Raw genomic sequence first — 57671 nt, 5'->3', positions numbered from 1 at the left:
CACAATATGCTCTTTCAAATAATACATCTTTTAAATCAATATAATCTTTATATGTTTTTATAAGCTCGTTGTATTCATCCATAGCTTCTTGAAATCTTTCAAGTTTACTTTTAATCCAAGCTCTTTGAGAAAGAGAATTAACATAATCTTGAGTATTATTTTGCTTTTTATAATATTTAACAGCTAATTCGCTATCTTCTAAAGCTTCCTCATATTTTTCAAGATCAGATTTTAAATAAGCCCTATTAAAAAACACATCAGGGTATTCTTTTTGATATTTTAAGGCTTTTTCATAACTTATCAAAGCTTCATCATATTTGTCTATTTTATATAAACTATTGCCCAAATGATAAAAACCATAAGGGACTGCGTGTTCAAGCTCTGCTAATTCTGATGGAGTAAAATCATGCTTTCTTACTCTTTCTTGATAATATTTAGCTGCTAAGTCAAAATCCTCTATAGCCTCTTCAATCATTTTTAGATTAATTTTAGTATTACCTCTATTAATATATGCTTGAGCGTATTCTTCATAAAGCTCAATTGTTTTATCATAATACTTCAAAGCTTGTTCATAATCTTTTAAATCATACAAAACCCTAGCCAATGCAAAACATGGATATTGTAAATTTTCATCTAAATCGATTGATTTTTTAAAAGCATCTATTGATAATTCTATCTTTTCTAAATCTTTATAAATATGTCCCAAAATCAAATATGCCATTGCATTTTCATTGTCTAGTTCAATGGATTTTAAGCAATCTTGCAAAGCTCCTTCTAAATCATCAACCTTGCGTTTATTATTAGCCCTTTTATAATATGCATCAGCAAAACTCTCATCTTGCTCAATCATCTTAGTAAAAATTCTATAGCTTTTCGATAATCTTCTAAATTCTCATAAGCTACACCTTGATAATAAAAAATTTGCGAAGATTCAAAGCCTAAATCTTGAGACTTTTTAAAATCAATCAAAGCTTGTTTTGGATCAACACTAAGCAGGGCAATAGCTCTAGTATAATAAGCTATATAATATTCTGGAGCTAAATCAATACAAATTTGCAAATCTTTTAAAGCTTTTGCATGTTCATCTAAAAGTATATAAACCCTAGCTCTATTAAAATATGCTAAATAATATGTATTATCCAGTGCTATAGTTTTATTAAAAGCCAAAAGTGCTTCTTGTAATAAATCTAATTTAAAATTACACAAGCCCAAAAGATTAAATAAAAATACATTACTAGGATCAAATTCTACAGCTATGGTTGCGTCTTTAAGCGCTTCTTGAAATTTCAAACAATTAAATCTACAAAACGCTCTATTATGGTAAGCTTCTAAAAGCAAACGATGTTTGTCCTCATCATCTATAAAAATCATTTTACCATCTTGAGCAAGCGTAACCTCGCCTTTGCAAAAAGCTATAAGTTCACTTAAAACCTCATCACATTTTTCAAATTCTGAATTTTCAAAATATTCTTTAGCTAAATCTGATAATTCAGTGATTAGATTATCCAAATCTTAATCCTAATTTTGATTTTCTTTATTTAGACTTTTTAAAAATTCTTCTATATTATATTTTGCTCTATAAGTTTCACTCATTAAATGAATTAAAATATCACCTAAATCAAGTACAGTCCATTCTTCACTACTTTCTATATTTAAAAACTCTTCACCCTTACTTTTAAGATTGGTTTTTAAATCATCAATCAAAGAAAGCGCATGTCTTTCTCCCATAGTAGTAGCAATCACTACAAATTTAACAAAATAATCCTTATCTTGCATATCAAAAGTTTCTATTAAATCCGCTTTTTTATCATCTAAAATCTGCACTATATTATTAATTCTTTCTTGCATTATTTTCCTTTTGTTAAATATTTTTAAATTTAGAATAATAAAGCTTAACTTCTTCTTTGATTTGCTCACAAACTTGCGATGTTTGCAAGGTTTCTCTTATAAAAGAAGAAGAGATATTTACTTTAGTATCTAAAGTTTTAAAATGTTTTGGTATAAAAATACCATCTCTTTTAGCTACAACAAATTCTACCAAATTTTGTAATCTTTCAAATTCATGCCATTTTTCAAGACTTTGTAAATGATCAGCTCCCAAAATAAGATAAAACTTAGAAATTTCATATTGCTTATACAAAAAATCAACACTTTCTATACTAGGTACAGGTCTTTGTTTTTTTATTTCAAAATCACAAATTTCAACTTTTTCCAAACCTCCCCAAATCATCTCACACCATTTTAAGCGTCTTTGCTCATTTGCGGTGAATTCTTGCTTAAAAGGGCTAATAAAAGTAGGCATAATAATGAGTTTATCAAGCTCTAAATTTGCTAGTGCATTAAAGACTATAGCATTATGCCCTAAATGGGGTGGATCAAAACTGCCACCAAAAAGTGCGATTTTCATTAAAATTTAACCTTTTTTTAGTAGAATTTTACCTACTTAATCATAAAAAGGAAATGAAAATGGCTGTAAAAGTTGCAATAAATGGTTTTGGACGCATTGGAAGATGTGTTGCAAGAATTATTATGAAGCGTGATGATATCGAACTTGTAGCGATTAATGATACTACTGATATAGAGCTTACTAAATATCTTTTTAAATATGACACCGTTCATGGGGTATATGATGGTAGTGTTGAAAATGAAGGTGATGATTTAATAATTGATAATAAAAAAATAAAAGTTTTAAAAAGCAGAAATGTAGCGGATTTAGACTTTGCAAAATATGGTGCACAAATTGTTTTAGAGTGCACTGGTGCACACTTAACTATGGAAAAATGTCAAGGATTTTTAGATCATGGGGTGCAAAAAGTTATCATGAGTGCACCTGCAAAAGATAAAACTCCAACTTATGTTTTAGGGGTAAATGCTCACGAATATAAAGGCGAAAACATCATCTCAAATGCAAGTTGTACTACTAACTGTTTGGGTCCAATTTGTAGAGTTTTACAAGATAATTTTGGCATAGAAAAAGGTTTAATGACAACTATACATGCTTACACAAACGGACAAAGCATTATTGATGCAAAAGCAAGAGATAAAAGAAGATCACGCGCTGCTGCACAAAATATCATCCCTACTTCAACTGGTGCAGCAAAAGCTATGAAGCTTGTTATGCCTGAGCTTGATGGAAAATTACATGGTCAAAGCATGCGTGTGCCTGTAGCTGATGTATCAACTGTGGATTTAACTGCAACTTTAAAGAAAAAAGTAAGTAAAGAAGAAATCAATGAAGCCTTTAGAAAAGCAGCTGCTAGCAATTTAAAAGGTATATTATTAGTAGATGATGAAGAAAGAGTTTCAAGTGATTTTATAACTTGCTCTTATGGTGCGATTGTAGCAAGTGATTTAACCCAAGTAATTTGTGATGATTTTGTTAAAGTGGTTGCTTGGTATGATAATGAATGGGGATATTCTTCTCGCTTAGTAGATATGGCAGTATTTGTGGCAAAGGCTTAAGATGAGTAGTATTTTATCGATTAAAGATATTGATCTTGCAAAGAAAAAAGTATTTATAAGATGTGATTTTAATGTTCCTCAAGATGAGTTTTTAAATATTACCGATGATCGTCGTATTCGCTCGGCTATCCCTACTATAAGATATTGTTTAGATAATGGCTGTGCGGTTATTTTAGCTTCACATTTAGGGCGTCCAAAAGAAATAGCTTCAAAATATTCTTTAGAGCCGGTTGCAAAAAGACTTGCACGTTTAATGGCTAAAGAAGTCATTATGGCTAAAGATGTTATAGGCGAGGATGCAAAGAAAAAAGCTAGTGAATTAAAATCAAGTGAAATCTTACTTTTAGAAAATTTACGCTTTGAAAAAGGTGAAACTAAGAATGATGAAAACTTAGCTAAAGAACTTGCTTCTATGGCTGATGTTTATATTAATGATGCTTTTGGGGTTTGCCATAGAGCCCATGCTAGCGTTGAAGCTATTACAAAATACTTTGATAATGCAAACAAAGGTGCGGGATTTTTACTCCAAAAAGAAATAGAATTTGCAAGTAATCTTATCAAACACCCTGCGCGTCCTTTTGTAGCTGTAGTGGGTGGTTCTAAAGTGAGCGGTAAATTACAAGCTTTGACTAACTTACTTCCAAAAGTAGATAAGCTCATCATAGGTGGAGGTATGGCCTTTACTTTCTTAAAAGCTCAAGGTTATGATATAGGAAATTCTCTCTTAGAAGAAGATTTAATTGAAGAAGCAAATAAAATCTTACTCAAAGGTAAAAATCTAGGGGTGAAAATTTATCTTCCTGTGGATGTTACAGCAGCACAAACTTGCTCTCAAGAAGCAGTGATGAAATACACTCCTGTGCAAGAAATTCCCGCAGGTTGGATGGGACTTGATATAGGTCCTGCTAGTGTAAGATTGTTTAAAGAAGCACTTTCTGATGCTCAAACTATATGGTGGAATGGACCTATGGGAGTTTTTGAAATCGATAAATTCTCAAAAGGTAGCATTAAAATGAGCCATTATATTAGCGAATCTCACGCAACAACTGTAATAGGTGGTGGCGATACTGCTGATGTTGTAGCAAGAGCAGGCGATGCTGATGAGATGACTTTCATTTCAACCGGTGGTGGAGCATCATTAGAGCTTATAGAAGGAAAAGAACTTCCTGGTGTAAAACCTTTAACTATAAAGGATAATGAATGATTTTTGCAGCAAATTTAAAGTGTAATCATACAAGATCAAGCTTTGAACTTTACGCTCAAAAATTAAACCAAAACTTAAACAAAGAAGATGAAGTTTTCATCTTCCCTCCTAGCATAGCTTTCTTAAAAGACAATTTTTCATTTCAACAAGGCGCGCAGAATTTCTACCCTTGCGAAAATGGAGCTTATACTGGAGAAATAGGTAAAATTCACTTAGAAGAATTTAATATCAAAAGCGTTTTAATAGGCCATTCTGAAAGAAGAGCTTTAAAGGAAGATGAAAGTTTTTTAAGGGCTAAATTTGATTTTGCAAAAAATCTTGATTTTAATATTATTTATTGCATAGGCGAAAGTTTAGAAACTAAGAATGCTAACGAAAGCTTAGACTTTTTAAAAAAACAAATTGAAAATATTGATTTATCTTATAAAAAACTTATCATAGCTTATGAGCCTATTTATTCTATAGGTACAGGAGTTAGTGCTAATCTTGATGATATTAACACTATACTTAATTTTTTAAGAGAATTTACTAACGCTAAGCTTTTATATGGTGGAAGTGTTAATCAAAACAATATTAAAGAAATTTGTGCTTTAAAAAATTGCGATGGAGTGTTAATAGGTTCAGCTGCATTAAATGCAAATGATTTTTTAAATATGATACAAATAACCAAAGGTTAAAAAATGTCTTTAAGCAATGAAGAATTAAAAAGCATATTAGAACGTAAAATCGCTCTATTGGAAAACTCACACAAAGAAGAAAAAAATATCTCATTAGAGGCTGTAAATTCCATTATTAAAATTTTAGGTTTACCAAATGATTTTAGCCCTTTAGCGCATAGATATTTTCAACTTCATACCCCGCCTAGTCTCATATGGCTTCATTTAAGTGAATGCACAGGGTGTAGCGAGAGTTTGCTTAGAACTTCATTGCCTGACTTTTTAGATTTGATTTTTGATTTCATTTCTTTAGAATACCATGAAACCTTTATGAGCGCAAGCGGACATCAAGCAGAATCACATTTAGAGGAAGTTTTAGAAAAAAAAGATTTTCTTTTGGCCGTTGAAGGTGGGGTTTGTGCTATAGATCCTTTTTATCTAACTATAGGAGCACATGGTGAAAATGGGTATGAAATTTTACAAAAATGTGCTAAAAATGCTAAAACAATCTTTGCTATGGGAACTTGCTCAAGCTATGGAGGAATTCAAGCTGCACATCCAAATCCTACCAAAAGCATAGGAATTTCTAAAGTCTTAGAAGAAAAAGTAATCAATATACCAGGTTGTCCTCCAAGTGATGTAAATATCATCGCAGCGCTTTGCTTTTATATATTATTTGAACAAGACATGGCTTTAGATGAGCAAAATAGGCCTTTAGCTCTTTATGGAAAATGCTTGCATGATTTATGTGAAAGAAAAGCTAAATTTGAAGCAGGAAATTTTGCTCAAAGTTTTGATGATGAAAATATAAAACAAGGTTATTGTCTTTTTAAAGTAGGTTGCAAAGGACCTTATGCTTACAATAACTGCCCTAAAGTTAAATTTAACTCCAAAACCTCTTGGCCAGTAGCTGCAGGACATGGCTGTATTGCTTGCAGTGAAGAGAATTTTTGGGATGATTTTGGTTTTTATGAAAAACCTATGAGTAATGAATTTGCTTATAATGATTTTTCTATTATATTAGATGATAAAATAGTCCATAATAGTTCTAACAATGAGCTTGATTCAGATAATATCTTACTGGATTTAGAAAGTGAAATTAGTGGGATTTTTTATCAAAATGATACAAAGATTAATTTTTTAGATTTTAGTTTTGAAGCTAATCCTAAAGTTTTTTTAAATAATTTCGCAAAAACCAAAATGGCTATGACTTTAGTGCAAAATTATCAAGAGCAATTTAAAACATATTATAATTTTATACAAGAAAATTATGATGATGAAAGCAAAATTAGTAATAATATCTTAGATTTATTTTATTTTATCTATCCATTTATTAGTGGAAAAAAATTAAACCATTTAGATGAGTTTTTAGATCTTGCTTTAGCTTATAAGTTTAAACATCCTAGCAAATTTGATTTTAAAACCACTATTAATGAACAAGCAAAGCTTGATGTTTCTAAATCTATGCGTATGCCTTTGATTTATATTTTAGGTGGCTTAGATAAAGAAGCCATTGCCTTTGGGTTGATTTTTTCTTTAAAAGAACATTTAAAACAAGCTTTAAAAGCATGCAAAAAAACACACAATAAAAAGCAAATTTTAATATGTGCAAAAAATGAAAAATTATTAAAATTATTTTGGGATTTAACGAGCATTTAAAGACTTAATGTTAAAATGTTTATCTCCCTAATATTTGAAATTTGCAAAGTATAAAAACTTTGCAAATTTGTTTAAGATTGAGTTATTTTGACGATATAGCTTTATCTTGACTTGAAAGGAATGTTATGCAAATTTCTAGTTATAATTCTCAAAATTTTTCTATGGATATTAAAACAAAAAATGGTAACCATCTTTCTTTTTCTATGTATGATAAAAAAGAGGCAAAATTAGACAAAGATGGCAACTCAGCTTCTTTAAGCCTTAGAAATCAATTTGGTTTTTCATTCTCATACAATGGAACCAAACTTTCACAAGAAGAAATTGAAGAAATAAAAGAAGCGGTAGCTAAAGTACAACCTCAAATCGATGAATTTATGAAAAACTCAAGAGTAGGAACTTTAAAACCAAAAGAGCTTATCACTACTGCAATGAAAATCGGCAATGCCTTACCTGAACCAAAAAATGAAGAACACAAAAAAGCCACTTTACATGAATTATTAAATACTATGGATAAAAGCTTAAACAAAGAAATGAATAAAACAGATCTTGAAGATATTAAAAAGCAAATTTTCCAAGATAGTGCTAAATTATTAGAAGAAATTTGGGAGCAATATAACAAGCAAAAAGAAGAAAAAGAAGAAGATAATAAAGAATTTGGATTTTATGCTTAAAAAAGGAAACAAAATGGAAGTAAAAGATATTTTAAAAAGCATGCTAGAACTCCAGCAAAAATTAAATGATGACACCAATGGTATAGGTTGGGAAAATGGTTATACCAAAGAAGGTAAATTAATCAGTTTTAGAAGATGTATTTATATGGAGTGTGCTGAGCTTATTGATTCTTTTGCTTGGAAACACTGGAAAAGCATACATACTCCTGCAAATTGGGATAATGTACGCATTGAAATAGTAGATATATGGCATTTTATTTTGAGTTTAATTTTAGAAGAATACAAAGAAAAACAAATCGATGATAAAAACTTCATAGCAGAAGAAGTTTCTTCTGTAACTTTTTTTGATGATTTTTGCAAAGAAACTTCTAATCCAAATGAAGCAGATATCTATGGAATTTTAAATGATATTGAACTTATTATCCATAAGTGTAGTGGTTTTGATTATGATTTAGGTGAACTTTTAAGCGTGTATTTTGTTTTGGCTAGAAAATGTGGTTTAAATTTCTTTGAACTTTATAAAACCTATATTGGAAAAAATATATTAAATCAATTCAGACAAGAAAATGGCTACAAAGAAGGTACTTATAAAAAAACTTGGAATGGCACAGAAGATAATGAAGTTTTAAATCAAATTTTAAAAGAAACACTAGATTATAAAGAAATTTATCAAAAGCTTCAAGAAAATTACAATCAAATTAAATGAATATACTATACCTAAGCTTGCAAGATTTTCTTAGCAAGCCTTTTTTAAAATTTTCTCTCTTGCCATTTTTGATTAGTTTATTCCTTTTTGCCTTGCTTGTATATTATAGTTATGATATATTCTTTTCTTATATAGAAGATGTGGTTAGCGGATCTTTTATGGCTTGGTTTTTTAGCTTTTCTATAGTGCAATTTTCACTTGCATTTTTAAGCGCTATAGGTGGATTTTTCATAGTGGTATTTGCCTCAGTGTTTTTTACCATGCTAATAATTTCTTTTTTAACTCCTTATATTGTGAAAAAAATCAATCAAAGATATTACAACTATTCCATACAAAAAGAAGTAAATTCTTTAGAAGTTTTACTTAAAACATTCAAATTTATACTCATCTCATGCGTATTGTTTGTAGTAGCTACTTTCTTATTGATTATACCTTTTGTTAGTATTGTAATTTATTATGGAGTATTTTATTATTTATTTCACAAACTTTTATTATTAGATGTATTAAGCAATGTCTTGGATAAAAACAACTTTGATGATTTTTATAAGAACTCATCACCCTTATACTTTAAAATCATCACTTTAATCTTTTTTGCTTTATCAAGCATACCTTTGCTTGGTTTATTCTTGCAAGTATTTTATGTGATTTTCCTAAGCCATTTATGCTATCAAAAAATCTTAAAAATCGAAGCTAAAAATAATGGATGAAAGAATTATAAATTTTATTCACTCGCAAAAACTTCTTAGTTTGAGCATGCTTGATGATGATGGCGGAGTATATTGTGCGAGTTGTTATTATGCTTTTGATGATAAAAATTTAGCTTTAATCTTTGCCAGTGAAGAACACACCAAACACATTCAACTTGCCTATAAATCCCCTAAAGTAGCAGTTAATATAGCACTAGATACAAACATTATTAATCTCATTAAAGGAGTGCAAATTAAAGCTCTTTTTCAAAAAGCTACCAAAGAGCAAGAAAAAATATACTATGAAAAATTTCCCTTTGCAAAACTTGCACAAGCTTGTATTTTTACTTTAAATATACAATGGGCAAAATATACTGACAATAAAATTTTACTTTCTAAAAAATTAGAATTTTTTATTTAAAAATACTTTAAAATATAATATTTTTTAACAAAAATTAACTATATTTATAAATTTTTAAATATTTTTTGAATAAAATCATATAAATTATCATAACCACAAAGCCTCAAAATTTGGCTTTTTAAGGAGAAAAAATGCTCTCTTCCATTAAGAAATACCTACTAGGTAATTTTTCCAACAAAATAGCTTTCTTAGTTTGTATTTTTGTCGTAGTTTTGCTATGTGTTTTAGGTTTTTTTAACTATGTTAAATCTAAATCTAATAGTCATACCCTACTAGTTCAATTTCAGCAAAAAGTTGCTTTTGATGTAAGTAAAAGATTTGATTTATATGCGAGTGATAGACGCAATGTGATTGATTCTTTAACAAAATATATCAAAGAAAACAAACACAATCTAAATTCAGCACAATACACTAGCTTATTAAAATCTATAGGGGATTCTTTAGGTTTTGATTTAACCTATGTAGGTTTTGAAGATGGATCTATGTTTAGATCAAATGGCAACAATCAAACCCCAGAAAGTGGATATGATCCTAGAGCTAGAGGGTGGTACAAAGAAGCTAAAGAAAAAAGAGAGCTAGTTGTTACAGAACCTTATATATCATCTAGTATGAAAAAACCTACTATTTCTTATGCTAGCCCTATTATGGAAAATGGTAAAGTTATAGGCGTTGTTGCAGCTGATTATGATTTGAAAAAATTCTCAGAGGAAGTTTTAGCCATAGGCAAAACACCTTATTCACATGCAGCGGTTTTAGCTCATGATGGAACTTATCTTTTTCACACTGACTCATCTAGAATTTTAACTTCAACAGACATTAGTAAAGATATTATTTCAAGCTACTTTAAAACACCTGAAGGTGCAAACAAGACCCTTTCTAAAGATATTTTTAAAGTTCAAACCATGGAAGAAGGAACTAAAGCTTTAATTTGCAATGGCAGTATTAATCCAAAATATACTATTTGCTCTATAGCTGATTATGATTTTTATAGCGATGCAGCCGAGCAAACACTAATGGAACAAATCATCATTTCTCTAATTGCTATTTTTATTACTTTGATTTTCATTAGAATGATTATCTCTTACAATCTTAAACCAATTGCTATTATTTCATCAGGATTGCATAATTTCTTTAATTATTTAAATCACAAAGACGCTCATTCTCATCCTATTAAACTTAAAACCCAAGATGAATTTGGAAAAATGGCAGATGAGATTAACGAAAATATCAATATCATCAAAGAAGCTCTAAGCAAAGACGCAAAAGCCATTGAAGAATCTGTAAATGTTGCTAGAAAAATAGAAACAGGTGAGCTTAATTTACATATTAGTTCTCATGCTAATAATCCTCAAATTCAAGAACTTATAGAAGTTTTAAATAAAATGCTTACTACCTTACAAGCAAAAATCGGTAGCGATTTAAATGAAATTCAAGCTGTGTTTGATAGTTACAAGCATTTAGATTTTACAGCAGCTATCAATACGCCAAAAGGTGATGTTGAAAAAGCGATCAATGCGCTTGGAAATGAAATCAAAAACATGCTCTCACAATCACTTAATCAAGGCGAGTTATTAAATCAAAAAGCTGAAGCACTCAAACAAAGTATGCAAGAGCTTACTAATGATGCCACTCATCAAACCTCATCACTACAAGAAAGCGCAAGAGCTTTAGAACAAATGAACTCAGCCATGAGCGAAATCTCTATTAAAGCGCAAGATGTTGTAAAACAAAGTAATGATATTAAAAGCGTTACCACAGTAATTTCAGATATAGCTGAGCAAATCAACTTGCTTGCACTAAATGCTGCTATTGAAGCTGCGCGCGCAGGTGAGCATGGACGTGGCTTTGCTGTTGTTGCAGATGAAGTTAGAAATCTAGCAGAAAGAACTCAAAAGTCTTTAGGTGAGATTGAAGCTAATACTAATATCTTGGCTCAATCTATAAGTGATATGGGAGAAGCTATAAAAGAAGAAGCAGATGATATTAGTCAAATTAATGAATCAGTAGCTACTATAGAAAAACTCACACAGCAAAATTCTCAAACAGCTATACAAACCAATACTATTGCAAATGAAGTAGATTCTTTAGCACAAGATATACTAAGCGAAACTAAAAAAAGAAAATTTTAAATATAAAGATGCCTTTTAGGCATCTAATTTTTAAGAAAAAGAAGGTTTAATTTGCTCTAACCAAGCATCAATTCTACTTTCTGTTAAATCCTCATGATTATCATTATCTAATGCAAGTCCTACAAATTTATCACCTTCTACGGCTTCACTTGCTTCAAAAGTATAACCACCTGTAGAAACAGCACCTACCAAATTTGCACCCGCTGCTTTTAAAGCTTGAGCAAGTTTTCCCATAGCACTGCAATATGTATCTGAATAGCTTTCACTATCTCCCATACCAAAAACCGCAACAGTTTTACCACTAAGATTTAAAGCTGAAAAATCAAAACCATCCCAATCATCTTGAAAATCACCACTTCCCCAAGTAGAAGTACCGCAAATTAATTTATCATAAGAATTAATTTTTTCTGCATTAATATCTGCGATATTTAATACATCAGAAATTCCTAATTTTTGAGCGATCATATTTGCTGCACTTTCAGTATTACCCATAGAGCTACCATAAATTACTGCTATTGACATTTAACATCTCCTTAAAATTTGATTATTAATAGTATAGGGAACTAATTTTAGCAAAGTTTTATTATTTTCACATAAAAAATGTCTTATTTCTTTATGCTGAGTGAAATTTTTATTTCTTGGATACACAATATAAAATCTTTCAAAAGAATTATCTTTTATAAATTGCAAAGCAAGTTCTATATCTTTATCATTATCTTTATAAAATAAAGGCATAACCGCCATTTTTTCATTGATAATAATAATGTTTTTGTAAATTGTTACTTTAGATTTGGTATTGCTTTTGCAAATTTTATCATACACAAAAGCCTCAAAAGCTACTTGTAAAGGCAACGTAAAACTAGATGATAAAAACACATTTTGTATTAATTTAGCTAAAGCATATTTTGGTTTCTTTGTTTCAAGCTTTAATTTGTTTAATTTTCCTTCTTTATATGCCTTGATGATTTTATGAGAATATGGACAAAATTGCCTCACTTTATTAAATCTCAAAGCTCTTTCTGCACTCATATTTTGAATTTTTAACTCAAAAATATTTCTTAAACAACTAGCTTCTTTTGCATAAATATAAGGTATTTTCAATTCATCTTCAACCAAAGAATTGTATAAATTTAAAAAAATACGATTAATACTTTTTTGCTCTAAATCTCTAAATATTTTAGGTACAAAATCCTCTTTTTCATTAAATCCAAACATATTAAGCCTTCTTTGCGCACTCATAGGTTTGATCAAGGCCAAAAACCTTACAATATTCACAATACACACAACTTACACTGCGTTTAGCACAAACTAAAGGTATATTGCGTTTTTTTGCCTCTGTTTTGATTTTTTTCATGGTATTATGGTTTAAAAAACTAGTAAGCATAACTATACATTCGGTATTTTGTGGAATGGGTTTTCTATTTACCCTATTTTCATTTCTAGCATCCCAGTGCTCTATGCTTTTTGCACCTAGATTTGTCAAAACTGCCTTAATTGGAGTTATTTCATCCGCTCCGATAACCAAAACTGACATTGAGCTTTCCTTTTTATAAAAATGATAATTGTTATTATAATTTATAAAAGATAAATTTTAACTGATACTCAATATCAATTTTTAATTATATATTATGGGTTTGTTCAAAAATATCTGTATGTAAAATTTCTTCTAAAACCACTGTGGCATACGAGCCTTTTTGCAAGAAAAACTCCAAAGTAAAATGAGCTTTTTCTTCATCATAATAACTTTTGCAATCTTGCAAATAAGACCACATAAAGCGTCTTGAACCTTGCATTTTATCTTTAAACTCATATGCAAAAGAAAAAATCTCATCTTCTAATTTTTTAGCTAAACCTTCGTTTGCTTCATAAGCTTTAGAGCCTATTAAAAGACCCATCGCGCTAATATCTTTTTGATTGAATCTTTCTACTTCACTTGATAAATCTTCACATATAAAACATTTACCAAAAGGATAATGTCCTAAAACTTCGCCCTTTAAAAGTTTAAAAAACTGCTTTTGATTTTTTAAACTTTTAATTCCATCTTTATCTAAATCATATATTTGTTTTATTTCTTTTTCACTAAAGTCATTAATAAAATATGACAATTCCACCCTTTTGCTCAAATATCTATTAAAAAGCTCACTTTGAAAAGCAGAAATCAAAAATTCTTGCATTTTTTTATTTTTGATTTTTTTGCCTTTTAAAATTTCTAGTCCTTGTGAAAAATTATCTTGAAATTTGCCAAAACGCTGATATCCAAAATAATTAGCAAAACCTTGTTCTTGGATATTTTTAAAAGCTTGTTCTATTTTTAAAGCATCTACTTTAGAAACTTTTTTTAATCTTATAAAAAATAAATTTCCTTTTAAATGCCCTATTCTAAGTTTATTATCATGATAAAAAGTTTCTAAAATTTTCATCTTATCATGTTTAAAATTTTTTAAACCCTCTTCAAATTTTTTAGGCATAGAAATATATTGAAAAGTTAAGCCTTGTTTATCTTTTAAACCACTATAACCAAAATCTTTCATTTTAACACCACTTTGCTCGCTTAAAATTCTCAAAGCTTCACTAGTGCTAAGATCTTTTTTTTGTATATGTAAAATTAAATGTTCACCTTTTCCACTAAATTCATACAAAGGCTTTTCTCTTACTACAAAATCATTGCTATTTTTTGAAAAATACACATTTATCGGGCTGTGTTTTAAAGTATATAAGGGCTTAAAAATGATGTTCTCTTCCATAAAATTTATACCTTCCTGTTGTTGTTTTTGCAAAAATATTTAGTTTAACTCTATGCTTTTTAGCCATATTTTGTATAAATGCTTTGTGTTTTTTATCAAAAGCAAATAAAATTTCATACTCTTCTGCACTATTTAAGCTAAATTTATCTAATTTTTTAAGGAATTTTATACCAAGTTGATTTATAAAGAGCATTCTCGATAGATCCTTATTTAAACCATCTGAAATATCCATACTTACTCTAACTTTTTTTGCTATATCATAAAAAAATTTTTGTCTTAAATTTGGTTTTATAAAACGATGTTTAGAATGCAATTTTCCACCGCGAAATAATATATTTAAACCTTTTAAACTCTCACCTAATTTTCCACTAAAAGCAAGTAAATCTCCTTTTTTTAAACCTTTTCTAAAAATAGCCCTTTTATTCACTTTAGAAATGATAGTTATACTAATATTAATTTTCCTATCTGCTATAGTATCTCCGCCTATAATTTGCACTCCAAATTCTTTTGCACTATCTAGCAAACCTTTTTGTAAGGCTTTAACTTGCTTCATATCTAAACATTTTGGCAAAGAAAGCCCCAAAAGAGCATATTTTGGCGTAGCATTCATAGCAATTGCATCAGAAATATTAACAAGCATAGCCTTTGCTCCAATTTGTTCTAAACTCATCCAAGAGCGCTTAAAATGCACGTCTTCACAAAATAAATCTTTAGAATAACAATATCCATCGATGATTGCCCCATCATCTCCATTGATAGGATTAGCAAAGGCATTGATAATAAATTTTTCTTTATCCATGTGAATATTTTATACAAAAAGCTTTTAATTTTATATAATAATCAAATTTTTATAAGTTTAAAATGTATATAATGAAAAATAATACCAAGGATTAAAATATGCAAATAACTTTAAGAATTTTTCGTTTTGATAAAGATAGTGATTATTTAGCTTATTATAAACCTTATGTTTATGATAGTAAAAATTTTAAAAGTGTTTATGATATTTTAGTGCAAGTGAAAAAAGATGATATATATTTTGATTTTGAAGAAAACCCAGAAAGTTGCATTAAAATCAACCAAGTCGCTATTAGACAAAGAAGAGATTTAAATAATATCATTGAAAAATTTGGAAAAGAACTCATCATAGAACCACTTGATACCAAAAGAGCAACCAAAGATTTAATCATGGACAAAAGTGATTTTTTAGAAAAGTTAGAGCTTTTTAAAGGACTTATTGATATACACGATATAGAACTTTATAAACAATATGATTTTTTATATTACACAAGTGAAGTTAGGGAATTTTTACCTGAATATCTAGGAGATAGCTTTTTTATATTTGCTTATAAAATGCTACTTAAATACCCAGAAAAAGCGCCACAATTTTTAAAACTAGTCGCAGATGAAGAAAAAGGGATTTACTATCATACTAAATTTAAAAATTTTATTTCATCAAATGAGCTTGATTATGAATCTTACATTAAAGAATTAAAAGTTATGCTTGTAAAATCAGGCCTTGCAAGAAGTATTTTTTAAGGAATTAAAATGTATAAAATTTATACTAATAGCAATAATGACTTATTTTGTTATTTTGATATTATCAAAAATGCTTTAGACGTAGTCGGTGTTGAAAGCACACTGTGTGAAAAACCTTTGGGTAAAAATTATTTTATTATTGATTATGATCCAAAAGATATCTTAGATGAATATTCAAGAATGATGAATGAAGATAATATCTTAGCTTGCGAATACAGCTCTTATGAAATTATGAGTAAAATTGAAAAAATTCAATATACCCCAAAAGTTTTTTTAAACCACCTTAAACAAGAACACATTAAACATTTTTTTGAGCAATTTAATATAGGCATATACCAAGGATTTTCTAATGCAAGCTGTTCTTTAGAGCTTGCTAAAGTGCTTAAAGCAAATATAATAGATTTTGAAAGAAAATACAAAACTTGTGGCTATGGATTTTTAAATTTAAATGCTGAGCTAGCTTTCAAAAGTGCTGCTGCTATAATGCTAGATGCTTATGATAGTGGTTGTGATTTTTTAGTAGTTGAGGATTTTTATTCTTTTTATATGTTTGATAAATGTTATAAAGAATTACAAGCTATTTCAAATAGAAATTTTGAAGATTTTTATATTTTAAGTTTTGCAGAGCTTGCAAATTTGGCTCTAGGTATAGTACCATATACTTTAAAAAAACATAAATTAAAAGTGAGTTTAGTCAATGAAAATCGCTCTTGAATGCAAAGATTTAATTTTAGAAAAAACTTTAGAAATTGCTTTAAAAGATTTTTTAGTTTTAAAAAAAGATTGTGATTTTTTAGTCTGTGATGAAAAAATCAACACTCAAAAACCACAATTTATCATCAACAAAAAATCGAATTTTTTAACCCCTCCTTTTAATATGGAAGAATTGCTTAATGCTTTAAATGATTTCAATGCAAGTTTGCAAAATATTGCTTATAAAATAGCAATGCGTGAGAAAAAAATCATGAATCAAAAATGTGAAGCCATTTTAGAGCAATTACGTCAAGAAAGTCATGAAAAAATCGATGCGATATTTGATCTTTACAAAACAGAGTTAAAAAATCTTATCAAAGAAGAAAATAATAATGCATAAAACACAAGAATATCAAAGTGTAAAAGATTTTTTAAAAAATTATAAAGAAGATAAAAAAACAAACTCAAAAAAACAAACTCAAAAAATTTACACCACCATAGAAAGCGGAATTTATAAAGGCAAAAAAATTTTACTTCCTAGTCTAGATACCACAAGAAGCACCAAAAGCATAGTAAAATCATGTGTTTTTAATGTTTTACGTTTTTCTTTACAAGATAAGGTTTTCATAGAAGCCTTTGGAGGAAGCGCTTTAATGGCATTAGAGGCAAGAAGCAATGGTTGCTTAAAAAGCTATGCCATAGAAAAAGATAAAAGAGCTTATGAAATCGCTTTAAAAAATGCTTCCAACATTGATCAAAACACCATTTGCTTCAATGATGATACCTTTAAAAAAACCCCTCAAATCATTCAAAATTCTAAAGAAGATATTATTTTATATCTTGATCCACCCTTTGATATTAGAGAAGGTTTTTTTGATATTTATGAAAAAACTTTAAAGTTGATAGAAAATATAAAAAATTCAAATGTTAAAATCATCATCATAGAACATCACAGCACTTTTAAAACTCCAGCTAAAATACAAAATTATCAAAAAACAAAAGAAAAAAAATTTGGCTCAACCACTCTAAGTTTTTACTCCTTTATATAAATTTGGAACTTTTTTTGCTTTAATTTATGAAAATAACATAGATTAAAGGAAGAATCGATGAGAATATTATTTTTGAGTTTAGCACTAAGTCTAAGCGTTTTTGCAGCTACTATTAAAGAACTTACCAATGTAGTAGGTGTTAGAGATAACCAACTTATAGGATATGGTTTGGTTGTTGGTTTAAATGGAAGTGGAGATGGTACAAGTAGCGAATTTACTCTACAATCTATTTCAAATATGCTTCAAGGTATGAATGTAAAAATTAGCCCAGGCGATATTAAATCAAAAAATACAGCAGCAGTAATGGTTACAGCAAAACTTCCTGCTTTTGCAAGAAGTGGAGATAAGCTTGATGTAAGTGTAGCTTCTTTAGGCGATGCCAAATCTTTACAAGGTGGAACCTTACTTATGACGGCTCTAAAAGGGGTTGATGGAGAAATTTATGCAGTAGCTCAAGGCTCTTTAGCAATAGGTGGACTTAGTCCAAGACCAGGTGCAGCAGGAACACACTCAACCTCAGCAAATGTTATTAATGGTGCAGTAGTAGAAAGAGAAATTCCACAAAACTTTAGCCAAAGTGAAGATTTGGTTTTAAGTTTAAAAGAAGCAGATTTTAAAACTGCTAATAATATAGAAAGAGTTCTAAATACTATTTTTGATACAGATATAGCAAAGGCTTTAGATTCTAGAACTATAAAATTAACAAAACCTGAAGAATTTTCTCATGTTGAATTTATGGCAAGAGTATTAGAGCAAGATATAGCTTATACTCCAGAAAGCAAAGTAATCATCGATGAAAGAACAGGGACTATAGTAGCAGGAGTAAATATAGAAGTTGAACCTATATTAATTACTCATAAAGATATTACTATAAAAATTGATCCAAACAATACCGTAGCTTTAGGACAAAATGAAATCGATATGAAAGATGGTGGTATTTTAGATCCTGTATCTAATACTTTAAAAATCACAAACAATAAAACAACAGTAGCAAATATAGCTAGAATGTTAAATAAACTTGGAGCAGCACCAAATGATATCATAGCTATTATGCAAAATCTAAAAAGAGCTGGTGCGATTAGTGCTGAATTAGAGGTGATATGATGAGAGTTGATAATTATTTAGCAAGTAAAAACTATAGCAGTGAGCTTTATGAAAGTATTACTAAACACAACAATAGCTACAAGGCTGCCAAAAACTATGCAGATAGTGCTTTTAAAAATGATTTAACTCATATACAAGCATTAAATGATGAAGATAAAGCTTTAAAAGAACAAACTGACGCTTTTGAAGCTTTTTTAATCAAAAGCGTTTTGGATATTTCTTTAAAACAAGAAAATTCTTTATTTGGAAAAGATGCAAGTGATGAAATTTATTCATCTATGTATAATGATACTATGAGTAAAGCATTAAGCGGGGGGTTAGGTTTTTCAAAATTATTATTTGATTATTTAAAAGAAAGGGGTTAAGTTATTTTTTTAAGTGTCGATATAGTTCTTAGAGTTTTTCAATAGAACTGGAGGCTTAAAATGATAAACCCTATACATCAAAGTTATGTAGCTCAAGTTGCTACTAATGATTTAAATAAAACAGAAAACAAAGAAAACAACAAGGCAAAAGAAACTCAAAAGGTAGAAGAGAGTAAGGCATCGTTGATTGCTTCACAAATAAAAAATGGCGCGTATAAAATAGACTTACAAGCCACTTCTAAAGCAATAGCAGATTCTTTATTATAATTTTTATCCTTTTTTGGGTTAGTGCCTAAGAAAGGATAAAAAATGGTTAAACAACACTTAGACGAAACAAATTCTATTTTAGAAAAACTCATCAATCTTACTTTAGAAGATATAACCCAAATTCAAGCTGCTAATCACCAACATGTTAGCAAAAGCGTAGAGGAAAAAACTAAACTTGTAAATGATTTTCAAATTGCTAAAAAAAATCTTGACAAGGCTTTAATAGAACTTAGCAATCAAGGAAACAATAAAGGCTTAGATGAACTTTTAGATGATGAAGATAAAGAAAAACTTGCTCTTTTAAAGCAAAATTTAAATACCTTGCACCAAAAAAACAAAGAATATGCTAAATTAGCTCTTATTATTAAAAATTTTTACGACAATCTTTTAAATACAATGTTTGAACAAAATGGAACAAATAATGCTTATGGAGATAATAAGACAATTCCAGATTCATTATTTAAGATCAATGTTTAAAGGTTAAGTCATGGGAATTTTTGATAGCTTATATACAGGGGTTAGCGGTATTAGAGCTGCTGAACTTCAAATTAACACAACAGGTAATAATATCTCTAATGCAAATGCGGTGTTTTATACTAGACAAAGAGCTGTGCAAAGTTCGGGTATGTCTCTTGATAGAGGTGGCTTACACCTAGGAACAGGTACGCAAATTGATACTATTAAAAGATTGCATGATGAGCATTCTTATTATGAGTTAAAAAACGCTACCACTCAGCAAAACTATACAAATTATTTAGGACAAATTTTACAAGAAGCAAGCCAAAGATTTCCTGATATGCAAGGAACTGGTATTTTACAAGATTATAAAAACTACTATGATGCGTGGAATAACTTTGCTTCTAATCCAAGTGATGGAGCAAGTAAAATAGATCTTGTTAATAGCGCAAATACACTAACTCAAAACATACAAAAAACCTTGCAAGATCTTAATAAAATGCAACAAACTGTTAATGAGCAAATTCAACAAACTGTAGATGAAATTAATAATATTGGTCAAGAAATTGCAAATATTAACAAACAACTTGAAAATGAAGAAGTTTTACCTACTGATAATGCAAATCAATTAAGAGATAAAAGAGATGAGCTTGAACTTAGACTTTCAAAACTAGTCAATGCAGTAGCTTGGAAAGGAAAAAGCTCTCAGGATAGCACTTTAGAATCCACCATGACTGATTCTGGAAGATACTATGATTTAAGCATTCAAGGCTTTAGTATAGTCAATGGCTCTAGCTTTCATCCTTTAAAACTAGACAATAACAACCCTAATGGTTTTTATCAAATTTATTATGAAGTAAATGATGAAAACCGCTATGATTTAACTAGTAAAATTTCAGGCGGACAGCTTGGAGCTCAACTTGATCTTAGAGGTAGAAACTATGATGGCAATCACGATACTTACAGCGATGGAAAATTGCAAGAGTATAAAGATATGCTCAATACCTTTACAAAAACACTCATAACCCAAACTAATAATGTCTATGCTCAAGCAGCTACAGATAGAGTCAATTCAGATGATTTAAAAGGTTTAAAGCCTGATACTTCTTTAATGAGTTATGATAAAAATATCCAAGCGGGTAGTTTTGATATCATTATATATGACAACGAAGGTAAAGAAGCAGCTAAAAGAACTATAAAAATAGATGTTAATACCACTATAGAAGATATTATTAAACAAATCAATGCAGATATAGATGATAATCACGACGGAAAACCTGGTAATGATTTAAATGATTATTTTCAAGCCTTTTATCATTATGATGGAAAAAGTGATAGCGGAAATTTCCAAATCAATGGCTTAAAAGAAGGTTATAAAATAGCTTTTAAAGATAATGGCACAAATTTCCCGGGTGCTTTAAATGTATCTTCATTTTTTAATGGTCAAGATGCAAGCAGTATTAATGTAAATTCAAGCATCAGAAATGATCCAAACAGCTTAAAAGCAAGTTCAAACGGAGTTGATGGAAACAATGATGTAGCTAATGCTATGTTGCAACTTCAAAATCAAAAAGTAAATTTTTATAATAAAGATGGTACAGTAGATACTATGACTTTAGATGGATATTATAGAAAATTTACAGGCCAAATTGCTTCAGATGCCGAAAGCAATGGTTTTGCACATGCAACTAATATGACAGTATTTAATACAGCCTATGCAGAATATCAATCAAAAAGTGGTGTAAATACTAATGAAGAATTAGCAGCACTCATACAATATCAAGCAAGTTATGGTGCTGCAGCTAAAATCGTAACTACCGTTGATCAAATGCTTGAAACCTTACTTGGTTTAAAATCTTAATGCAAATTAAAGCTCTTTTAGATGAAGCAATTTTAAGCAAAAACACTCAAAAAGAGCTTTTTTCTCATCCTGATCCTTTACAAATTGCAAGTATTTATAAAGATGAAACCATAGCCTTACTTTGTGCTTTATTTGCTTATGGAAATGCTAGAAATATTGTAAATTTTTTAAACAAACTTGATTTTTCCTTACTTGAAAGAAATGATGAGATTATTAAAAAAGAATGCAAAGATCTAAAATATCGCTTTCAAAACTCTCAAGATATAGCTCAAATTTTCATCACACTTAAACGCTTAAAAAATGAAGATAGTATAGAAAATATTTTTACCAAAGCTTATCAAAAAGAGCAAAACATCACACAAGCAATAAAAGCTTTCATAGAAACAATTTACAAGCTTAATCCTTATAAAAGTTATGGTTATGAATTTTTCTTTTCAAAAGAATTTAGCATTCCAAAAAGTCCTTTAAAAAGATACAATATGTATCTTAGGTGGATGGTAAGAAAAGATGAGCTTGATTTGGGTTTGTTTAAAAATATAGACAAAAAAGATTTACTCATACCCTTAGATACTCATACTCATAAAGTTTCATTAAAACTTAAGCTTTTAAAGCGTAAGATTTATGATTTTAAAAGTGTTTTAGAGCTTACGCAAAGTCTTAAAAAATTTGATCCTGCTGATCCTATAAAATATGATTTTGCTCTATATAGAATCGGACAAAACAAGGAAAGCTTATGGAGCTTGAATTAACTTATTATGTGATTTTATTTTTTGTTGCTGCTTTTGCAGGATGTGTTGATGCGATTGTAGGTGGTGGTGGACTTATTACCATACCTGCTTTATTTGCTTGTGGAATTCCTCCTCATTTAGCCCTAGCTACTAATAAACTTCAAAGCACCTTTGGCTCACTCACTGCGGTTTTAGCTTATAGAAAATCTATGCATATAGAAAAGATAGCTTTGGGAATTTTATTTACTGCTATTGGTGCAGCCATTGGAACTTATGCGGTTTTACTAATAGATCAAAATGCTGTTAAAATCATTGTATTAATTTGCCTTGTTTTAATCTTTTTATATACTATTTTCAAACCTGATTTAGGCCATGTTCATAATAAAGCCAAAATGAGCACCACAAGCTTTCAAATCACTTTTGGTTTATTACTTGGCTTTTATGATGGCTTTTTAGGGCCTGGAACCGGGTCTTTTTGGATTTTTGCTTGTGTTATATTTCTTGGTTTTAGTATGAAAAATGCAAGCATTAATACTAAAATCTTAAATTTTACTAGCAATGTAGTAGCCTTAGGGGTATTTTTATACTCTTATGAAGTACTTTGGAAAGTTGGTATTTTAATGGGTATAGGTCAAGTTTTAGGCGCCTTTGTAGGCTCAAAACTAGTTTTAAAAACACAAGGAACTTTTATCAAAAAACTTTTTTTAACTATGGTTGCTTTAACTATAGCTAAGGTTGCTTATGATTATCTTGCTTAAATTCCTTGACTAATTTGCCACATAGGTAAAAATACACCCAAGGCCAAAACTAAAATCGAACTCGCCATAAAAATTGTCATCAAAGGTTCTAAAATAACCAAAAGTCTTTGGGTGTAATTTTCTTTTTTATATTCATAAAATAAAGCAAGCTCATAAGTACTTTCATCTAACTTAGAACTTTTTAAAGCTAAATTTAACATTCTTATCACAAAAGGCTCAAAAAGCCTTGTGTTAGAAAAAGCTTGAGCTAAATCAAATCCTGATTCAAATGAAGTCTTTACAATAAACATTTTATTTTTAAAAAATTGATTTTCTATACCTTCACAAGCAAGCTCAAAAGCTCTTTTTATATCCACCCCTGCTTTCAATAAATAAGAAAAAATCAAGAAAAAACAAAATTTATCTTGATAAAATATTATTTTTCCAAAAATGGGAGAATAAAAAAGAATTTTATGAAAAAACAAAGACTTTCTAAAAGAATAAGCAAGTATTATAAAAATTCCCACACCTAATAAAATAAATACATAAAAATGTTTAAAAAAATCTCCTACAATAAAAAGAATTTGAGTAATTTTTGGCAAATCTAATTCAAGTTGTAAAAATAAAGTTTGAAATTCAGGCAAAACCAAAATCATCAATACAAAAAAAGCTAAAATAATACATGTAAAAACAAAAAGTGGATAAGTTATAGCCTTTTTAAACTGCTTAAAACTATGAAGGTTTTTTTCTTTTAGATTAATGATAATCTCAAAAGCCCTATATAAATCCTCCTTACCATCACAAATTTTTAAAACAGCACATTCTCTAGAATTTAAAACACTTCTAAAAGCTTCATTGTAAGAGCTTCCATTTTTGAGTTTATTATAAATCACACTAAATATTTTAGCTATATGCACATCATAATTTGATCTTGTAAATTCTAAAATAGCCTCTTGTAAGCTTAATCCTGCTTTTAAAACCATACTTAAATCTTTAAGGATAAAAATAAGCTCTTCTTCTTTAATTTTATGTTTTGTTACTCCAAAATACTCTTCAATACTAATAATATTTTCAAATGATTTTTGTGCAAGATTTCTAGCTTCATATAGATTTTTGGCTTTAATTATACATTGCTTTTGCTCTTTGTTTAAAGCATAAAAAATAATAAATTTTTTCAAAAACCAATCTTTCTTAGCTCATCTACACTTGTCAAACCAAGCTTAACTTTTTCCAAAGCATCCCTACCTAAAGTTAAAAAGCCTTTTTTTAAAGCATAAGTTAAAATATTTTCATAATTTGCATTATTTTCTATCATACTTTTTAAATTATGATCTAAAAATAAAAACTCAGCCACCATTAAACGCCCTTTATATCCACTATACATACACTTAGCACAACCCTTTGCTTTATAAAATTTTCCTTCAAAAACTTGATTTTGAAAATGAAATTTTTCATTGCTAAGTTCTTTACATTCACATAGTTTTCTTACCAAGCGTTGGGCTATAATCAAATTAAGCGCATAAGCTATTAAATATTCTTTTACACCCATATGCTTCATTCTAAAAATAGCTTCTATAGCACCATTAGTATGCAAGGTGCTTAAAACTAAATGTCCACTTAAAGAAGCTTTTAAAACTATATCTAAACTCTCATCATCTCTAATTTCACCCACCATAATCACATCAGGATCTTGCCTTAAAACCGCTCTTAAAGCTTTATGAAAATCAAAGCCAGTTTTAGAATTTAACAAAATTTGCTGAGCATGTTTAAGTTTATATTCTATAGGATCTTCTAGAGTAATAATTTTTTTATTTTGATCAAGCTCGTTTAAAATAGCATGCATAAAAGTACTTTTACCACTCCCTGTTGGCCCACAAAATAAAATCAAACCATAAGGTGCATTCATGTATTTTTTTAATGAGGTTAAATTTTCTTCTTTAATAAAAAGTCTATCAAGTTTTAAAACATACTCATCTTGTTTTAAAATCCTAACCACCACACTTTGCCCAAATAACAAAGGCATAATTGAAATTCTAAAATCATATTTTTGCTCTAAAATAATCTTAGAAAAACTCCCATCTTGGGCTTGTCTTTGCTCTGCTACATTAAGCAAAGCAATGATTTTTATATGCATTAATAAAGCCTGATAAGAACTCACATCAAAACTGTGGATATATTTTAATTCTCCATCTATTCTAAATCTTATCAAAACTTCATTTTCTAAAGGCTCCAAGTGAATATCACTTGCTCTTAAAAAACAAGCATAAGTTAAAATCAAATTCAAAAACTGCTCTAATAAAAACTCATCTTTATTTTCATCACTTTTTAAATTAAGTTCTAATTTATCAAGATAGTTTTGAAAGCAAATTAAAAATTTAATCCTTTCTAGTAAGAATTTAAATTGTGTAAAATCACAAAGGAAAATTTTAATAACCTTTAAGCGATATAAATTTTGTATTTTTTCTAAAATACTCTCATCTAAAGGTTTTAAAGAAGCTATATGAATATTTTCATCATCTTCATAAAAACAAAAAATATTATATTGTTCTATTAAAGAAAAAGGTAAAACATGGAGATATTTTTCTATTTTAAGAGTTTGATTTAAGTCTAAAATTTCTAATTTATACTCTAAAGCTAATTCTTGCAAAGAAAGTTCATTTAAAGCTTTTATTGTTTTTGTATCATTCAAAATAATTTCCTAAAAGTTTTTCATACTCTTCTTTAGCTCTTAAAGCATCTTCATGCTTTCCAAGTTTTATTTTAGCATTGATAAAAACTAACCATGCTTCTTTTTCTAACAACTCAAATTCATTTGCCTCAATAGCCCAAAAAATAGCCTTTTTATAATCTTTGATTTGATAAAAATATTTAGCTAAATTTAAGGCATTTTCATAACTTGGATGATTAATAAATTTTTCATAAAATACATTTTGCTCAAAACTTTCATTTTGAATATTCATTGCATTTAAAAAAGACAAACAAATTAAAAAATTAAAACATATCATCTTCATGTTCAAAACCTAATTCTTTTAAACTCAACACTTTTTTATCAGCTCTTATTAAACTTGGCTTGATGATAAAAACTATTTCGCTAATATCTTCTAAATTTTGCTTTCCTTGAAATAAAGCACCAAAAAGTGGTATTTTAGATAAAGCACTTACTTCGTTATAATTACTAATCGTATTTTTACTAATCAATCCGCCCAAAATTAAAGTTTGTCCATCATCAACTTCAACTACAGTAGAAAGCTTTTTTTGTATGGTATCAGGCGCTATATTTCTTGGTTTATTTTGTCTGTGATTATCAACACTATATTTAAAATCACTCAAACTAGGATTTATTCTAAGCATGATTTTGTGATCATCTGAAATTTCAGGCAAAATATTTAGTAAAATTCCTACAAAAATAGAATAATTATTATAAGTTTCACTAATGGTTGTACCATTTTCAGTGCCCTTAGAACTTTCTTTTACTTGATAATTAATCGTATCACCTATGGAAATAATAGCTTGTTGATTATTAAGTGCCATGAGTTTTGGGTTAGAAAGTACAGTAGTTTTACCATTTTCTTGTAATAAATTTAAAATAGCCTTAGTTTCAACATTAGCTTTAAGATTGATATTTCTAACACCGCCTTTATTGATTATAAAATCATTATCATCTCCATTAAGTTTAAAAGCAAGCTCTTGCCAGTTAATCCCGCTTGAATGACTTTTATTTAAATGTACTGCAACTATACTTACATCAATTAAAACTTGCTTTTTAAGTCTTTTATTTAAATCTTTTAAATATTTTTCAACCCTTGTAAGCTCATACAAAGTAGCATTTAAAGTAATAATCCCTGCATTAGTATTAATAATAGGCTTAGTTGTATTTTCATCTAATAAAGCTTGTATTTCTTCTGAAATTTTTTCCCAAAAATCAAATTTATCTGTGCTAATGACTAGATTATCTGCTTCTTTAGTGCTATCATAATCACCCTGTTTAGGTCTTGAATCCACTGAAGCTTTAGTAACGCTTTGCCCTTCTCTAATAGAGCTTATATAATGCACTTTAAAAGTTTTAACTTGTCTTCCATAAATTTTTAAAATATTTTTTTCATACTCATAAGCAAGATTATTTTCCATCAATAAAAGTTTAAAAATTTCTCTTAAAGACATTTTTCTTATGTGTAGATAATTTTGGGTATGATTTAACTTTTCTCTGGCTAATGAATCTTTTATTATAATGCTAAAACCACATTCTCTACCAAGTTCATTTAAAATTTCAATCAAAGAAGTTTTATTTTCTACACTTATATCAAAAAAGCGCTGATGGCACTGTGAGGCAAAAACATTTGTAAAAGTTAAAATACTAATAAATAAAAATATTATTTTTTTCATACAATTTTAAAACCATGATTTTTTCTTCCTTTATCAATATAACTTGAGAATTTTTAATCTCAACAATCTTAAAACCTTCAATATCATCATTCAAAACATACCATTTATCATTAATCTTAACTTTATTAGAAACGATAGCTTGTAAGGAAAAATCAGATTTTATATTTGTAGTTTTTTGAAAAAAAGGATCTTGAATCAAAGAAAAATCAACATCATTACAACTTTGATTCAAAAATGGGTACTTAGCACCAAAAGCACCAAGCACCCATAAACTCACAAGTAAAAATCGAAGCAAATTTTAGTTTTCATTACTAAAATCAGCACTTGCTAAGCGTTTAAGTTGTCTATAACGGCGTTGTGCTTCTGCTTTATTTTTTTCAAATAATTCTTTTGCTTGTTCAGGATTTGATTTTTTAAGTGAGCTATAACGCACCTCATTCATTAAAAAGCTTTCATATAAATCCCAATCAGGCTCTTTAGAAGAAATTGTTAAAGGATTTTTACCTTCAGCTTCTAAACGCGGATCATAAATATAAGTTGGCCAATATCCACATTTTGTAGCAAGCTCTGCTTGATTTCCTGAATTTCCAAGCCCACCTTTAATACCATGAGCTATACAAGGAGAATAAGCTATAATCAAAGAAGGCCCATCATAAGCTTCTGCTGCCATTATTGCTTTTAACAACTGTGCATAGTTTGCATTAGAATTTACTTGAGCTACAAAAATATAGCCATAAGTCATAGCAATTTGGCCTAGATCTTTTTTCTGTATTGGCTTACCTGCTGCAGCAAACTGCGCTACTGAACCTGTTCTTGAAGATTTTGAGCTTTGACCTCCGGTATTTGAATATACTTCAGTATCAAGCACTAAAATATTTACATTTTCACCACTTGCTAAAACATGATCAAGCCCACCATAACCTATATCATAAGCCCAACCATCACCACCAAAAATCCAATGTGATTTTTTACTTAAATAGCTTTTAAGTTCTAAAATATCATTTACAGTTTTAATCTGTTTATTTTCTTCTAGCAATGGCACTAACTTATCTCTTAGTTCTAAAGAAGCTTTAGAATCTTCTTTATTTGCAATCCATTCTTTATATAATGCAGAAAGTGCATTAGGAACTTCTTGCATACTTTCATTCATAATTTGCTCTATTTTATGTCTTGTTGTTTCAGTTGCTATTTTCATACCAAGACCAAATTCAGCATTATCTTCAAATAAAGAATTACCCCAAGCAGGCCCATGACCATTTTTATTGCTTTTTCTATATGGAGTTGAAGGAGCTGAACCACCATAAATAGAACTACAACCTGTTGCATTAGCAATAATCATTCTTTCACCAAATAATCTAGTGATTAAAGTGATATAAGGAGTTTCCCCACAACCTGGACACGCACCATGGAATTCAAATAAAGGTTGAGCAAATTGAATACCTTTTGCATTTTCTCTATTTAAGATATTATCTTTATAACTTACTTTTTTGAATAAATAATCTGCATTTTCTTGCTCACCATGATCAAGCTCTTCACCTAGTGGTACCATTACTAAAGATTTTTCTTTAGTAGGACACTCATGCACACAAAGCTCACAACCTGTACAATCAAGCGGTGAAACTTGAATTTTGAAATTCAATTTTTGATCTTTTACGCCTTTTGCGTTTAAGCTATGTTCTTTCACGCCTGCTGGAGCATTTTCTAATTCTTTTTCATCTATTAAAAATGGTCTAATAACCGCATGTGGACATACTGAGGCACATTGGTTACACTGAATACAATTAGTTTCTATCCATCTTGGCACCATAACACCGACGCCTCTTTTTTCATACTCAGTAGTACCATGCTCAAAACTACCATCTTCATAGCCCAAAAATGCTGAAACTGGTAAATCATCACCCTTAGCTGCATTCATAGGTTTTGCGATTTTTTCAACAAACTCGGTGCCTTTATAAGCTATAGTTTCTTCTTTTGCTTCATCAGCTAAATTTGCCCAAGAAGGATCAATATCAACTTTTACAAGTCCATCTGCACCTACATCAATAGCTTTATAATTCATCTCAACTATAGCATCACCTTTTTTGCTATATGATTTATAAGCTAATTCTTTCATATATTTTTGTGCATCTTCAAAAGGAATGATATTAGCAAGTTTGAAAAATGCTGATTGCATGATTGTATTTGTTCTACTACCTAGTCCTATTTCCCTAGCAAGTTTTGTAGCATTAATGATATAAAAATTAATTTCTTTTTGCGCTAAAACTCTCTTAACTGCATTTGGAATTTTTTTAATAGTTTCTTGCGCACTCCAAATACTATTTAAAAGGAAAGTTCCTCCTTTTCTAATACCTGCTAAAACATCATAAATTTCTAAATAAGCAGCAACTGAACACGCTACAAAATGCGGCGTAGAAACTAAATAAGTTGAAGTGATAGGTTTTTTAGAAAATCTTAAATGGCTTCTTGTATAACCACCTGATTTTTTAGAATCATAAGCAAAATAAGCTTGCGCATAAAAGTCTGTTTTATCCCCTATGATTTTAATAGAGTTTTTATTTGCACCTACAGTGCCATCAGCACCAAGTCCATAGAATAAGCACTCTATAGTACTTTCATCACCCAAAGAAATTTTTTCTCCCACAGGCAATGAAGTAAAGGTCACATCATCATTAATTCCTATGGTAAAACCATCTTTTGGATTTGCTTGATTTAGATTTTCAAAAACTGCTATTAGCTGAGCAGGATCTACATCTTTCGAAGAAAGTCCATATCTACCACCAACGATTAAAGGTGCTTTTTCTTTTCCATAATATGCACTTTTTAAATCCAAATAAAGTGGCTCGCCTAAACTTCCTGGCTCTTTAGTTCTATCTAAAACAGCTATTTTTTCAACACTTTGAGGCATTACATCAAATAAATATTTTAAACTAAATGGTCTATATAAATGAACTTTTAAAACCCCTACTTTTTCGCCTTTACTGTTTAGATGATCTACAACTTCTTTTAAAGCTTCAGTCACTGAACCCATTGCTACTACAATGCGTGTTGCGTTTTTATCCCCATAATATACAAAAGGTTTGTATTCTCTTCCTGTGATTTTTGAAATTTCTTGCATATATTCATTAACAATATCAGGAATAGCTTCATAATATTTATTTGCTAACTCTCTTGTTTGAAAATAAATATCATCATTTTGAGCCGTACCTCTTGTTTTTGGATTTTCTGGATTTAGACAGGAATTTCTAAATTCTAATAAAGCTTCACGGTCAAGCAAACGATCAAAATGTGCATAATCCATTACTTCGATTTTTTGGATTTCATGGCTTGTTCTAAAACCATCAAAAAAATGCATAAAAGGTACTCTACCTTTAATAGCTGCTAGGTGTGCAACACCTGCTAAATCCATACTTTCTTGCACAGAATGCGAGCAAAGCATAGCAAAGCCTGTTTGTCTTGCAGCATAAACATCTTGATGATCTCCAAAAATAGATAATGCTTGAGAAGCTAAAGCCCTAGCTGCCACATGGATAACCCCAGGTAAAAGCTGACCTGCGATTTTATACATATTTGGTATTTTTAATAAAAGCCCTTGAGATGCTGTATAAGTAGTAGTTAAAGCACCTGCTTGTAAAGAACCATGAACTGTCCCTGCTGCTCCTGCTTCACTTTGCATTTCTACAACTTTAACTGGCACTCCAAAAAGATTTTTTTTCCCTTGAGAAGCCCATATATCAGTATAATCAGCCATAGGAGAGCTTGGAGTGATAGGATAAATTCCAGCAACCTCTGTGAATGCATAGGCAGCATAAGCTGCTGCTTCGTTACCATCCATTGTTTTCATTATTTTACTCATTTAATTATCCTTATAATTAAAATAATTACTTAAAATCAATAGCTACTTTATCTTTAATTGTCTTAAACAATGATAAAAATTTTTTATTATTTATGTGTATAGGGTTTGAATGTGAAATTATCGGATATTTTTTATATGTTTTACAGCTTCATAAGTATTTTCAAAAAGTGGAATTTTAAATTTAGCTAAACTTTCCTTACTTTCATAACCACTACTTACTGCTATGGGTTTAACGCCAGCATTACAAGCTGCTTGAATATCTAAATGAGTATCTCCGATCATAAATGCATTTTCTTTGCTTTTAGATAATTTTTCTAAAGCTAACAAAATAGGCTCAGCATTTGGTTTTGGGTAAGTTACATCATCTCTACCTATAATAACTTTAAAGTATTTTCCTATACCCAAATGATCAAGTAAAGGTTTGGAAAATTTAGAACTTTTAGTCGTTACAACAGCTAAATCAGCAAATAAACTAGCTTCATATACACTTTCTTTTGCCAAAGAAAGCAAAGAAGTTTGCTCTATATAGATTTTTTGATATACGCTTCTGTAAGCATTAATATGCTCACTTGTTTTTTCTTTTGCCACACCAAGCTTTTCAAAAGCTACATCCAAAGGAAAACCTATCAAAGCCTTAATAGCTTCATGATCTCTTAAAGGCTCATTAAAAGCTTTAAAAGCAGCATCAAATCCATCTAAAATGGCACTTGTAGAATCTATCAAAGTGCCATCTAAATCAAATAAAATTGTCTTTTTTAGCAAAGTTTATTCTTTAATAAAAAATTTTGCTTCAACGCGTCTATTTTGCGCACGACCTTCTTTGGTATCATTGCTTGCTTTTGGCTTTTCAAAACCATAGCCTTTAGTTACAATTTTTTCTTTAGCAACACCTGATTTTTCAAGTTCTTTCGCAACTGCCTTAGCACGCTCTAATGATAATTTTTGATTATAAGCCTTAGGACCTGTACTATCTGTATGGCCTTCTAAAATAGTATAGTATTGAGGATTTTCTTCTAAGATCTTACCCACTTCTTGAATTTTTTGAGCAAATTCTGGATTTATATTAGTCTGATCAAAACCAAAATGTCCCTCAAGGGCTATTGTTTTTTCACAACCTATATGATCAAGCAAAGCACCTTTTCTTGGTTCTGAACATGTTTTATCGATTTGTTTTACTTGTGGCTTTTCTTCAATTTGTTTTGTTTCAACATTAGGAGTTTTTGGAGCTTTATTGCCAAAATAAAAACTTAAACCAACACTAGAAATTAAATTATGTTCGCCATTGTTGAATTTAATTTGATCTCTTGCTTCAAGTCTTAAAGCTAAATCTTCTCCAAGCGCGAATTTAAAACCTGCACCATATTGAGCAAACATACCACTTTTATTTTCATAAGCCCCATGACTTAAATACTCATAACCTGTTCCTAATAATCCATATAAATACACATGATTAGCTAAATCAATTCCTTTAATAGCATTCACATAAAATCTCGAAACACTAGTATTTGTATGTGTATTATCATTTGGATTATTATATTTTGCATTATCATAATACTCTAAACCAAGTTCAGCTTGATCTATCCATAAATCATCATAGTGATAGCCAAATCTTAAGCCAACTCCACCATAATTTTTAAGATCTAAATTTCCTTCTGGTGTTGTATAGTTAAAGGTCGGGGTTATTTCTATTTTGCTAGCATCAAAAGCAAATAAAACACTAGCTAAACTAACTAAGCTTATAATTTTTTTCATAACAATCCTTATAAAATAAATTGAGCGATTATATAAAAAAGAAGATTAAAATAAAATAAGCCCCTTTTTGGGAAAGGGGCTTAAATTTACTACAAAAAGGAGGTTTCCCTGATCGGACTTTGAAATTATAAAAGTTTATTCTAAACAAAAAATCCTTTGATTTTAAACAAAACAAAAATATATGAAAAAATGTGATTTTAAAAATAAAAGAGAGAGTGGATCCAAAAAATGGATCCAAAAAAGATTAACGTTTAGAGAACTGTGGACTTCTTCTTGCTTTTCTGCGACCGTATTTTTTACGCTCAACAGTTCTACTATCTCTAGTAAGAAGTCCTTTTGGTTTTAATAATGCTCTAAAATCTGCATCCATAGCAGCTAAAGCTCTTGAAATACCATGTCTTAAAGCTTCAGCTTGAGCGCTATATCCACCGCCTAAAGTTGTTGCTTTAATATCCATAGAAGTTTCTTGTTTAGTTACTAATAAAGGCTGAACTACTTTTAATTTTATAGCTTCATGTCCGCCAAGCCAAGTGTTTAAATCCATACCATTAACGATGATTTTACCACTACCAGCTTTTACCCAAACTTTAGCTACAGCGGTTTTTCTTTTACCTGTTGCGTATGTTGTTGCCATGATTATTTTCCTTTATTAGCAATTTGAGCAGTATGAGGGTGTTCGCTACCTGCATAAATTTTTAATTTTTTAAGCATAGCTCTACCTAGGTTTGTTTTAGGTAGCATACCACGAACTGCTAATTTATATAATTTAACTGGATTTTTTTCTAATAAATCACCAAATTTTTCACTTTTTACGCTTCCAAAATACCCTGAATGTCTGTGGTATAGTTTATCTTCTGCTTTATTTGCACCTGTGAAAACTGCTTTAGAAGCATTGATAATGATTACATAATCTCCACAATCAACATTTGGAGTATAGCAAGGTTTATTTTTACCTCTTAAAATAGTCGCTACTTCTGTTAAAAGACGACCAAAACGCTTTCCTTCAGCGTCTAAAACGATCCATTCGCGTTTTACTTCGTTTGGCTTTGTTATCTTTGTCATCATCTTACCTTTGCCAAAAATTTTTTTAAAAATGAGATTATAATTATTTTATCTTAATTAATACTTAATTTAAGAATACTTAAAGTTTAAATATTTTGATTAATTCTTGAAGATAAAAGTAAAATAGCACATTTTAAGTAAGTTCTTTATAAAATAACTTTTTATTATATTAAAAATAAGGTTTTATTTTGTTTTCTTTAAAATTTAAAACTCAAGAATATAGAATTTGCAAGCATTGCTCAGAATTTAACCCCGACAAAGACGCTAAATTTTGTATATTTTGCGGAAAAGAATTATACCATGTTGCAAGACAAAAATTTGATTATATTTATAGTAAAAATCCTGCTATCATAGTTGCTTTTTTAGCAAAAGTTGCCAAAGTAGATAATAAAATCATCACTCAAGATTTATCTAAATTTATATCTTCTTTACTTGATAAGATAGAAATGTTTTATACTAAAGAGTATAGTGGCTTTAGAAATACTTATGCAAATATTTTTGAGTATGAGAAAAATCAAGGTAGAAGCATTAGTGAGCTTTGCTCTAACATACGCATAAGCAAGAAAGAAGCAGATTTTCTTATATGTTTATTGCTTGATCTAATATATTATGATAAACAAATGAGTGCAAATGAAAACACCTTAATGGAAAATATCATCATAGGACTTGGGTTAAACCTCATAAGCTTTAGAGAAATAAAAATAAGATATGAGCAAATTTATAATTTCACACATGAAAACACTCAGCAAAAACAAGAAAAACACCAAGATAAAATAAAAATCACCCTAGAACAAGCCTATGAAATTTTAAATTCTCATCCAAATGATGATTTTGAAAGCATAAAGAAAAATTATAGAAAACTAGCTAAAGAATACCACTATGATAATCTTCATTCTAAAGAGCTTCCACCTGAACTTTTAAAGATAGCCCAAGAGATGATGAAAAAGATCAACCTAGCCTATGAAATCATAAAACAAGCAAGAGGTGAATGATGCTTATTTGCAAATGTTGCAATATGAAAAATTTAGATGTAGCTAAATTTTGTAAAGAATGTGGAAGTAATGAACTATATGATCCACAAGCAAAAGAAAAACTAGAAAAAGAAAGACAAAGACAAGAAGAATTAAAAAAATTAGAAGAAGAAAGAAAAAAGAAAATCGAAGAAGAGATAAAAATAGCCCAAGAAGAAAGAGAAAAGAAACTCAAACAAAGAAAAGAATTCATCACAAAACACAAAAGTAAAATCATAGCTAGTGCGATAATTTTGTTTTTGATAGCTTTAGCTAGTGTGTATCAGTATTTTTATGGTGGAAAATATAGCCGAATTTACACAAGCAAACTTGAAAGTAAATGCCACAGCGATGAAGCAAGTTGTAAAATACTCCAAGCTATCTACAAAGAAAAATGTGACAAGGGAGATAGTAAAGCTTGTATAGGTGCTTATATACACAAACATAAGGATCTAAGAGCTATCAAAGATAATAATCAATGGAATTTAGTCAATGAAAATAATAAAATTTTAGTTGAAAATGCATTTGATTATACGTGGGGTTTTAATGAAGGTTTGACTGGTGTTAAACTGAATGGTAAATGGGGTTTTATTGATACAAGTGGAAAAATTGCAATAGAACCTAAATTTGATGGTATAGGATATTTTAGTGAAGGTTTAGCAGCAATTAAACTGAATAATAAGTGGGGTTTTATAGACAAAAACGGAAAGTTGATAATAAAACTTAATTTTGATGGTGTGTGGAGTTTTAGTGAAGGTTTGGCTGGTGTTAAACTGAATGGTAAGTGGGGTTTTATTGATACAAGTGGAAAAATTGCAATAGAACCTACATTTGATAATGTAAAACTGGATTTTAGAGAAGGATTAGCGGAAGTTAACTTAAACGGAAAATGGGTATATATTGACAAAAAAGGTAATATTATAAAAGATTAAATTATCATACTAGGGTTGAAAAATAAAAAATAATATAGCAAAACTTTAGAAATTTAAAACAATTGAGAATGGCTGTAAATTATGCTACATCCATTTTTTAGAATATTCTAAATATTTTTTATTGTTATTTAACACCACTAAAGCTTCTTTGGCTCTTGTTAATGCAACATAGGTTCTAAAGTCATTACAAATACTACTTTTATTTTCACTAACATAAATAATTACTTTGTTTTCCATACCTTTAAAACTGTTTATGGTAGATATTGTCACAGCATCACTTTCTAACGAGAAATCATCTTTATTATCAAACATATGTTCAATGTTTATATTGTTTTTAACTAAAAAAACACATCATGCTATGCCCTATATTTTTATTGGGTACTAAAATGCTTATATCTTTTAGTTTATATTTCTCATTTATGAAAAACCTACAATAATATAAAATTTATCATACAGATCTTTTTCTTCAATATTCTCCCAAACCAACGAATACAAATCTAAAGTATTTTCATTTATGATAATTTCTGAATTTAAAAAATTACCAAAGTTCTTATCAGGATGATTTTCTAAATAATCCTTTAAGAATGTTTCAAAAAATAGATTAGTCTTGTGAATTAAACTTGGCAAACGGGTAGATCTTTTCACTTCTTTTAAAACACCCCAAGCACCTTTAAATTTGTATTTATATCCACCCATACTTTCTTCAATCCATGATACACTTCTGTTATATAAATTTTGTCTATCATCAGCTGCTAATAAAACTTCACTATTTTCATCTAAAAAATAAAGCAAAATATCAAACCACTCTTTTTTAAAATCTTGTGCTTCATCTATTAATATTGCATCGTATTTTCTATTTTTCGAATTTGATTTTTTTTCTTGAAGTTTTAAAACCTGCTCTATTAAAGCACATTCATATAAATCAAAATTATTGCCATATTTTTTTACTTCTAATCCATTTTCTTCTACATATAATTTAATAAATTCATGAAAATGATTATATTCTATAAATTTCCATTCAAAATCTTTGCATGTTTTATTTATTTGGTCTCTTATATATCTTTTTAATGTTCTATTAAAACAAATAATTAATACTTTTTTGTTAGCTATTGCTATATTTACCGCTTTTTGTGCAACAACCAGGGTTTTTCCACTCCCTGCAACCCCTTTTAATCTTCTCCATGTTTTTGGAATATGTTCTATAAGTCTTTTTTGTTGTTGTGTTAAATTTATATATTCTCCATTTTCTTTTTTGTGTTTTTTTGGAAGTAAAAAATCTCTTATTTCGTTTGGTGATTTTATAAAGCTATTTGGATAATTTATTATAAATTTAATTAAGTTATATTTTTTATCACATCCAAAAATTTCAATACCTCTTTCCCCTATAAAGTCAATGACATCTTGGGTGTAGCTATTATAAAAATAATGAATACAAATAGCAGGAAGTTGCTTAAAATAATTAAATTGAGTTTTATATCTTCTAAGCTGAGAATTTGGATTAGCTATTTCAGAACGTCCACCATTGGTATATTTATAATATTTATTCTTTTTACTATCTTTTTCAAATCTTTCTAATTTCCAATCTTTAATTTCGATAATAAATACACCTTTATGCTCGTGAAAAAGAATAATATCAGGTCTATTTCCATTCAAATTAGGTTGGACATAAATTTCATAATCCTCTGGTAAATTATCATTTAAATATTTAATTAAAAATTTTTCACCATCAGTAGATTTATAATTTGAATTTACAATAAAACATCTCATACGATTTCCTTAAACCTCCGCTATTTCCACTTTATCCTTTAAAACATATACCAAAAAAGCCTTAGTGGAAGTCTTGGCTAAGATTTTTTCTATGGCTTCTTTGTAAAGCAAAACTTGCTTTTTATGCTCGTTTAAATTTAAACCCGTTTTATAGTCTATAATGATAGCTTCATTATCATCAAATGCGAGCATATCAAGCTGTTTTTGCTCACCTTTATAAGTGATGATTTGCTCTTTTAGTAGCTTTTTACCCGCTAAAAGCGCGTTAAAGCTCTCATCTTTTAAAAGCATAGTAAGTCTTTTAAAAAGCTCATTAAAACTTTCATCATCTAAGTAAAAACGATATTTTTTATATACCATTTGCTTGCAAAATTCAAAATTACTTTTAGTGTTAAAGTCAAAATATTGCAAAAACTCATGCAAAGCTAAGCCAAAATGTATTTGCGTGCTTGAAAGATGACTTTTTACTTTAACTTCTTGCAAATTTACCTTTTGAAATTCTTCAAAGTTTTCTATTTGTTCTAAATTTTCTAAAGGCTCTTTTGTTTTTGAAAGCTGTTCTTCTATAGCGCCTATTTGCTTTTCCTCGTAGTCTTGAAAATAACTCTTAAAGGTTTTAAAACTCTCATCGTTTTTTATGATAAAAAGAGAATTTTTAGCTCTAGTAAGTGCTACATATAGACAATTTATCTCATCTTCTACTTGAAGTTTTTCTCTTTTAGCTAAAAAGGTATTGTAATTTTGATCTTCAAGATATTTTCTAGCACTATGCCTGTATTTTACTTCCCAACCTTGCTCTAAATCATACTCAAACATTAAAGTTTCATTATCCGGAGCTTTTTTACTAAGTCTATCAAGTACGATTAAATTTTCAAATTCAAGCCCCTTAGATTTATGCACGGTCATAATGCTTACTCCATCATCTTGAACTTGTAAAGACTTTAATTCACATGGAGCAAATAAAAAATCAAAGAAATTATCAAAAGCACTTGCATACTCTAAATATGCGATGAGATTAACATCGCTTAAATCAAGTTTTAAAACATGCACTAAGTATTTTAAAATCTCACCTACACTGCGGTTTAAATCAAGCGTGATAAACTCAAGCTCTTTTTCTAAAATACTACTTGCAAAGTACAAGCTAAACTCATCTTTAAGCACACAAGCCTTTGCATACTCAAAAAGCACTCTTACGCTAATACAATCCATCAAAGCTACATTGCTTTGCGTATAGGCTTTAATGTCATTTTCTTCAAGAAATTCTTTCATTAAAGTAGCGTCTTTGTTAATCCATACCAAAATACAAATTTCACTGAGCTTTACGCCTTTTTCTAAAAGCTTTTGGATGATCTTTAAAACTTCTTTGCCACTTGCTTCATGTAAAGAACTTTTTGGTGGGATATGGTTTTGTAAAACTTCCACATATCCACCTTCTTTAATGCTTTTTTGCAAAGTAAAGCTAGGATTTAAAAAGCTATCAAAAAATTTATCTTTAAAGACTTCATTTACATAATCAACAATGATCTTTTTACTACGATAATTAGTATCTAAATGCTCTAATTTAATTTGTGGAAAATCTTTTAAAAGCTTATCAAAAAGCTCTTTTTTACCCCCTCTAAAACCATATATGCTTTGCTTTTTATCCCCCACATAAAAAAAGCTTCTATTTTTTTTCACTCCCTCGCCTGAAACAAGCTCAGCAATGATGGGTTTTAAAATTTGATACTGCAAAACATTAGTATCTTGAAATTCATCGATTAATAAATGCGAAATATAACCATCGAGTCTAAAATAAATCAAATCTTTATTAGTTTCATCACTAATTAACTCATGAGTTTTTAAAGCTATATCTGAAAAAGTCAGTGCATTTTGCTTGGCATTGTTTTCGTTTCTTGCTTCTTTAAAATGCGCTAAAAGCTTTGCAAGCATACTAATGCGGTAATTTTCCATTTGAGTAAAATACTCTTTTGCACTTTGTAAAAACTCTGCTCTTTTTTGTAAAAATTCGCTATCGATGACTTTTACAAAATATTTTTTATCTAAATCACAAATAATAGGTTTAGTAAAGAAATCTTCTATGTTTTCAAATTCGAAATTTTTTTGATAGTTTTTATCTGTGCTTAAATTTCTTGCATAAGCTATAAACTCACTTAAGCTTTTTTCTAAAAAAGTTTTATTTGGAAAATGTGCATTTTGTATAGATTTTATTTCACAAGATCTTTCATACAAGCTTTCAAGATTTTGCAAAAAATCACTTTTACTTTTTGTTTGGACAATGTAATAAGCTAAAGCTCTTAATTCTTCTTCGTCTAATTTAGAAATGAAATTTTTATAACTATCTTGACTTTCTATAATGTCAAAATCACTCATAAGACCTAAATTTAAAGCAAAAGAACGAATGATTTGTGAAAAAAAGCTGTCAAAAGTGTAGATATTAAGCTTAGATCTTAAAAACTCATCTTTGTATTTTTCTCTTAAAGCTATAAGCTCATCTTTGCTTTTACCTAGCATTTTCATAAGCTCATTACATTCTGCTTTATTCTCTCCATTTTCAAGCACATCAAATTCTAAAAAGGTTTTAAAAACTCTTTCTTTCATTTCACTTGTAGCTTTATTAGTAAAAGTAAGGGCTAAAATTTCATTAATCTTAGCTCCCATTAAAACCAAAGCTACAAAACGCACACTTAATGCAAAAGTTTTCCCACTTCCTGCACTAGCTTCTAAAGCTAAAAAAGGCTCAAAATGATAACTCAAAGTTTAAACTCCTTTTTATAAAGCATGGTATAAGGGCTGTAAGTATTGTCGTTTTTTTGATTAAAAAATTCTTTTTCCAAAGGTTCTTTAGCAAGCTCATTAAGTAAATCTTTCAGTTCTTGCACGCTCTTGCTTTTAGCATTTTCATGTATGATTTTGATGTTTTTTAGATCATAAAAACAAGCTTTTGTATTTAATAAGGCATTTTGATTTTCTAATAAAAACTTATAAAAAGCAAGTTGATAAGACTTTTCATCTGCCTTACCACTTTTATAATCTATAATCAATCTTTCATTGCCATTATTATCTACTCTATCTAAAAAGCCTATGGCGTGAATTTTCACTCCATTTTCTGCAATAAATTCTTTTCTTGGTGGATTAAATTCACATTTTTCTACCACATAACCTTGCTTAAAATGCTCATTTTCAAGTGTTTGAAATTCTTTAAATATAGTTTGTATTAAAGCTAAATTTAGCGCATCAACTCGGTATTGTTTAATGTTTTTTACCACTTGCATAAAAACTTCATAATCAAAATGATTTTTAGATTTTTGTGTATAATAAAGCTCTAAAGCCTTATGGATAAAACTCCCCAACTCATTTGCTCTAAGTGTATCATCTAAAGTCTTTGGCTCTTTTAATCTTAAAACATACTTATAATAATAATCCAAACCATAATGTACAAGAAGATGAAATCTTGAAAAAGAAAGATCGCTTTGAAAATAATCATGTTTTGCTTTAATACTTACAATAGGCTCAAGATTAAAAGCACATGGATAAGTTTGAAAATATTTCACATAAGCATTATTGCTATAAGTTTTATCTTCATAAAGTGGAAATTCAAGCTCGTTTAAAAATCTTGATTTGATTTTTTCTTCATTTTCCACATAAGAAATTCCAACTAATTTTGCCTTGGCTATTAAAGTATAATAATAATGTCTTTGTAAATTTTCTCTTTGAGCATGAGTGATAAGTCCTGCTTTTTTACGAATTTCATTATTTAAAAATAACTCGCTTGAAACTCTTTTTGGGATAAATTCATCATTAAAATCAACTATAATTACCCCATCATATCTAAGTCCCCTACTTTCTAAAAGTCCCATTACAGTAACTTCACCACCACCAACACTGCTTAGTTTTATACCATCAATTTGCATAAAAAATAATTCTAAAATTTGCACAAAGCTTAACTTGTGTGTTTTTACAAGCTCTTTGATAAAAATAAGCTCTTGATGTATATAATTTTTTAATTCCTCATCACTATCTTCTAGCAAATTAAAAATAAAATTCTCAAAAAAATCATAAGAAATATTTTCATCAAAAAGCTTTTTAAACTCTGCAAAATCAACGTTAGAAGAAAAAAAGTGCAAATTGCACAAATGTTTGTTTAAATTACACCTTTCATAAAATTCTTTATTTTCTTCATACTCAAACTCATCATCTTTAGCACTTTCATACAAAGACTTTAATCTATGATAAAAAAGTGTGTTTTTAATACTCTCTCCACTTGCATAGTTTAAAACATTGTTTTTATCATAAAGTCTTAAAATATCTACAAAATTCTCATCAGGAGTAATCACTACAATATCTTTTGCGTTTATACCGGATTTTAAAAAAGAATTAATTTTTTCAAAAACAAAAGCAGCTTGTAAAGATCTTAAATGAAAACTTTTGTAACTAATTTTACTTTCTTTAAAAAAGCACTCTTCTTTTAAAATTGTTTTTTGATTTACATCAAACAAATAAGCATGATTTTCCTTAAGATAAAGTCCTTGTAAAAAGCTAAGAGTATTTAAAAAATCTTTATTAAATTTAGTGCAATTAAACTGCACTTTAAGAGGAAGTATTTCCTTAACTTTTAACAAAAGCTCTACTTCAAAGGCATTTAAAAAACCTTGAAAATCAAAAATAATCTCATCATAATTTTTTAAAAAACCACTATTAATTTCATAATCTAGTGGCAAAGAAATATCATCATATAAATTTTGCTCTTTTAATAAAGTAAGATAATTTTTAAAAAGCTCTTCTAAAATTTGCAAATGCTCATCATACTGAGCATAAGCATCATGAAATTTTAATGAGTTGATATCTTTTTTTTCTAAACTAAGCTCTTTAAAGAAACTAAATAAATAAGCATTGTTTTTTAAGAAAGCAAAAAAATTACTCGGTATTTTTAAACTTTGCTCTAAATTTTTAGTTTGCTCACAAGCCTTTTTCATCAAAAGCAAACACTCATAATGAGTTGCTTGAAAATGTGGAGAAAAAACTAATTTTTGCATAAATTCAGCTATACTCATAGCCGGTTCTACTAAACTATCAATCTGTAGTTTTTTCTCATAATATTTTCTTAAAGCCCTTAGTGAGCTAAATACAAAAAGTTTCATTATTTAGTCTGCAAAAAGAATTTAAAAAATCCTACACTATTTTCATCTTGAGTGATTTTTAAAAGTATTTGCCAAACACCTTTTTCTTTAATATTAAAATCAAACACCAAATCACTTCCTTCTAATCTTACTTGCAAATTCTCATCATTTACATTTGTATGTGGACGCGAAAGTAAAGTTTGGATTTGAAGCTTACTTAAGTCATAATCTTTTAAATTTTCAATTGCAATCCTAAGCTCATTTTGTCCTTCATTGATATAATAAACTTGATTTTTCTTATGCATAAAGCTTTCTTTGTCTTTAATGCTTAGCTTAAAATTTTCATCAAAAGTCTTTTGTCTGTTTTGAATTTCATTATAATTTAACTCTACATTTTGATAAGAATCAAAATAAAAATTATCTTCATACACAGGAGCCTTGCTTGCAATAAAAATCGTAACAATACAAGCTATAACAATAAGCCCCAAAGAAATCAAAATGCCATAAGGCCAAAATGTTTTCTTATTTTCCATTTTTATTTTCTCCTTTTGATTTTTCTTTGAACTAGCATTAAAATTGCAACACATAAAAATCCATAGATTAAAATTCTCATAATATTTAAAGTATCACGATTTGAATTTCCATAAAAAGGTTTTATATTAAAATAATTTGCTACTTGATCGGCTATATCTGCATAACCATTTAAAATAGCTGCATTATAAATATCTTTTTGTTTAGGATTTGCAAGTATAGGTAAAATTGTTCCTTTTTCAGGATAAGGACTCAAAACACCTTCTTTATCAAAAAAAGCCAAAGCATCATCGCTTGCAAGTATATCTACCTTATGTGAAGCTTTAGAAAATACAAGTAAAATATATGGCTTGCTCAAATTAGCTTCATAGCTTTTTAAGCTTTCAAAGTCTTTTTTATCACTTAATGCTAAGGCTATATTAACTCCGGTTAATTCATGGATTTGTTTAGAACTTGAAGTAATATTTTGTTCTATTGCGGTATTTAAGATGTTATCATTTAATAATATTTCAGCATGCAAGAAATTAGCAAAGCAAATAAAAATGGCGGTTAAAAAACCGCCCTTAAATGTATTTTTCATCCTATAAAAAGATGATTTACAGTTAAAACCGACCAAGCAGTAATTCCTGCTGCTACAACTAAGCCAGCTATGATTAAGTATTCAAGAACTTTTGCCATAATCATTCCTTTATGATGATATGTTCTTCTCTTTTAGAGTCAAACATTTTAATTTGCTCTGCTTTTTCTAATTTATAAGGTTTTTGCATTACATCTTGCTGTGCTTTTAAACCCCAAACAGTAAGTCCAGCTAAAATCGATAATAATAAAACAGTTGCTATTAACATTCCACTAACACCTGAAAGTGAAAATACACATCTATTTGAATTTTCCATTATTCACCCCTTGAAAGAGAAATTGCATATTCACTAACTGCTTCTTTTTGAAGCTCGTTTAATAAACCATTGTTAAAGTGAGGCATTACACCTATGCTACCTGCTTTACCACGATTTAAAACATCTACTACAAACTCAGCACTACCATATTTTGATAAATCCGGAGCAACCAATTGCCCATCAATAGTTCCTTTTCCATCCTCTCCATGACATACTGTACAAGTTACAAAAAGCTCTTTTCCTTTTGCTACAAGCTGAGGATTTTCAGTTTTTTTAATCGCTGAAATTTCAGAAGCAACATAAGCTGCAATTGCAGGGATATCAGCTTCATCTATGCCATTATCTGCTGCGCTTAACATCTCACCCATAGGATAATTCATACCCTTAGAACCTTTAGTAATTACTTCTATAAGTCCTTCTTCTGAACCCCAAATGTTAAGGTTTTGTGCTTTTCCATTAATACCATCACCTGTAATTCCATGACAAGAAGAACACTGAACCAAGAAAATATTTTTACCCATTTCTTGTTTATCTTGTGCACTTAAATTTGCAAATTTCTGTGCAAATTTTTCATTATGCGCTTGTACTTCTTTGTTATACTCACCAATTTGAGAATAACTATTTAAAGGATATCCCCAAAGGAAATACCATATACACCATACTATAGACAAGAAAAACACCACAGCCCAACCAAGTGGTATAGGATTTTTAAACTCGCCTATACCATCCCAGCTATGTTCGCTTAGCTCACCTTGGCTTTTTTCTTCTTTCATACTTTTAAATAATTTTCCTACCACAACAAGCGTAATTAGTATGATAAGAATTGCTCCGATAAAAGATAATAAATTAACATTATCTTGTAAATTCAACCATTGCATTAAGCACTCCTTTTATTTTGCTCTAAAACACGATCACTGATTTCATCATGCAATGCTAAATCAGCATATTTTTCATAGTTTCTTCTACCTGTTTTTTCAGATCTATATAAATGAAACCAATAAGAATACAAAACTACCACTAAAAACACTACAAGAGCAAAAAAACCATAAGCTTGTAGCTCTCTTATTAGTTCTAAATCCATGGTTTTTCCTATTTTAAGCTATTAAGATACGCGATTAAAGCTACAATCTCTCTAATTTCGCCTCTAGCAAACGCATCTTTAACATCTTGATTTTTCATTTGATCTACTATAGCTTGAGCTTCTGCTTTAACTTCTGCTTGAGCCTCTTCCCAAGTACCAAGTTTTGTACCATTTTCAACATCGTAAGGCACATTGAAAACTTTTTTCACAGTTAATGCTTCTGCATAAGCTGTTTCTATGTTTGCATTATTGCTAAACATATGTTTATAAGCTGGCATAATAGAACCAGGAACAACTGAAACTGGATCCCACATATGATTTTCATGCCAATCTGTAGTTCTAAAATTACCTATACGCAATAAATCAGGTCCGGTTCTTTTTGAGCCCCATAAAAATGGTCTATCATAAGCATATTCACCACTAACTGAATACATACCATAACGATCTGTTTCTGATTTAAAAGGACGAATAAGTTGTGAATGACATGCATTACAACTTTCTTTAATATAAGCATGACGTCCTGCAAGTTGTAAAACCGTATAAGGCTTTTTACCTTCAATTGGTCTTGCATTTTGGGCAAAATCAGGTAAAACTTCTACAATACCCGCATATGCAATCACAATAAATACCGCTACAGCAAAAAAGAATGGATTTTTTTCTAACCAACTAAACATATTTTTCCTCCTTATGCTGCCATAGGTGAAGCACTTTTTGGTTCTTTATCAAGTACTCTACCCACTGCGATTGATTTGTAAATATTATAAACAAACATGAAAAATCCTACCAAGTATAACAAGCCACCCACAGCTCTAATCCAATAGTAAGGAATAATAGCTTCAACAGTATCGATGAAGGTATAAAGTAAGTTACCATACTCATCTGTAGCTCTCCACATCATACCTTGAGTAATACCTGCTATCCACATAGAACTAAAGTACAATACTATACCTGTGGTTTGAATCCAAAATTGAGCTTCCATTAGTGATTTGCTATATAGCTCTCTTTTAAACATTCTAGGCACCATATGATAAAGCGCAGCCATAGTCATAAAGCCAACCCAACCTAAAGTACCATCATGAACATGTCCTGGAATCCAATCTGTAAAGTGTGCTAATGCATTAACTGATTTAATAGAAAGAATAGGACCTTCCAAAGTTGAGAACATATAGAAAGTTGAAGCTAAAATCATAAATTTGATTAATGGGCTTTCTCTTAATTGACTCCACTCACCTTTCATAGTAAGTAAGATATTAATTGCTGAACCCCAAGAAGGTAAAATAAGAACGATTGAAAAAACTGAACCCATAGTTTGCATCCAATCAGGCACTGTAGAATAAATCAAGTGGTGTCCACCTGCCCATAAATAAACAAACATTAAGCCCCAAAATGCAAATAAAGATAATTTGTATGAGAAAATTGGTTGTCCACTTTCTTTTGGTAGAAAATAATAAATTTGAGCGATGATACCAACAGTGAATACAAATGCAACTGCATTGTGTCCATACCACCATTGAACTAATGCATCATTTGTCCCTGCATACATAGAAACACTATGCCACCAATCACCCATTCCACTTACAAAATATGTTGGCACAGCCATATTGTTAAATAAATAAAGCATTGCTATACCTAGGAAAGTAGCTATATAATACCAAAGTGAAACATATAAAGTTTTTTCACGGCGAATTCCAATAAGCCCAAAAATACTTACACCCCATAAAACCCAAACTAAAACTACCAATATATCAAGTGGCCATTCAAGCTCTGCGTATTCCTTTGAAGTGCTAACACCTGCAAACAAAGTAATAACAGCTATAATCATAGTGATCATGTAAAGCCAAAAATGCAATTTACCAATGAACATTAAAAAGCTTGATTCTGCCATACTAACTTTTAGCACACGCTGACCAATATAATACCAAGTAGCCCAAATTCCTGAGAGCATAAAACCAAAAATTACACCTGAAGTGTGCAATGGTCTAAGTCTTGAAAAAGTACCATACTCACCGGCTAAATAATTTAAATCCGGATAAGCCATCTGAAAGGCAATAAGCGTTCCAATAGCCATACCAATAACACCAAACAATAAGGTAGCAAACATAAAATATTTAGCAACCGTATAGTCATAGTTTAATGCATTTCCTGGGTGCATTTCCTCTCCTTAAGTTTTTTTCTGCAATTATGCGATCTTTATATTATACGATACTTAATATCTTTTTTAGCTTAAACTATGTCTAATTATTTATTATTTATTAATAAATTATCGCGTAAAAACAAAGCCTATATAAGAAAAATACACACCATAACAAAAAATTAAAATATAGGAAATTAAACTAGCTATTTTTTGAAATTTTTCATTTAATGTTTTAGAAAAATACGCAAGAAATATCAATGCTGGTAAAGTTGAAAAACCAAAAACAAGCATAATTAAAGCCGATAAATACACACTTTGCACACTCATTCCAAAGGCTATATAAAAATACACCAAACCACAAGGCACAAAGCCATTTAAAAATCCTAAAAAAAGAGTACTCTTGAAAGATTTTTGTTGAATCAATCTAGAGATGTTTTTTTTAATTACGCATTCAAAAAATAAAGAATTTTCAAAAAAACTTAGAAATTTTCCTTTAAAAATCAAAGCAAGTGCTAATGTTATCATAAAAATTCCAATTATAAAAAACATTATGCCTTTTGAAAATTCACTAAATGAAAGCAAGCTTCCAAAAACTCCAAAAAATATACCCAAGCAAACATAAGCAAAAATTCGAGATAGATGATATGAGAAAATTAAAAGAAAAAAAGGGAGTTTAATTTGCTTTGAAAGCTGAGTATAAGCTAAAACAAAACCTCCACACATTCCATAACAATGCCCAAAACTAGAAAGAAAAGCTATACTTGCTAAAGCAATAAAATCTAAACTCACAAAAGCTCTAAAAATTCTTTAAAAATATACTTGCTCTCATGTGGCCCCGAAGAACTTTCTGGGTGATGTTGCACTGATATAATAGGATAATTTTTATATCTCACACCCTCTACATTATCACCAAACAAATTTCTATGAGTAATAGTTGCGACCTCTGCTATTTCTTCAGGAATATTATAATTATGATTTTGTGCTGTAATTTCTACTGTGTTATTAGTAAGATTAATAACAGGATGATTTGCTCCATGTTGGCCGAATTTCATTTTATAAGTTTCATAACCAAAAGCATTACTTAAAAGTTGATGTCCCAAACAAATACCAAGCATAGGAATTTTAGCTTCTGCTAGTTTTTTAATCTCTGCGATTTCATCTTTTAAAATTTTTGGCTCACCTGGTCCATTTGATAAAAATACACCATGAATTTTACCTTTTTGATATAAATCAATCAAATCTTTTGCCTTGGTATTATAAGGAAAAACCTCCACCTCAAGTCCAACACTTACAAGCTCATTTAAAATATTTTCTTTTACACCATAATCAATCACAGCTACTTTTTTACCATTTGCTTTTACATTCTCATAAGCTTTGTTGCTATGATCCCAAGCACCTTTACTATGTTTATAAGAGCTTTTAGTGCTAACCTGTGCTACATAATTTACCTCATCAATTTTAGCACTAGAAAGAAGCATTTTTTTAAGCTCTTCTTTGTCCTTAATTTCAGTAGATATTACCGCTCTCAAATTTCCTTGATCTCTGATCATTTTAACTAAAAATCTAGTATCAATTTCACAAAGCCCTATTTTTTCATGCTTTTTCAAATAAGCACTTAAAGAATCATTGGCTCTAAAATTAGAATAATCTTCATTTAATTCTCTTATAATCATTCCGCTAGCAAATACATTTTTACTTTCATTATCTTCATCATTAATACCAACTATACCAATTTCTGGCATTGAAAATACTACAAACTGACCTGCATATGATGGATCAGAAATAATTTCTTGATACCCCGTTAAAGAAGTATTAAAAACAAGCTCTCCAAAAAAAGTTCCACTTTGTCCAAAAGCCTTTGCGCTTAAAAAAACATCATTCTCTATATAAATATATGCTTTCATAAAAGTCCCTTTTTTCTAAGCTCTTCTTGATATAGCTTTTCAAATACCAATTCATATTCTTCAGAACCTGGAATAAGTTTTCTTTTATAATTTGAAATTTTTTCATAGACTAAATCTTCTAAATTTTCATACTCTTTTAAATAAGACATAATACTTGAAAAAATGAGATTTTTCACGCGATTTTCTGATACATTATAATTTATTAAATCCTCTTCTACTAAATTTTCTAAAATTTTATGAGAAAGATTGTTATATCTATCTTCACTATCGAGCATAAATTTAAATTCATTTGCTAATTTTTTCTTAATCATCCAAAACATACTTTTTCTATCTATTTGCATAAACTCAATTTCATCTTCCTGACTTTCCAAAAGCTCTTTTGCTTTTTCATCAAGCTTACGCTCGTTTAAAACATCTATTTCTATAATCTCTTTTGCTATTTTTAAAAGTTTTTGACTATCATCTTTAATTTTTACAAAAGAAGAATGCATTAAATCAAGTATTATTTTATTTGCTATATAAGGTATATGAGCTGGTTTGATACGCATTTATTCACCTTTTTATTTTTATTGAAATAATACTAAAAAAAAGGTAAAAACTGCTTAAAACTTACTGCGAACTTGCATTTTGATCTAAATTTTTTAAAAGTAATGTTAAATCCGAAGCTTTTTTAGGTTCCATTTTTGCCATAATAGATGAAATTTTTCTAGGATCTAGCGAAAGTAGAATTTTTGAAGCTTCATCAGGCTCCATTTCGCTTAATATACCTGCCACAGCCACATCTTTCATCTTAGCATAGATTTCTGTAATACGTCCCATAGTTTTATCATTAATAACTTGAAGATTTTGCTTAGTTGCTTCTAATATACGCTCGTTTTGTTCTTTTAAGCTTTTGATTTGCTCTAAACTTGCATTAATATCAGCTTCTTTTTGCATTAAAGCTTGCATTTTTTCTTTTTGTAAAGCTTCAAAAGAAGCTCTATAAGCTTCCAAGCTTTGTCTTGCTTCATCATATTCTCTAATTTGTTCTTGCATTTGTTCTTTTCTTGCTTCAAAATACTGCTCACAATTTTGCTGTGCATTTACAAAATTTAAAAAAATCAATAAATATATTATTTTTTTCACTATTTATCCTTATTGAAATGTCTTGTTATGGCAAGTTCATCTATAAATTTTTCTTCTTCTTTTTGCAAGGCTTTTTGAATTTTTTTTAATTCTTCATTTTCTAAAACTTTAATTTTTTCAAATTCTAAATGAGCTTTTTTATATAAGTGCTGATGGTGTGCTAATTCTTTTTTAGTTAAATCCAATTTTTGCTTAACTCTTTGCTTACCTTCTCTTGCAATTTCTTGCATTTTTAAAGACGATCTTAACAAAGTTATAGAGCCCTTATCGGCTAAAGTTAAGCTTTCGCAAGTTTTTGAAGCTTCTTTAAGCTCTTCTTCACACTGCAAAAGCTTTTGTCTTGTTTTAGTTAAATTTGCTTCTGCTTTATCAAGCTGTTGTTTTCTAAGCTTAATCACAGAAGAATATTTGCTTTTCATAAAATGATAGTATCTTCTCTTTCAGGACTTGTAGAGATATAGCCTACTTTAACACCACTTAATTCTTCTAAACGTTTAATGTATTTTTTAGCATTTTCAGGCAATAAATCATAATCCCTAATCCCTGCAACTTTATCCCAGCCTTCCATTACTTCATAAATAGGTTTAGCATTTTCTAAATCACAAGGCACATAGTCTATTTCTTGCCCTTTATATTCATAAGCTTTACAAATTTTAACACTTTCAAAGCCATCTAACACATCAAGTTTCATTAATGATAAAGTATCTAAGCCATTTAATCTTGCAGTATATCTTACCGCAACCGCATCAAACCAACCGCATCTTCTTTTTCTGCCTGTGCTTACTCCGATTTCTTTACCAATAAGCCCTATTTTTTCACCATCTTCACCTAAATCTTCACTTGGAAAAGCTCCATTTCCTACTCTTGTTGTATAAGCTTTTACTATACCTATAACTTTTCCAATTTCTTTTGGATTTAATCCCAAACCACTTAAAGCTCCAGCTGAAATAGTCGTTGAACTAGTAACATAAGGATAAGTTCCATGATCAATATCAAGCATTGATCCTTGCGCACCTTCTAACAATACTTTTTTATCCTCATCCAAAGCTTTCCAAAGCATTCTTGTAGTATCTGTAATATATGGTGCTAAAACTTCTTTAAAGCGTTTTAAATCTTTTAAAATTTCATCATAACTAGGCATTGCAATACCTAAAACATCAAAATAAGTTTTTTTAAGTTCAAAATCTTTCATTAAATTTTCACAAAGTTTTTCAGGCTCTAGCAATTCCCCTACTCTATGTCCATTGCGGCTTATTTTATCTTCATAGCTTGGCCCTATACCCTTGCCTGTTGTTCCTATAGCTTTATCGCCTTTAAGTCTTTCTCTTGCTTGATCAATCAAAGCATGGTGATTTAAATTTAAATGAGCCCTATCACTTATAAACAATCTTCCTTCTAAATTTTCAAATTGAGCCATTTCGCTAATTAATACATCAGGATTAACTACAACTCCATTTCCTATAACATTAATACATTGCTTATTTAAAACACCTGATGGCATTAAATGTAAAGCATATCTTATACCATCAACCCATATAGTGTGACCTGCATTATGTCCGCCTGCACTCCTGCAAACATAATCATAATTTTCACATAGTTTATCAACTATCTTACCTTTACCCTCATCACCCCATTGGATACCAACTACAATATCTGCTTTACTCATAAAAAAACTCCATTTTGACTTAAATTTGGCGAGAAGGTGAGAGAATCGAACTCCCCAAAAAGTAGTCAACTACCCTTTCATCTGATTTGAAGTCAGTGGCCATCACCAGATAAGCTAACCTTCCAAAAATTATATTATATCTTATAAATTTATATATTAGAATAAAATAATTAGTAAATATATATTTTTACAAAAATGAAAAATAATTATACTTATAAAGCAAAAATTAAAAAATATTTCATATAATTAATAAAAAATAATATAATTTTTTCAATTATGTTATTATAATTTTAATCATATAAAGGAGAATACATGAAAATCATAAAAAAGAGTATTTTCTTTTTACTTTTATTTACTACTCTTTTAAATGCAGAAAATAGTGGTTTTTTTATAGGTGGAGGAATTTCTAGCACAGGAAACAAAGATACAACAAGTATTATCGGAGAAAAATATAAAGATAACTCACAAGATATTGTTTTTAATCTAATTGTGGGCTATAAATACTTCTACACCCCTCAACTTGGCGCTAGAATTTATTTTAATCACGAAGCAAGTTCAATAAACTATGGAGTGGTAACTCAAGCTAAAGAAGCAGGTTGGAATGAATATACGATTAATTTAGATACTTTATATAATTTTACCTCAAATGAAACAAATATGGGTGTTTATGGTGGATTATTTGCAGGTTATACTGATTGGAATTTTGTGAATTCTACAAATATAGAGAAAAAAGGATTCATTAGTGGAATTAATTTTGGCACAAGAGCAAATTTTAACAATCATCATAGTATAGAATTGGGTGCTAAAATTCCTTTTATAAGAAGTTCTATCTCAGATTGCAAAGAAAATATTTTTCACACAAGCACAAAAACTCAAAGAATATATAGCACACAATTAAAATATATCTATAGTTTTTAAAGGTAATTCTTACAAAGAATTACCCACAAAAAAACTTTAAAGATGTTTTAACATTGTTTCATAAGCTGCTTTAGTTCCTGGGCGCACTTTAGTTACCAAGCTCACTAAAACAATCACAATAGATGCAGCTAAAAATCCTGGAATGATTTCATAAATAGGAAAATTAAGCCACTCAGCTAAGAAATTTTTATATGCTACAACTACAACTGCACCTGTAATCATACCTGCAATAGCAGCATATCTAGTCATTTTTGACCAAAATAATGAAAAGAGCATTACAGAACCAAAACTTGCTCCAAACCCTGCCCAAGCATAAGCTACTATACTTAATACACTTGAGTTTTTATCAGTAGAAATGATAAAAGCTATCACAGCCACTGCTAAAACACCAAATCTACCTAAAGTCATCACCATTTTATTAGACGCTTCTTTATTGAAAATTCTTTTATAAAAATCTTCTGCTATGGTTGAACTTGAAACAAGCAATTGCGAACTTGCTGTACTCATAATAGCTGCTAAAATAGCACTTAATAAAATACCTGCTATCCAAGGATTAAAAAGTAATTGTGACATTACGATAAAAATCTTTTCAGGATCTTGCAAACTAAGTTCAAATTTACTCACATAAGCTATACCTAAAACACCTATCAAACAAGCGCCAATTAAAGATATAACCATCCAAGAAATTCCTACAAAAGTAGCAGTTGGAATATCTTTAGTTGATCTTATAGACATAAAGCGCACCAAAATATGTGGTTGACCAAAATACCCAAGCCCCCAAGAAAGCGCTGAAACTATACCCAAAAAGCTTAATCCTTCTCCCATAGAAAAAGTATTTGGCTTGATTTCTTTGACTATATTAACAGCTTCACTAAAACCACCTAAATGATAAATCATCACTATAGGTACAACAATCAAAGCACTCATCATCAATAAACCTTGAATCAAATCCGTCCAACAAACCGCCTTATATCCGCCCAAAAATGTATAAGCAACTATAATCACAGTTCCTGTGGTTAAAGCATAATCATATTGAATTCCAAAAGTTGCTTCAAAAAGTTTTGCTCCACCTACAAGCCCTGAAGAAACATAAAAAGTAAAGAAAATCAAAATAACAATAGCGCAAACCACTCTTAATATATGCTTATCATCATCAAATCTTGTTTCAAAATAATCTGGAATTGTAATAGAATTTGCAATCACACTAGTATAAATTCTAAGTCTTTTTGCTACAAAAGCCCAGTTTAAAAATGCTCCTATACTAAGACCTATTGCAATATAACTTTCAGCTAAACCACTTACATATAAAGCTCCTGGTAAACCCATTAAAAGCCAACCGCTCATATCAGAAGCTCCAGCACTAAGTGCTGAAACCACAGGCCCCATAGAACGACCGCCTAAAAAATAGTCCTCTGAATTTTTATTTTGTTTGTAAAAATAAAATCCGATAAAAAGCATTAATGCTGAATATGCGACAAACATTATCGCAATTTGAGTATTAATTTGAACAACCTCCATTTTATCTCCTTTATATTATTTTAAAGCACGAATGCCTAAATTTCCATAACGATGGAAAGATATACTTAAAGCTTTCTCATTGTGATATAAAAGCAACTCAAAACGCCCATTTATTAAAGGCTTAGCATTAGCGATGATTTTTGCACAACTTGCTGCTTTTATGAAAATTTCATCATTAACATCTAATGGAGCAAAATAACGAATTCTCTCATAATCAACTATTTTGCTAATGAAATTTTCTTTACTTTCTTTAAGGAATAAAGTTTTTGAACTAATTTTTTGATTAATCTTTTGCACAAGATCTATTTTTTCATGCTCATCATAACTTAAAACAAGATCAATATTTAATACACTAGCTGCTAAAATAACTCCTAAAATATCTTTTAAACTATCATCTTTATGCACTCTATAAGCGATATTTTTAACCTTTGTATAAGAGAAAAGATTATCCTCACCTCTTATATTGACATAATCTTTCGCACTTGCAAATTCATGTTTTGCATGGTAAGCATAGCTTCTTGCCATAGCTTTAATGACTTCAAAATCGGCTTTATCTTTTTCATTTAAATCTAAGCTTAAAGCATTTAAATTTGATACTAACTCATTGTCTAAGACATTTTGATCAGCTTGACTTTGCTCTATATCTAAAAATTGGGTAATGTAATTATAAATTCCAACTTTTCTACCAAAACCAATGGCTGATTTTTTAATACCACCAAAAGGCTGTCTAAGAACTATAGCTCCTGTTGTTGGTTTATTAATATAAATATTTCCTGCTTCTATGTGAGTGTGAAAATACTCCCATTCTCTCTCATCTAAACTTTCAAATCCTGCTGTAAGTCCATAGCCTGTTGAATTTACTATATCAATAGCTTCTTTTAAATCTTTTGCTTTCATTACAGTTAAGATTGGTGCAAAAAGCTCATTCATGTGCGTAAAATCACCTTTTTTAGTACCATACTTAATCCCTGGAGTTAAAAGATAAGGATTATCATCTACAAATTTAGGTTTTAAAGCCCAACTTTCATACGGAGCTAGCTCATCTAAAGCTTTTTGTAATTTCACATCTGGTTTATCTGCTAAAGCTCCAAGTTTATTTTTAAACACAAATGGATTTCCAACCGCCATAGAACTAGCAGCATCTACCAAAGTCTTTTTAAACTCTTCATCATTATAAACTTCTTCTTCTAAAACTAGTAAAGAAGTAGCAGAGCATTTTTGACCTGAATTTGAAAAAGCTGAATGAATGATATTTTTAATCGCACTATCACGATCAGCAAATTTAGAAACAATAGTTGCGTTTTTACCGCCTGTTTCAGCACTTAAAAGCAAGGTTGGATTAGCTTTGAGCATTGCATAAGCAGTTTCTTCCCCACCGGTTAATACTGAAAATTTCACGCTTTGATCAACGAGTAAGTATTTTGATATATCACTACCTTTAGCAGGTAAGAAAATCAAAGCATCTTTAGGAATTCCTGCATCCCAAAAACATTTACAAAGCATATAACCTGTTAACATCGATAAAGATGAAGGTTTGTATATCACTTTATTTCCTGCGGCCAAAGGTGCTGCTATAGTTCCTACTGAAATACCCACTGGGAAATTCCATGGCGCAATCACCACACCTATACCTTTTGCTTTAAAAGTAGTATTAGGGTTTTGCTCTTTTAGTTTTTCCAAAGAATGTGGATAAAATTCTAAAAAATCTATAGCCTCACTAACTTCAGGATCAATTTCTAAGAAAGTTTTTCCTACTTCTAAAGCTGCTATACCTATTAAATCTCCTCTACGATCTCTAACAAGTTGAGCAGTTTTTGCTAAAATTTTATAAATTTCATCGTGACTTAAATCACTAAAATTTGAGCTCTTAGCTACATCTAAAGCGTATTTAATCTCTGCTTGGCCTGCTAAATGTGCTTTACCTATAGTGTGATTTTTGATTTTATCTTTAACTTCTACTACTTGTAAATTTTCGTTTTTAATTTCCTCTTTTGCAACCGGATAGACATCATAATTTTCTAAATTTTCATATTTAGTTCTTATATTTTTAGCCCACTCTCTATTTGCTTTTAAGATAAAATCTGTGTCAGGTTCGTTTTTAAATTCTTTACTCTCATAAGAACTAATAGCCTTTGTTTCATTGTTTCTATCTTGAGTTCTATGAGTAGAATTATCCAAGCTAGCAACACCTTCTAAAGATTTTATAAATAATTCTTTTTGCGTCTGCCAATTTTTATCATTAATTTTAAGATTGAAAAAATATCTCATGAAATTATCTTCACTAGTATTTTCATCAAGTCTTCTTACTAAGTATGCAATAGCATTATTAAAATGTGCTTCATCGCAAACTGGTGCATAAAGTATAAGATCATGCATTTTAGAAAGCTCATAAGAGCATTGCAAACTCATACCCTCAAGCATTTCAAAAGTAAAAGATGATAAAGCTCCAGCTTGTGAAATTCTAGTATAAGCATAAGCAATTTCAAATAAATTATGACTTGCAATACCTACATTAATATATTTATGATTATCTCCCTCTAAGACAAAATCAAGCATTTTTTTATAGTTACTATCAGTGTCAATTTTTTTATAAAAAGTAGGTAGAGCCCAACCTCTTTGTGAGGCTATAGTTTCTTCACTTTCCATATTCGCTCCTTTAACAAAGCGAATTTTTATAGGCTTCATACCTTTTAAAACTCTTTCTTTAGAAAAAGCAAAAAGTTTTTTCAAATACTCATAAGAATCAGGCAAATAAGCTTGCAAAACAATACCTGCTTTAATATCATATTTTGCAACACTTTCCATAAAAGCTTCAACAGTTAATTCTAAATCTCTAAATTCTTCCATATCAAGATTGATAAATTTAGACACACCTTGCTTTTTTTCTTCCT

The 57671-nt window shown here is 29.5% G+C and carries 61 protein-coding genes, 1 tRNA gene and 3 pseudogenes (2 of these 65 cut by a window edge); 25 read left to right on the top strand and 40 right to left on the bottom strand.

Annotated elements, in window-relative coordinates:
• The 4 genes in view from L8W68_RS01985 to nadD are tightly spaced (at most 13 nt apart) and all read right to left on the bottom strand, a layout consistent with a single transcriptional unit that may run on beyond the window.
• A protein-coding gene (locus L8W68_RS01985; RefSeq protein ID WP_263674812.1) for a tetratricopeptide repeat protein crosses the window boundary here: on the bottom strand, positions 1 to 850 show its start. Its footprint begins 866 nt before the window's first position; the window shows 850 of its 1716 coding nt (coding positions 1-850); it begins with the start codon at positions 848 to 850; its stop codon lies beyond the left edge, outside the window.
• Positions 847 to 1509 carry a tetratricopeptide repeat protein gene (locus L8W68_RS01980; protein WP_263674811.1) on the bottom strand — a complete coding sequence of 221 codons (663 nt, stop codon included), beginning with the start codon at positions 1507 to 1509 and terminating at the stop codon, positions 847 to 849. The genes L8W68_RS01985 and L8W68_RS01980 overlap by 4 nt, the downstream gene beginning before the upstream one ends.
• A gap of 9 nt (positions 1510 to 1518) precedes the next feature.
• Positions 1519 to 1848 (bottom strand): ribosome silencing factor, encoded by a 330-nt coding sequence (gene rsfS / locus L8W68_RS01975; protein ID WP_012661160.1) that lies wholly within the window; start codon positions 1846 to 1848, stop codon positions 1519 to 1521.
• Between the two features lie 13 nt (positions 1849 to 1861).
• Entirely contained in the window at positions 1862 to 2407 is a 546-nt protein-coding gene (gene nadD / locus L8W68_RS01970; RefSeq protein ID WP_263674810.1) for a nicotinate (nicotinamide) nucleotide adenylyltransferase, read from the bottom strand.
• 59 nt (positions 2408 to 2466) lie between these two features.
• Here nadD and gap point away from each other — a divergent pair, with 59 nt between their 5' ends.
• The 10 genes and pseudogenes from gap to L8W68_RS08230 all read left to right on the top strand — a co-directional run.
• Positions 2467 to 3462, top strand: coding sequence for a type I glyceraldehyde-3-phosphate dehydrogenase (gene gap, locus L8W68_RS01965; RefSeq protein WP_087700276.1), 996 nt, complete (start codon positions 2467 to 2469; stop codon positions 3460 to 3462).
• Between the two features lies 1 nt (position 3463).
• On the top strand, positions 3464 to 4666 hold the full coding sequence (locus tag L8W68_RS01960) for a phosphoglycerate kinase (protein ID WP_263674809.1): 1203 nt from the start codon (positions 3464 to 3466) through the stop codon (positions 4664 to 4666).
• Entirely contained in the window at positions 4663 to 5343 is a 681-nt protein-coding gene (locus tag L8W68_RS01955) for a triose-phosphate isomerase (protein WP_263674808.1), read from the top strand. Before L8W68_RS01960 ends, L8W68_RS01955 begins: the two co-directional genes overlap by 4 nt.
• A gap of 3 nt (positions 5344 to 5346) precedes the next feature.
• Positions 5347 to 6981 carry a hydrogenase small subunit gene (locus tag L8W68_RS01950; protein ID WP_263674807.1) on the top strand — a complete coding sequence of 545 codons (1635 nt, stop codon included), beginning with the start codon at positions 5347 to 5349 and terminating at the stop codon, positions 6979 to 6981.
• A gap of 125 nt (positions 6982 to 7106) precedes the next feature.
• Positions 7107 to 7652, top strand: a complete 546-nt coding sequence (locus L8W68_RS01945) for an ATP-binding protein (RefSeq protein ID WP_257928597.1) — start codon at positions 7107 to 7109, stop codon at positions 7650 to 7652.
• Positions 7653 to 7665: 13 nt separating this feature from the next.
• The gene (locus L8W68_RS01940; protein ID WP_257928598.1) at positions 7666 to 8358 is read left to right on the top strand and encodes a dUTP diphosphatase; all 693 of its coding nucleotides are present in this window, start codon (positions 7666 to 7668) and stop codon (positions 8356 to 8358) included.
• On the top strand, positions 8355 to 9065 hold the full coding sequence (locus tag L8W68_RS01935) for an EI24 domain-containing protein (RefSeq protein WP_263674806.1): 711 nt from the start codon (positions 8355 to 8357) through the stop codon (positions 9063 to 9065). Before L8W68_RS01940 ends, L8W68_RS01935 begins: the two co-directional genes overlap by 4 nt.
• The gene (locus L8W68_RS01930; RefSeq protein ID WP_263674805.1) at positions 9058 to 9465 is read left to right on the top strand and encodes a hypothetical protein; all 408 of its coding nucleotides are present in this window, start codon (positions 9058 to 9060) and stop codon (positions 9463 to 9465) included. The genes L8W68_RS01935 and L8W68_RS01930 overlap by 8 nt, the downstream gene beginning before the upstream one ends.
• Positions 9466 to 9596: 131 nt before the next feature.
• Positions 9597 to 10253: pseudogene (locus L8W68_RS08235) on the top strand (cache domain-containing protein); the annotation flags it as partial.
• Between the two features lie 948 nt (positions 10254 to 11201).
• Positions 11202 to 11594 (top strand): annotated as a pseudogene (locus L8W68_RS08230) (methyl-accepting chemotaxis protein); the annotation flags it as partial.
• A 30-nt stretch (positions 11595 to 11624) separates the two neighbouring features.
• On the opposite strand, the gene fldA reads toward L8W68_RS08230, so the two are convergent.
• The 5 genes from fldA to L8W68_RS01900 form a co-directional block, all read right to left on the bottom strand.
• Complete coding sequence (fldA, locus tag L8W68_RS01920; RefSeq protein ID WP_257928602.1) at positions 11625 to 12116, bottom strand: flavodoxin FldA; 492 nt, start codon at positions 12114 to 12116, stop codon at positions 11625 to 11627.
• A complete protein-coding gene (locus tag L8W68_RS01915; protein WP_263674803.1) occupies positions 12117 to 12809 on the bottom strand; it encodes a hypothetical protein in 693 nt (230 codons plus the stop codon).
• 1 nt (position 12810) lies between these two features.
• Entirely contained in the window at positions 12811 to 13128 is a 318-nt protein-coding gene (locus L8W68_RS01910) for a DUF2325 domain-containing protein (protein WP_012661148.1), read from the bottom strand.
• Positions 13129 to 13213: 85 nt separating this feature from the next.
• Entirely contained in the window at positions 13214 to 14347 is a 1134-nt protein-coding gene (gene truD / locus L8W68_RS01905) for a tRNA pseudouridine(13) synthase TruD (protein WP_263674828.1), read from the bottom strand.
• Positions 14316 to 15137 (bottom strand): thiamine-phosphate kinase, encoded by an 822-nt coding sequence (locus L8W68_RS01900; protein WP_263674802.1) that lies wholly within the window; start codon positions 15135 to 15137, stop codon positions 14316 to 14318. The genes truD and L8W68_RS01900 overlap by 32 nt, the downstream gene beginning before the upstream one ends.
• A gap of 98 nt (positions 15138 to 15235) precedes the next feature.
• Between L8W68_RS01900 and L8W68_RS01895 the strand changes: the two genes are divergently transcribed.
• Genes L8W68_RS01895 through L8W68_RS01845 form a run of 11 tightly spaced genes read left to right on the top strand, consistent with a single transcriptional unit; the run spans position 15236 to position 23155 of the window.
• Positions 15236 to 15874 (top strand): DUF5644 domain-containing protein, encoded by a 639-nt coding sequence (locus tag L8W68_RS01895; RefSeq protein ID WP_263674801.1) that lies wholly within the window; start codon positions 15236 to 15238, stop codon positions 15872 to 15874.
• A gap of 9 nt (positions 15875 to 15883) precedes the next feature.
• On the top strand, positions 15884 to 16588 hold the full coding sequence (locus L8W68_RS01890) for a hypothetical protein (RefSeq protein WP_263674800.1): 705 nt from the start codon (positions 15884 to 15886) through the stop codon (positions 16586 to 16588).
• Positions 16572 to 16967 carry a hypothetical protein gene (locus L8W68_RS01885; protein WP_263674799.1) on the top strand — a complete coding sequence of 132 codons (396 nt, stop codon included), beginning with the start codon at positions 16572 to 16574 and terminating at the stop codon, positions 16965 to 16967. The genes L8W68_RS01890 and L8W68_RS01885 overlap by 17 nt, the downstream gene beginning before the upstream one ends.
• Positions 16960 to 17616, top strand: coding sequence for an RsmD family RNA methyltransferase (locus L8W68_RS01880; protein ID WP_263674798.1), 657 nt, complete (start codon positions 16960 to 16962; stop codon positions 17614 to 17616). Before L8W68_RS01885 ends, L8W68_RS01880 begins: the two co-directional genes overlap by 8 nt.
• A 57-nt stretch (positions 17617 to 17673) precedes the next feature.
• A complete protein-coding gene (locus L8W68_RS01875; RefSeq protein WP_263674797.1) occupies positions 17674 to 18720 on the top strand; it encodes a flagellar basal body P-ring protein FlgI in 1047 nt (348 codons plus the stop codon).
• Positions 18720 to 19085, top strand: a complete 366-nt coding sequence (locus tag L8W68_RS01870; RefSeq protein ID WP_039617679.1) for a rod-binding protein — start codon at positions 18720 to 18722, stop codon at positions 19083 to 19085. The genes L8W68_RS01875 and L8W68_RS01870 overlap by 1 nt, the downstream gene beginning before the upstream one ends.
• A gap of 60 nt (positions 19086 to 19145) precedes the next feature.
• Positions 19146 to 19352: a flagellar biosynthesis anti-sigma factor FlgM gene (locus tag L8W68_RS01865; protein WP_214125878.1), complete on the top strand. Its 207-nt coding sequence runs from the start codon at positions 19146 to 19148 to the stop codon at positions 19350 to 19352.
• Between the two features lie 42 nt (positions 19353 to 19394).
• Positions 19395 to 19829: a flagellar export chaperone FlgN gene (gene flgN / locus L8W68_RS01860; RefSeq protein WP_214125879.1), complete on the top strand. Its 435-nt coding sequence runs from the start codon at positions 19395 to 19397 to the stop codon at positions 19827 to 19829.
• A 10-nt stretch (positions 19830 to 19839) separates the two neighbouring features.
• Complete coding sequence (flgK, locus tag L8W68_RS01855; protein WP_263674796.1) at positions 19840 to 21669, top strand: flagellar hook-associated protein FlgK; 1830 nt, start codon at positions 19840 to 19842, stop codon at positions 21667 to 21669.
• The gene (locus L8W68_RS01850; protein WP_263674795.1) at positions 21669 to 22418 is read left to right on the top strand and encodes a TIGR02757 family protein; all 750 of its coding nucleotides are present in this window, start codon (positions 21669 to 21671) and stop codon (positions 22416 to 22418) included. Before flgK ends, L8W68_RS01850 begins: the two co-directional genes overlap by 1 nt.
• Positions 22403 to 23155: a TSUP family transporter gene (locus L8W68_RS01845; RefSeq protein WP_263674794.1), complete on the top strand. Its 753-nt coding sequence runs from the start codon at positions 22403 to 22405 to the stop codon at positions 23153 to 23155. The genes L8W68_RS01850 and L8W68_RS01845 overlap by 16 nt, the downstream gene beginning before the upstream one ends.
• On the opposite strand, the gene L8W68_RS01840 is transcribed toward L8W68_RS01845, so the two are convergent.
• The 10 genes from L8W68_RS01840 to rplM all read right to left on the bottom strand — a co-directional run bounded on the left by L8W68_RS01840 (position 23152) and on the right by rplM (position 34184).
• A complete protein-coding gene (locus L8W68_RS01840; RefSeq protein WP_263674793.1) occupies positions 23152 to 24312 on the bottom strand; it encodes a type II secretion system F family protein in 1161 nt (386 codons plus the stop codon). The two genes, L8W68_RS01845 and L8W68_RS01840, sit on opposite strands and share 4 nt — an antisense overlap.
• Positions 24309 to 25823: a GspE/PulE family protein gene (locus L8W68_RS01835; protein WP_263674792.1), complete on the bottom strand. Its 1515-nt coding sequence runs from the start codon at positions 25821 to 25823 to the stop codon at positions 24309 to 24311. The genes L8W68_RS01840 and L8W68_RS01835 overlap by 4 nt, the downstream gene beginning before the upstream one ends.
• Positions 25816 to 26145 carry a hypothetical protein gene (locus tag L8W68_RS01830; RefSeq protein WP_263674791.1) on the bottom strand — a complete coding sequence of 110 codons (330 nt, stop codon included), beginning with the start codon at positions 26143 to 26145 and terminating at the stop codon, positions 25816 to 25818. The genes L8W68_RS01835 and L8W68_RS01830 overlap by 8 nt, the downstream gene beginning before the upstream one ends.
• Complete coding sequence (mshL, locus tag L8W68_RS01825) at positions 26126 to 27517, bottom strand: pilus (MSHA type) biogenesis protein MshL (RefSeq protein WP_263674790.1); 1392 nt, start codon at positions 27515 to 27517, stop codon at positions 26126 to 26128. Before mshL ends, L8W68_RS01830 begins: the two co-directional genes overlap by 20 nt.
• Positions 27489 to 27812, bottom strand: coding sequence for a hypothetical protein (locus L8W68_RS01820; RefSeq protein ID WP_263674789.1), 324 nt, complete (start codon positions 27810 to 27812; stop codon positions 27489 to 27491). The genes mshL and L8W68_RS01820 overlap by 29 nt, the downstream gene beginning before the upstream one ends.
• 3 nt (positions 27813 to 27815) lie before the next feature.
• Positions 27816 to 31370 carry a pyruvate:ferredoxin (flavodoxin) oxidoreductase gene (nifJ, locus tag L8W68_RS01815; RefSeq protein ID WP_263674788.1) on the bottom strand — a complete coding sequence of 1185 codons (3555 nt, stop codon included), beginning with the start codon at positions 31368 to 31370 and terminating at the stop codon, positions 27816 to 27818.
• 117 nt (positions 31371 to 31487) lie between these two features.
• Positions 31488 to 32132 carry an HAD family hydrolase gene (locus L8W68_RS01810; protein WP_263674787.1) on the bottom strand — a complete coding sequence of 215 codons (645 nt, stop codon included), beginning with the start codon at positions 32130 to 32132 and terminating at the stop codon, positions 31488 to 31490.
• A 3-nt stretch (positions 32133 to 32135) separates the two neighbouring features.
• The gene (locus L8W68_RS01805) at positions 32136 to 33122 is read right to left on the bottom strand and encodes an OmpA family protein (protein WP_263674786.1); all 987 of its coding nucleotides are present in this window, start codon (positions 33120 to 33122) and stop codon (positions 32136 to 32138) included.
• Positions 33123 to 33366: 244 nt separating this feature from the next.
• On the bottom strand, positions 33367 to 33756 hold the full coding sequence (gene rpsI, locus L8W68_RS01800) for a 30S ribosomal protein S9 (protein ID WP_039617655.1): 390 nt from the start codon (positions 33754 to 33756) through the stop codon (positions 33367 to 33369).
• Between the two features lie 2 nt (positions 33757 to 33758).
• Complete coding sequence (rplM, locus tag L8W68_RS01795) at positions 33759 to 34184, bottom strand: 50S ribosomal protein L13 (protein ID WP_039617653.1); 426 nt, start codon at positions 34182 to 34184, stop codon at positions 33759 to 33761.
• Positions 34185 to 34372: 188 nt separating this feature from the next.
• Between rplM and L8W68_RS01790 the strand changes: the two genes are divergently transcribed.
• The 3 genes and pseudogenes from L8W68_RS01790 to L8W68_RS08205 all read left to right on the top strand — a co-directional run bounded on the left by L8W68_RS01790 (position 34373) and on the right by L8W68_RS08205 (position 36126).
• Positions 34373 to 35176: a DnaJ domain-containing protein gene (locus tag L8W68_RS01790; protein ID WP_263674785.1), complete on the top strand. Its 804-nt coding sequence runs from the start codon at positions 34373 to 34375 to the stop codon at positions 35174 to 35176.
• Positions 35176 to 35868, top strand: a pseudogene (locus L8W68_RS08225) (WG repeat-containing protein); the annotation flags it as partial. The gene L8W68_RS01790 and the pseudogene L8W68_RS08225, both read left to right, overlap by 1 nt.
• Positions 35860 to 36126, top strand: a complete 267-nt coding sequence (locus tag L8W68_RS08205; protein ID WP_412175551.1) for a WG repeat-containing protein — start codon at positions 35860 to 35862, stop codon at positions 36124 to 36126. The pseudogene L8W68_RS08225 and the gene L8W68_RS08205, both read left to right, overlap by 9 nt.
• Positions 36127 to 36210: 84 nt before the next feature.
• On the opposite strand, the gene L8W68_RS01780 is transcribed toward L8W68_RS08205, so the two are convergent.
• The 19 genes from L8W68_RS01780 to L8W68_RS01690 form a co-directional block, all read right to left on the bottom strand.
• Complete coding sequence (locus L8W68_RS01780) at positions 36211 to 36438, bottom strand: C-terminal helicase domain-containing protein (protein ID WP_263674783.1); 228 nt, start codon at positions 36436 to 36438, stop codon at positions 36211 to 36213.
• Positions 36439 to 36543: 105 nt separating this feature from the next.
• The gene (locus tag L8W68_RS01775; protein WP_263674782.1) at positions 36544 to 37893 is read right to left on the bottom strand and encodes a nuclease-related domain-containing DEAD/DEAH box helicase; all 1350 of its coding nucleotides are present in this window, start codon (positions 37891 to 37893) and stop codon (positions 36544 to 36546) included.
• Between the two features lie 9 nt (positions 37894 to 37902).
• On the bottom strand, positions 37903 to 40647 hold the full coding sequence (locus L8W68_RS01770) for a RecB-like helicase (protein WP_263674781.1): 2745 nt from the start codon (positions 40645 to 40647) through the stop codon (positions 37903 to 37905).
• Positions 40644 to 43031, bottom strand: a complete 2388-nt coding sequence (locus L8W68_RS01765) for a PD-(D/E)XK nuclease family protein (protein ID WP_263674780.1) — start codon at positions 43029 to 43031, stop codon at positions 40644 to 40646. Before L8W68_RS01765 ends, L8W68_RS01770 begins: the two co-directional genes overlap by 4 nt.
• A complete protein-coding gene (locus L8W68_RS01760) occupies positions 43031 to 43543 on the bottom strand; it encodes a FixH family protein (RefSeq protein WP_165955270.1) in 513 nt (170 codons plus the stop codon). Before L8W68_RS01760 ends, L8W68_RS01765 begins: the two co-directional genes overlap by 1 nt.
• A 2-nt stretch (positions 43544 to 43545) precedes the next feature.
• Positions 43546 to 44121, bottom strand: coding sequence for a hypothetical protein (locus L8W68_RS01755; protein ID WP_263674779.1), 576 nt, complete (start codon positions 44119 to 44121; stop codon positions 43546 to 43548).
• Complete coding sequence (locus L8W68_RS01750) at positions 44118 to 44219, bottom strand: hypothetical protein (protein ID WP_087685197.1); 102 nt, start codon at positions 44217 to 44219, stop codon at positions 44118 to 44120. The genes L8W68_RS01755 and L8W68_RS01750 overlap by 4 nt, the downstream gene beginning before the upstream one ends.
• 2 nt (positions 44220 to 44221) lie before the next feature.
• On the bottom strand, positions 44222 to 44434 hold the full coding sequence (locus L8W68_RS01745) for a DUF4006 family protein (protein WP_263674778.1): 213 nt from the start codon (positions 44432 to 44434) through the stop codon (positions 44222 to 44224).
• Positions 44434 to 45312: a cytochrome-c oxidase, cbb3-type subunit III gene (gene ccoP / locus L8W68_RS01740; protein ID WP_263674777.1), complete on the bottom strand. Its 879-nt coding sequence runs from the start codon at positions 45310 to 45312 to the stop codon at positions 44434 to 44436. Before ccoP ends, L8W68_RS01745 begins: the two co-directional genes overlap by 1 nt.
• A complete protein-coding gene (locus L8W68_RS01735) occupies positions 45312 to 45515 on the bottom strand; it encodes a cytochrome c oxidase, cbb3-type, CcoQ subunit (RefSeq protein ID WP_039617636.1) in 204 nt (67 codons plus the stop codon). Before L8W68_RS01735 ends, ccoP begins: the two co-directional genes overlap by 1 nt.
• Positions 45516 to 45523: 8 nt before the next feature.
• Positions 45524 to 46189, bottom strand: a complete 666-nt coding sequence (ccoO, locus tag L8W68_RS01730) for a cytochrome-c oxidase, cbb3-type subunit II (RefSeq protein ID WP_087700416.1) — start codon at positions 46187 to 46189, stop codon at positions 45524 to 45526.
• Between the two features lie 11 nt (positions 46190 to 46200).
• The gene (ccoN, locus tag L8W68_RS01725; protein ID WP_263674776.1) at positions 46201 to 47667 is read right to left on the bottom strand and encodes a cytochrome-c oxidase, cbb3-type subunit I; all 1467 of its coding nucleotides are present in this window, start codon (positions 47665 to 47667) and stop codon (positions 46201 to 46203) included.
• Between the two features lie 108 nt (positions 47668 to 47775).
• Positions 47776 to 48438 (bottom strand): sulfite exporter TauE/SafE family protein, encoded by a 663-nt coding sequence (locus tag L8W68_RS01720; protein WP_133319397.1) that lies wholly within the window; start codon positions 48436 to 48438, stop codon positions 47776 to 47778.
• A complete protein-coding gene (gene carA / locus L8W68_RS01715; RefSeq protein WP_263661068.1) occupies positions 48435 to 49553 on the bottom strand; it encodes a glutamine-hydrolyzing carbamoyl-phosphate synthase small subunit in 1119 nt (372 codons plus the stop codon). Before carA ends, L8W68_RS01720 begins: the two co-directional genes overlap by 4 nt.
• On the bottom strand, positions 49550 to 50101 hold the full coding sequence (locus L8W68_RS01710; protein ID WP_039617626.1) for a DUF507 family protein: 552 nt from the start codon (positions 50099 to 50101) through the stop codon (positions 49550 to 49552). Before L8W68_RS01710 ends, carA begins: the two co-directional genes overlap by 4 nt.
• Before the next feature lie 61 nt (positions 50102 to 50162).
• Positions 50163 to 50681 (bottom strand): MotE family protein, encoded by a 519-nt coding sequence (locus L8W68_RS01705; RefSeq protein WP_263674827.1) that lies wholly within the window; start codon positions 50679 to 50681, stop codon positions 50163 to 50165.
• On the bottom strand, positions 50678 to 51097 hold the full coding sequence (locus L8W68_RS01700) for a flagellar FliJ family protein (RefSeq protein WP_263674775.1): 420 nt from the start codon (positions 51095 to 51097) through the stop codon (positions 50678 to 50680). The genes L8W68_RS01705 and L8W68_RS01700 overlap by 4 nt, the downstream gene beginning before the upstream one ends.
• A complete protein-coding gene (locus L8W68_RS01695; protein ID WP_012661109.1) occupies positions 51094 to 52344 on the bottom strand; it encodes an adenylosuccinate synthase in 1251 nt (416 codons plus the stop codon). Before L8W68_RS01695 ends, L8W68_RS01700 begins: the two co-directional genes overlap by 4 nt.
• A gap of 26 nt (positions 52345 to 52370) precedes the next feature.
• Positions 52371 to 52468: transfer RNA gene (locus L8W68_RS01690), tRNA-Sec, on the bottom strand.
• A 188-nt stretch (positions 52469 to 52656) separates the two neighbouring features.
• Here L8W68_RS01690 and L8W68_RS01685 point away from each other — a divergent pair.
• Complete coding sequence (locus tag L8W68_RS01685) at positions 52657 to 53262, top strand: outer membrane protein (RefSeq protein WP_263674774.1); 606 nt, start codon at positions 52657 to 52659, stop codon at positions 53260 to 53262.
• A gap of 36 nt (positions 53263 to 53298) precedes the next feature.
• Here the strand turns inward: L8W68_RS01685 and putP are convergent, their stop codons facing one another.
• Both putP and L8W68_RS01675 read right to left on the bottom strand, forming a co-directional pair.
• A complete protein-coding gene (putP, locus tag L8W68_RS01680) occupies positions 53299 to 54780 on the bottom strand; it encodes a sodium/proline symporter PutP (protein WP_263674773.1) in 1482 nt (493 codons plus the stop codon).
• A gap of 15 nt (positions 54781 to 54795) precedes the next feature.
• On the bottom strand, positions 54796 to 57671 hold the 3' portion of the coding sequence (locus tag L8W68_RS01675; protein WP_263674772.1) for a bifunctional proline dehydrogenase/L-glutamate gamma-semialdehyde dehydrogenase. Its footprint extends 622 nt past the window's final position; the window shows 2876 of its 3498 coding nt (coding positions 623-3498); its start codon lies off the right edge, out of view; its stop codon occupies positions 54796 to 54798.

Source organism: Campylobacter sp. FU_497 (assembly GCF_025772425.1).
GTDB lineage: Bacteria > Campylobacterota > Campylobacteria > Campylobacterales > Campylobacteraceae > Campylobacter_D > Campylobacter_D lari_C.
Note: the sequence above shows the minus strand (reverse complement) of the source record. Positions and strands in the feature narration are given on the sequence as shown.

Bases quoted from the DNA above. Each gene is read 5' to 3' on its own strand.
- L8W68_RS01875 (WP_263674797.1), top strand. From the start codon at position 17,674: ATGAGAATATTATTTTTGAGTTTAGCACTAAGTCTAAGCGTTTTTGCA.
- ccoP (WP_263674777.1), bottom strand. From the start codon at position 45,312: ATGCAATGGTTGAATTTACAAGATAATGTTAATTTATTATCTTTTATC.
- L8W68_RS01765 (WP_263674780.1), bottom strand. From the start codon at position 43,031: ATGAAACTTTTTGTATTTAGCTCACTAAGGGCTTTAAGAAAATATTAT.
- L8W68_RS01935 (WP_263674806.1), top strand. From the start codon at position 8,355: ATGAATATACTATACCTAAGCTTGCAAGATTTTCTTAGCAAGCCTTTT.
- ccoN (WP_263674776.1), bottom strand. From the start codon at position 47,667: ATGCACCCAGGAAATGCATTAAACTATGACTATACGGTTGCTAAATAT.
- nifJ (WP_263674788.1), bottom strand. From the start codon at position 31,370: ATGAGTAAAATAATGAAAACAATGGATGGTAACGAAGCAGCAGCTTAT.
- flgK (WP_263674796.1), top strand. From the start codon at position 19,840: ATGGGAATTTTTGATAGCTTATATACAGGGGTTAGCGGTATTAGAGCT.
- L8W68_RS01895 (WP_263674801.1), top strand. From the start codon at position 15,236: ATGCAAATAACTTTAAGAATTTTTCGTTTTGATAAAGATAGTGATTAT.
- L8W68_RS01775 (WP_263674782.1), bottom strand. From the start codon at position 37,893: ATGAGATGTTTTATTGTAAATTCAAATTATAAATCTACTGATGGTGAA.
- L8W68_RS01745 (WP_263674778.1), bottom strand. From the start codon at position 44,434: ATGGAAAATTCAAATAGATGTGTATTTTCACTTTCAGGTGTTAGTGGA.
- L8W68_RS01960 (WP_263674809.1), top strand. From the start codon at position 3,464: ATGAGTAGTATTTTATCGATTAAAGATATTGATCTTGCAAAGAAAAAA.
- nadD (WP_263674810.1), bottom strand. From the start codon at position 2,407: ATGAAAATCGCACTTTTTGGTGGCAGTTTTGATCCACCCCATTTAGGG.
- ccoO (WP_087700416.1), bottom strand. From the start codon at position 46,189: ATGTTTAGTTGGTTAGAAAAAAATCCATTCTTTTTTGCTGTAGCGGTA.
- L8W68_RS01940 (WP_257928598.1), top strand. From the start codon at position 7,666: ATGGAAGTAAAAGATATTTTAAAAAGCATGCTAGAACTCCAGCAAAAA.
- putP (WP_263674773.1), bottom strand. From the start codon at position 54,780: ATGGAGGTTGTTCAAATTAATACTCAAATTGCGATAATGTTTGTCGCA.
- L8W68_RS01830 (WP_263674791.1), bottom strand. From the start codon at position 26,145: ATGAAGATGATATGTTTTAATTTTTTAATTTGTTTGTCTTTTTTAAAT.
- L8W68_RS01890 (WP_263674800.1), top strand. From the start codon at position 15,884: ATGTATAAAATTTATACTAATAGCAATAATGACTTATTTTGTTATTTT.
- flgN (WP_214125879.1), top strand. From the start codon at position 19,395: ATGGTTAAACAACACTTAGACGAAACAAATTCTATTTTAGAAAAACTC.
- L8W68_RS01915 (WP_263674803.1), bottom strand. From the start codon at position 12,809: ATGTTTGGATTTAATGAAAAAGAGGATTTTGTACCTAAAATATTTAGA.
- L8W68_RS01900 (WP_263674802.1), bottom strand. From the start codon at position 15,137: ATGGATAAAGAAAAATTTATTATCAATGCCTTTGCTAATCCTATCAAT.
- rplM (WP_039617653.1), bottom strand. From the start codon at position 34,184: ATGACAAAGATAACAAAGCCAAACGAAGTAAAACGCGAATGGATCGTT.
- L8W68_RS01845 (WP_263674794.1), top strand. From the start codon at position 22,403: ATGGAGCTTGAATTAACTTATTATGTGATTTTATTTTTTGTTGCTGCT.
- L8W68_RS01945 (WP_257928597.1), top strand. From the start codon at position 7,107: ATGCAAATTTCTAGTTATAATTCTCAAAATTTTTCTATGGATATTAAA.
- L8W68_RS01885 (WP_263674799.1), top strand. From the start codon at position 16,572: ATGAAAATCGCTCTTGAATGCAAAGATTTAATTTTAGAAAAAACTTTA.
- L8W68_RS01760 (WP_165955270.1), bottom strand. From the start codon at position 43,543: ATGGAAAATAAGAAAACATTTTGGCCTTATGGCATTTTGATTTCTTTG.
- L8W68_RS01685 (WP_263674774.1), top strand. From the start codon at position 52,657: ATGAAAATCATAAAAAAGAGTATTTTCTTTTTACTTTTATTTACTACT.
- L8W68_RS01700 (WP_263674775.1), bottom strand. From the start codon at position 51,097: ATGAAAAGCAAATATTCTTCTGTGATTAAGCTTAGAAAACAACAGCTT.
- rpsI (WP_039617655.1), bottom strand. From the start codon at position 33,756: ATGGCAACAACATACGCAACAGGTAAAAGAAAAACCGCTGTAGCTAAA.
- L8W68_RS01735 (WP_039617636.1), bottom strand. From the start codon at position 45,515: ATGGATTTAGAACTAATAAGAGAGCTACAAGCTTATGGTTTTTTTGCT.
- L8W68_RS01930 (WP_263674805.1), top strand. From the start codon at position 9,058: ATGGATGAAAGAATTATAAATTTTATTCACTCGCAAAAACTTCTTAGT.
- L8W68_RS01750 (WP_087685197.1), bottom strand. From the start codon at position 44,219: ATGGCAAAAGTTCTTGAATACTTAATCATAGCTGGCTTAGTTGTAGCA.
- L8W68_RS01870 (WP_039617679.1), top strand. From the start codon at position 18,720: ATGAGAGTTGATAATTATTTAGCAAGTAAAAACTATAGCAGTGAGCTT.
- mshL (WP_263674790.1), bottom strand. From the start codon at position 27,517: ATGAAAAAAATAATATTTTTATTTATTAGTATTTTAACTTTTACAAAT.
- fldA (WP_257928602.1), bottom strand. From the start codon at position 12,116: ATGTCAATAGCAGTAATTTATGGTAGCTCTATGGGTAATACTGAAAGT.
- carA (WP_263661068.1), bottom strand. From the start codon at position 49,553: ATGAAAGCATATATTTATATAGAGAATGATGTTTTTTTAAGCGCAAAG.
- L8W68_RS01805 (WP_263674786.1), bottom strand. From the start codon at position 33,122: ATGAAAAAAATTATAAGCTTAGTTAGTTTAGCTAGTGTTTTATTTGCT.
- rsfS (WP_012661160.1), bottom strand. From the start codon at position 1,848: ATGCAAGAAAGAATTAATAATATAGTGCAGATTTTAGATGATAAAAAA.
- L8W68_RS01780 (WP_263674783.1), bottom strand. From the start codon at position 36,438: ATGTTTGATAATAAAGATGATTTCTCGTTAGAAAGTGATGCTGTGACA.
- gap (WP_087700276.1), top strand. From the start codon at position 2,467: ATGGCTGTAAAAGTTGCAATAAATGGTTTTGGACGCATTGGAAGATGT.
- L8W68_RS01695 (WP_012661109.1), bottom strand. From the start codon at position 52,344: ATGAGTAAAGCAGATATTGTAGTTGGTATCCAATGGGGTGATGAGGGT.
- L8W68_RS01880 (WP_263674798.1), top strand. From the start codon at position 16,960: ATGCATAAAACACAAGAATATCAAAGTGTAAAAGATTTTTTAAAAAAT.
- L8W68_RS01755 (WP_263674779.1), bottom strand. From the start codon at position 44,121: ATGAAAAATACATTTAAGGGCGGTTTTTTAACCGCCATTTTTATTTGC.
- L8W68_RS01910 (WP_012661148.1), bottom strand. From the start codon at position 13,128: ATGTCAGTTTTGGTTATCGGAGCGGATGAAATAACTCCAATTAAGGCA.
- L8W68_RS01850 (WP_263674795.1), top strand. From the start codon at position 21,669: ATGCAAATTAAAGCTCTTTTAGATGAAGCAATTTTAAGCAAAAACACT.
- L8W68_RS01865 (WP_214125878.1), top strand. From the start codon at position 19,146: ATGATAAACCCTATACATCAAAGTTATGTAGCTCAAGTTGCTACTAAT.
- L8W68_RS01950 (WP_263674807.1), top strand. From the start codon at position 5,347: ATGTCTTTAAGCAATGAAGAATTAAAAAGCATATTAGAACGTAAAATC.
- L8W68_RS01710 (WP_039617626.1), bottom strand. From the start codon at position 50,101: ATGCGTATCAAACCAGCTCATATACCTTATATAGCAAATAAAATAATA.
- L8W68_RS01955 (WP_263674808.1), top strand. From the start codon at position 4,663: ATGATTTTTGCAGCAAATTTAAAGTGTAATCATACAAGATCAAGCTTT.